The following is a 55,424-nucleotide window of genomic DNA, read 5'->3' on the forward strand; positions in this document are numbered from 1 at the left end:
ATCGCATTGGGTGGTCGGGAGGGGGTGCGGGCCGGCGCCGTCAAGACATGAAAGACTTTACTTCATCTCCATCACATACTTGGCGAAGCCGCCCTCCGCGTCGCCCAGCAGGGTGAAGCCCATGCGCTCGGCCGCGTCCTGCGCGCCGGGGCTGGAGGTAAAGGTGACCGTCACGTCGCCGTCGACGGGCACGAAGGACCAGTTGTTGTCCGCCGCGGGATTGATGGCCTTCTGGTCGAAGATGTAGTTGGCCAGCACCGTGCGGTTCTCGTCCGGCGCCTCGATGATGATGGAGGAGCCGTCGAGCCCCGGGAAGTTGCCGCCGCCGCCGGCGCGGTAGTTGTTGGTGGCGACGATGAACTCCATCTCCCGGGTCACCGGCTTGCCCTCGTAGGTCAGATCGACGATGCGGTGATCGTGAGAGACCAGCTCGCCGTCCTTGTTGTAGCGCGCCGGCTTGGTGACATCGATCTTGTAGCTGACCCCGTCGATGACATCGAAGTTATATGAGGGGAAGCTGGTGTCGATCAGCGCCTGCTCGCCGCCGGCGGCCGGGTCGATCCGGTTGAACTGCCCGGCGGACATCTCCAGCCATTCCCGCACCTGTGCGCCGTTCAGCTTCACCACCCGCAGGGTATTGGGATAGATGTAGAGGTCGGCAACGTTCTTCAGCGCAATGTCGCCGGGGTCGAGCACGGTGTAGTAGTCCGCGCCCTGGCGCCCGCCGGCCTTGAAGGGCGCGCCGGCGGAGAGGATGGGGATGCCCTCGTACTCGGTGCCGCGGACGATCTTTTCGACGTACCAGCGCTGGGCATTGGTGACGATCTGGATGGAGGGGTCGTCGGCCACCAGGGCGAAGTAGGAGTTGATGGCCGCCGTGGTCTCGCCGACGCCTTCGTTCATGTAGTCGATGGTCGCCTCGTGCTCCTCGCGCACCGCATCGACGATCTTCGGATCGGCCTCCACCAGGGGGATGCGCTTGCGGCCGTCGCGCTTGTAGATGGGGCGCAGGAAGCCCTTTCCGTCAACCACGGTCCAGCGGCCGTCCTCGACTTCGAGTTCGAGGTCGACGAGACCGAGGTGGGAGCCCCAGAAGCCCGGCATCACCGAGGGCACGCCGTTCACCGTGCCTCTGGCCAGATCGGCATTGGGAAAACCCTCGAACTTGGCCGAGGGGAACTCCGAATGGCCGTGACCGAAGAGGATGGCGTCGATCCCCTCAACCTCCGTCAGGTAGTAGACGGCATTCTCCTCCATGCCCTGGCGCGGCCGGGGGGAGATGGAGGAGTGGGGCAGGGCGACGATGACATCCGCGCCCTCGGCCTGCATCTGCGGGATGTACTTCTCGGCGCTGTCGATGATGTCTTCGACCCGCAGCTTGCCCTCCAGGTTGGTCTTGTCCCAGAGCATGATCTGCGGCGGGGTGAAGCCGATGACGCCGACCTGGATGGCATGCGTCGAGCCGTCCTCGGCTTCCAGCTCGCGCTCCAGGATCAGGTAGGGCGGGAACAGCGGCTTGTCGTTGGAGTCGTCCTGGTCGCCGTCCAGGACATAGACGTTGGCCAGGGTGTAGGGGAAGTTGGCGCCCTCCACGGTGCGCATCAGGAAGTCGAGGCCGTAGTTGAACTCGTGGTTGCCGATGTTGCCGGCGTCGTAGCCCAGCAGGTTCATGGCCTTGTAGGCCGGATGGGTCTCGCCGGCCTTGAGGCCGCGGCGCAGGGCCATGAAGTCGCCCAGGGGATTGCCCTGGATGAGATCGCCGTTGTCGAAAAAGAGCGAGTTCTTCACCTCCGCGCGGGCCGCCTTTACGAGGTTGGCCACCTTGGCCAGGCCCACCGTGTCCGACTGACTGTCGCGGTAGTAGTCGTAGTCGACGATGTGCATGTGGATGTCGGCGGTTTCCATCAGCCGCAGCGTCACCTTGCTGCCCGCCTCGGCGGAGGGGGAGGCCAGGGCGCCGGCGATGAGCAGGAGAGGGGTGAGGGCAAGGGGCATCGATCTCATGGCTCATACTCCCTTGTGGCGGGTCTTCGCTGGGGTGCCTTGCCGGCCCCCGCCAAGCCGGCTCGGATCTCACCTGTCGATCTTAGACGATGCGTGGGCCCTGTCCATGGGGCCGCCCCAGTCGGAAGGGGGTGGCGCCTCCATTCTGAATCGACGCATGATGGCGCGCCAAGGTCATACCGCGGCAATTAGGGACCGCTTCTTGGGCCCGCGCCACTTCCGGAAGGTCTATATGCCCGCTTACGCTGCCAAGGGATTGATCGGCGTTCTGACGCCCCAGGCCAACACCACGGTGGAGCCGGAGTTCGCCATCCTGGCGCCGCCCGGCGTCGGTCTCCTGACCGCGCGGCTGGTCAGCGACAAGGCCACCATGGACGACCGTCTGGTCGACTATCTGGCTTCCCTCGAAAGCACGCTGACCCGCTTTGCCAACGCGCCCCTCGGCGCCGCGGCCTTCGCCTGCACCGGCGCCTCCTACCTCATCGACCCGGAAGAAGAGGCTGCGAGGCTGGCGGCGCTGGAGGAGGAGAGGGGCTATCCGGTCATCACCGCCGCGGACGCCATTGCCGAAGCGCTCCGGCAACTGGACGCGGACCGCGTTGCCCTGCTCTCCCCCTATGGCGACGCTCTCCACGGCAAGGCCCTGGACTATTGGCGCGGGCGGGGTCTTGCCCCGGCTCAGGTCGAGCGGCCCAGCGCGGCGGAGGGCGCTTTTCATCCGATCTACGCCCTGGGGGCGGAGGCAGCGGAAAACCGCTTGCGCGCCTTGCCAGCGGAGGGACTGGATGCCGTGGTCATCCTGGGCACCGGCCTGCCCACCCTGCCGACGATCCTGCAGCAGGGCGCGCGGCCGCTGCCGATCCTCTCCCCGAACCTCTGCCTGATGTGGCGCGCTTGTCTCGCCCTGGCCGGCGAAGCGCCGACGCCGGCCTCCCTGCAGCCCTGGCTCAGCGGCGAAGCCTGGGGCGGGCGCCTCGAGGCCCGGCTGGCCCGGTAATGTCCTTCTTGTATTGACGGTTGCCGGCGGAGTTATTGGGCGAGGTAGCCGCCGTCCACCACCAGGTCCGCCCCGGTCATGAAGGTGGCGTCGGGCGACGCCAGGAACACGGCGGCGCCGGCGATCTCCCCGGCGCGGCCGATGCGGCCCATGGGATGCTTGGGCGCCAGGGCGCGCTCGGCCTCGGCCTCGGAACCATAGGCATGGGTGAGGCGCGGCGTCAGCACCGCGCCGGGGGAGAGACTGTTGACCCGGATGCCGTCGGCGGCGTGGTCGAGGGCGAGCGCCCGGGTGAACTGCAGCAGGCCGCCCTTGGTGGTGCAGTAGGCGGCGCTGTTGGGAATGGCGACGCTGCCGAGCTGCGAGGCGACGTTGATGATCACGCCGCGGCGCGCCGCGATCATCGACGGCAGCACCGCGCGGGTGACCAGGAAGGTGCCGGTCAGGTTGATGCGCAGGGCCTGTTCCCATTCGTTCAAGGGCAGCTCGGTGATGGGCGTGCGGCGGGCCGCGGCGGCGGCGTTGTTCACGAGGATCCCGATGGGCCCGAGGCGCGAGGATACCTGGGCGACGGCGTTGGCGACCGAGGTTTCGTCGGCGACATCCGCTTCCAGCCCGAGGGCACCGGCGCCGATCTCCGCCGCCGCCTTGCCCACGGCCTCGCCGTCGGCATCGAGCAGCGCGACCTTCGCGCCTTCCTCGGCGTAGCGCCCGGCAATGGCCTGTCCGATGCCCCGCGCCGCGCCGGTAATCACTGCCACGCTATCCGCCAGCAGACCCATAATCTCCCTCCCTGATGTTTCTGCGGCAACTTAGAGGCTGCTCCGCCGGCTCACAACCGCATCGGCCGCGGCCGGACCTACGGTTGCTGGCAATCCCTGCGCGTTGTCAGCAAAATGCGGTCCGCAGAGATCGCCAGGAGCCCTTACGATGAACAGTCCTTCCCCCAGTTCCCCGCCGCAGACCGTCGCCGAGGTCGAGACCGCCCTCGACGCGCTACGCGCCAAGCGCGGCTACCTGCTGCCCCACCACGGGCTTCTGGCGGTATCGGCGCCGGCCCTGCTCGAGGCCTATGACGCGACCTACACGGCGATGACGCTGACCCGGCGGGTGATGAGCGACTACGAAAAGGAAATCGTCTGGCTCATCATCCTGGTGTCCACCGGCGAGGCCATCGCCACCCATCACATCGACCGCCTCTACAAGAGCGGCGGCTGCAGTGCCGACGTGGAGGCCGCGCTCGCCCTGGCGGCCTGGAGCGAAGGGGCCGAACACCATGCGTTCGTGGCCGAGCACTGGGGGCCGCACCTGAAGGACTTCGATGCCGTAGCCGCCTACCGCAACGGCCTGGAGACCCTGCTGACGCGCTTTGCCGTGGAACCCTGGATCGCCGAGATCGGGCTCGCCGCCGCGCATCAGTGCGCCCGGCGCTGGGCCTGGGTGCGCGAGCACATCAAGGGCGCCTACAAGGCCGGGGCCGACGAGGGCGCGCTCGCCGAGGGGCTGAGCCTCGCCATGTTCCCGGGCGGCGTTCCGAACTTCGTCGATGCCTGCGACGAATGGCGCAAGCTGATCGCGGCGGGGGAGGTGGAGGCCAGCGCGCCCTATCTGGCCTGGGCGCGCATGACCGGCCAGGGCGGCTTCGACGAAGCCGCGGGCCTGACCTGATGGCGGCATCGGCAAGGGCCGAGACCTTCACCCACATTGTCGTCGGTGCCGGGAGCGCCGGCTGCATCATTGCCGCGCGCCTCTCGGAGGACCCGCACCGGCGGGTCCTGCTGATCGAGGCTGGCGGGCGCGGGCGCGGCGACCCCATGCTGCAGGTGCCCATCATGACCGGGATGCTGCTGCGGGGGAATCGCCACGTCTGGCGGTTCAAGACCGGCGCGGAGCCGGGCCTGAAGGGGCGCAGCGTCGATCTGCCGCGCGGCAAGGTGCTGGGCGGCTCCTCGGCCATCAACGGCATGGTCTACGTCCGCGGCCTGCCCCTCGACTATGACCTCTGGGCCCAGCAGGGCATGGCCGGCTGGGGCTGGGAGGAGGTGGCGCCCTTCTTCCGGAAGTCGGAAGACTTCAACGGCCCCGGGCCCGCCGAGGGCCACGGCACCGAGGGGCCGTTCTCGGTCTCCCGCCGGGTGCGGCCGGTCAGCCCGCTTGCGGACTGTTTCGTGGCGGCGGGCCTGGCCGCGGGGCACCCCCGCGCGGAGGACTTCAACGGCCCGGAGCCGGAGGGCTTCGGCTACTACCACTTCAGCATCCGCAACGGCCGGCGGGAGACCACCGCCACCGCCTTTCTGAAGGAAGCGCAGGCACGCCCCAACCTGGTGATCCGCACCGGCTGGGAGGCGGCGCGGCTGGTGCTGGCCAAGGACCGGGTGACGGGCCTGGAGTTGCATAGGGGCAGCCGGCGCGCGACCGTCGCCTGCGACGGCGAGATGATTCTTGCCTGCGGGGCCATCGGGTCGCCCGCGCTGCTGCTGCGCTCCGGGATCGGGCCGGCCGACGAATTGCGTGGGCTCGGCATCGCGCCGGCGCTCGACAGCCCGGAGGTGGGCCGGAACCTGCAGGACCATGTGTTGATCCGGGTGAGCCATCACACCAGCGATGCCGTCTCCCTGCATCGGCTGACCCGCGTCGACCGCGCTGCCCTCGGCTTCCTGCGCGCCTGGCTCACCGGCAGCGGGCCGATGAGCGTCTTTCCGCTGGAGGCCGGCGCCTACCTGCGCACGCCGGGCGCCGATCTCCCGACGATCCAGAGCCACTTCCTGCCGGCCGTCGGCAGCGGCACGGTGCGCTTCAATCCCTTCGCGCCCCCGCAGAACGAGGGGCCCGGCTTCATGGCCAACGCCTCGGTCATGCGGCCCTATAGTCGCGGGCGGCTGGCGCTCACCGGCGCGGCGTTGGACGCCCCCCTCGACATCCGCGTCAACTATCTCAGCGACGAGCGGGACGTGACCCTGCTGGTGGACGCCGTGGAGATGCTGCGGGAGGTCTTCGCCCAGGCACCCTTCGACCCCTATCGCGGGGCGGAGATCATGCCGGGTGCGAAGCTGCGCTCCCGCACGGAGCTGGCGGACTGGGTCCGCGAGACGGCCAGCACCGTCCACCATCTCTGCGGCACCTGCCGCATGGGGGCCGACGATAAATCGGTGGTCGATTCTGAGCTTCGGGTGCGCGGTCTGGAGGGGCTGCGCGTGGCCGACGCCTCGATCTTCCCCGCCATCCCCTCCACCAACACCGCCGCCCCCAGCATGATGGTGGGCGAGAAAGCGGCCGCGCTGATCGCTGGTTCGGGCTGCTGAACCACGGCGCCGGTAGACTACGGAAGACCTCGGCTGGGTGATTGACCTCGTGCTTCGAGACGCTTCGCTCCTCAGCATGAGGTCAATCAGTCCAATAGCTGGCCTCACCCTGAGGAGGCCCGCAGGGCCGTCTCGAAGGGTGTTGCGAGCTCGCTCGATCCCTTGCTCAGCAACCTATTGAGATGAACCGGCAAGAAGAGACCGCCGCCCCGGGTGGGACGGCGGCCTCTTCAAGTTCCGATGCGGTGCGCGGACCGCCGGCTTTAGAGCGCCTGGATCTTGTCGTAGGCGCCGGCGCCGAAGATATCGTCGGCCAGCGCCTTGATCGCCGGCTCCAGGGTCTTCTGCGCGGCACTGGCGTCCAACAGCGGTGTGGTGTCCTCGCCGTTGAACTCCCGCCACTGCCTGAAGTTGGCGATCTCGGCCTCCTCGGTGGCCCGGAAGAAATCCTGGGGTTCCAGCTCGTTGAAGGTGCCGGTCAGGATATCCTGCTGTTCCTGGCTCAGGCCGTTCCAGGTGCCGAGGTTGATCATCTGCTTGTCGAGGCCGATGCCCCAGTCGTTCTGATAGCAGTACTTCACCACCTCGTAGAACTTCTGGCTGATCATCAGGTTGCCGAGGGTCGCCATGCCGTCGACCACGCCCTGCTGCAGCGCGCCGTAGAGCTCGTTGAAGGGGATCACCGTCGGCTTGGCGCCGACCTGCTCCAGGCCGGCGATCACGCCCTCGATCTCCGGTGCGCGGATCTTCAGACCCTTCAGGTCATCGAAGGTCTCCAGCTTCTGGTTGGTGAACAGCTTCCAGGGGCCGGCGCGGGCGACGCTGAGGTAGCGCAGCGAGGGATAGCGCTTCTGCACCGCGGCGTTCAGTTCGTCGAACAGAAGGTCGTTGGCGATCTTCTGGGCGTGGTTCGAATCGCGTGCGAAGTAGGGCGCGTAGAAGACGTCGAACTCGCGCAGGCCCGTGTAGGCGCCGTTGTAGAGCTGCACGGTGCCAAGGGCGGTGCCGTCGAGCACGTCCTTGCCGCCGCCGATGGTGCCGGCCTTGATGTCGAACTTCAACTCGCCACCGGTGCGCTCAGTGACTAGGTCGAGCCACTTCTTGGCGAAGCGGTTGGAGGCGCTGTCGATGTTGCCGGCGTTGCCGTAGATCAGCGTCCTGGCCGCCAGCGCCGGCGCGCCGACACCGGCCAGGGCGGTCACCAGTCCGAGGCCGCCAAGCCCTTTGTTGAACGTCCGTCTGGTCAAAGTCATGGTTGGTCCTCCCTGGTTGGATTGATCGTGACGTCTCTACTGCCGGAAGACAAGGTCCGGCAGGAACAGCGTGAGCGTCGGAAAAAAGGTGATGACCAGCAGCACCCCGACGAGAATGAAGAAGTAGGGCACCGCCTCCTTGAAGATCTCGATCACCCCGACTCCGCCGATCGAGGAGATGATGAAGAGGTTGAGGCCGATGGGCGGCGTGATCATGCCGATCATCAGGTTCAGCACCATGACCACGCCGAAGTGCACCTCGTCGACGCCCAGCCCGGTCAGCAGGGGAAAGAGCACCGGTGCCAGGATCAGCATGATCGGCAGGATTTCCATGATCATGCCGAGGATCAGCAGCATGGCGTTGATCATCAGCAGCAGCAGCCAGAGCTCGTCGGTGACCCACAGCAGCGCGTTGGTCAGGTGGACCCCCAGGTTCTCCTTCACCGCCAGCCAGGCGAAGATCTTGGAGGTGGCCACCGTCAGCATGATCACCGAGGTGGCCACCGCGGCGTGGGAGGCGCAGTTGATGATCTGGACGATGGAGAGGTTGCGGTAGACGAAGATCCCCAGGAACAGCACGTAGAAGGCGGCGACCGCCGCCGACTCGGTCGGCGTTGCGACGCCGAAGATGATGGCGCCGACGATGATGATGGGGGCGATGAGGGCGCTGGTGCCCTCGAAGAGCGCAATGCGGCGCTCCCGGCCGCTGGCCTTCTGCTCCAGCGGATAGGCGCGCCCCTTGCAGATCCACCAGGTCACCGCGAACATCGCGATGAACATCAGGATGCCGGGTACCACGCCGCCGAGAAAGAGCTGGCCAACGGAGATGTTGACGATCGCCCCCAGCAGGACAAAGGAGATCGACGGCGGCACGATGGGCCCGACGGTGGCCGCCGAGGCGATCACCGCGCTGGAGAAAGCGGGCTTGAAGCCGCGCTTTTTCATCTCAGGCAGCAGCACCGTGCCGGTCGCCGCGGCGTCGGCCAGCGCCGAGCCGGAGCAGCCGGACATGATGAAGTTGGCGGTCACGCCGACGTTCGCCAGGCCGCCGTTGCGGTGGCCGACCAGGGAGGCGGCGAAGTTCACGATGCGCCGGGTCACGCCGGTCACGTTCATCAGTTCGCCGGCGAAGATGAACAGCGGGATCGCCAGCAGCACGAAGGAGTTGACCCCCGAGGTCATCTGCTGGGCGAAGAGCACCATGGGCGTCGCGCCGTCGGTGAACTGGGAGAGGGTCAGATAGGCAAAGCCGGCAAGGCCGATGGCCCAGGCGATCTCCATCCCCAGCAGGGAGAAGACGAAGAGCACCACGATCATGGAGATCAGCAGCATGTCAGCGCCCCGACATCTCAGCGCCCCGGCGCCACCGCGGCCTGATAGTTGGCGAAGGACTTCAGCGCGAGGCGGATCTGGTAGAAGATCATCAGCACGCTGCCGACGGAGACCGGCGCGTAGAGCCAGACGAAGCTCCAGCCGGTGGAAAGCATCGAGCCGCCGGCCTGAAGCTGGATGATCGGCGCGTTGTACCAGACCAGGGCGACCAGCATGATCAGCACCAGGATATGCATGAAGGTCTCCAGCACCAGGCGCGGGAGGGGCGCGAACATATCGATGAAGTGGGTCACCCGGATGTTCTGGCCGCGCTTGGTCGCGACGGCGATGCCGATGAAGGTCATCCAGAGAAAGAAAGCGCGCGGGGCTTCGTCGGCCCACAGCGGCGGCTCGTTGAAGACATAGCGCGTCGTCACGGAATAGAAGACTGCGCAGGCAATGGTGATCAGCAGCGCCCCGGAGAGGTAGTAGAGGACCGTCTCAAAAAGCGAGTCCAGCTTGGCCAGGATGGTCGCTACGTTCTCCATCGTGTTCGTCTCCCCCTTCGGCCCGTTATGCGGACCTTGCGCCCCTCCACAAGCAAGTTGACCTAATGTTATAATGATATACTATTAACAGTGCAATTCGAAATTCGAAAGGTGGTCTCTGGTGCCGAGCAAGGCGGTCAATTCAGCGGGCGCGCAAAGCGGTCTGCTCGATCGCGGCCCGGGCATGCCGCTCTATCAGCAGATGTTCATGATCCTCAGGAACCGTATCGAGTCGGGGGAGATTCCGGCTGGTGCCATCCTGCCGGGTGAACTGGAGCTCTCCGCGGAGTTCGACGTTTCGCGCATCACCTGCCGGCGCGCCCTGAACGATCTGGCCGACGCCGGCCTGGTCGCGCGCCAGCGCGGCGTCGGCACCCGGGTTCTCGAGCGCGGGCCGGCGGGCTCGCCCATCGTCCACGTGCCCATCGACGGCTGGCGCGAGAACGTCTCGGTGATGAGCGAGACGACCCAGGCGGTGGTTCTGGACTTCGAGTATGTCGCGGCCTCCCCGGAAGTCTCCGAGGCCCTCGAGGTCGACAGGGACACCGTGGTGCAACGGGCGGTGCGGGTGCGCTGGCTGAGCGCGGAGCCCATGTCCTATCTGCTCACCTTCGTGCCCGAAGACATCGGCCGCCGTTACGCCCGCGAGGACCTGGGCGACATGCCGCTGATCCGGCTAATGGAGAATGCCGGCGTGACGGTGGAGTCGGTCTGGCAGTCCATCTCGGCGACCCTCGCCGATCCGGAGATCGCCTTTGCGCTGCAGGTCTCCCGGGGGAGCCCCCTGATCGAGGTGCGCCGGATCGCGCGCGACAGTCACGGGCGTCCGGTCGAGTACATCCGCATCTACTACCGCCCCGACCGCTATCGTCTGGAGATGGTGATGGAGCGGGCCGAGGGTCAGGACGGCATGACCTGGTCGCAGCCATCGCCGAGCGGGCGCGCTGACGAGGGGCCGAAATGACGGTCGCCTCGCTGGCCCAGAAGATCATCGCCCGCGCCGTCGGGTGCGACCATGTCGCGGTCGGCGCGGTGGTGACCGCGAGGGTCGACCTGGCCATGATCCACGATTCCGGCGGCCCGCGCCGGGTCGCGCCGCTGCTGGCGGAACTGGGGGCGACGCTGTTCGATCCGGCGCGCGTCGTGCTGGTTTCCGACCACTTCGTGCCGGGGGACACCGAGGAGGGCGCCCGCATTCTCGCCCTGACCCGGGACTGGGCGCGGGAGACCGGGGTTACCTTTCACGACGGCCAGGGCATCTGCCATGTCGTCTTGCCGGAGCGGGGCCACCTGAGGCCCGGCATGTTCGTGGTCGGCGGCGACAGCCATTCCCCCACCGGCGGTGCCTTCGGCGCCTACATGTTCGGCATCGGCGCCACCGAGATGGCCGGCGTGCTGGCCACCGGCGAGATCTGGATCAAGGTGCCGGAGACCATCCTGATCGAATGGAACGGCAGGCTCGGGCCCGGTGTCATGGCCAAGGACATCATGCTCGCCCTCTGCGGCCGCCTGGGCATGGACGGCGGCCGCTACCAGGCGATCGAGTACGCCGGCTCCGCCATTGCCGCGCTGTCGATGCAGGAACGCATGACCCTGGCCAACATGGCGGCGGAGTTGGGCGGACAAACCGGGCTGATCGCCCCCGATGCCGTCACCGCCGACTTCGTGCGGCGCGCCGGCGGCGACCCCGGGGACTGGGCCGGGCTTGTCACCGACCCCGACGCCGAGGGTATCGAGCACCACCGTTTCGATGCGTCCGCGCTGGCCCCGCAGGTGGCGGCCCCTCATTCCCCGGCCAACGCCATGCCGGTGGGCGAAGCCGAGCGCACGCCCATCACCGTCGCCTATCTCGGCGCCTGCACCGGCGCCAAGTACGTCGACCTGGAGGCCGCCGCGCAGGTCTTGCGCGGCCGCAAGGTCTCGTCCGGTGTGGAACTCCTGGTCGCCCCCGCCTCGCGGCGCGACCAGGACCGCGCCGCCGCCGAGGGCATCATGAGCGTCTTCGAGGAGGCCGGCGCCCGGGTGCTCCCCAACGCCTGCGGGATCTGCGCCGGCTATGGCACCCACCGGCTGGGCGCCGAGGTCACCTGTCTCTCCTCGACGGCGCGGAACTTCCGCGGGCGCATGGGTGATCCCTCCTCCAAGGTCTGGCTCGGTTCGCCCTTCAGCGTGGCCGCCGCGGCGGTCGCCGGCCATATCGCCGACCCGCGCGACTTTCTCGCGGAGCCCGCGGTGTCGGGCCTGGGAGGATCGGTATGAGCGGGCGCATTTTCCTGCTGGGCGATAATATCGACACCGACCAGCTTGCCCCGGGCCGCTACATGGGCGGCGGCATTGCCGAGATCGCAGCCCATTGCCTGGAGGCCGTCCGTCCGGACTTCGCCGCCAAAGTCCGGCCCGGCGACATTCTGGTCGCCGGCCGCAACTTCGGCGCCGGGTCGTCGCGCGAACAGGCCGCCGAAGCCCTGCGCCATCTTGGCCTCGCCGGCGTCGTCGCCTTGTCCTTCGCCGGGATCTTCTACCGCAACGCCCTGAACCTGGGGCTGCCGGCATTGGTGGCGCCTGACCTCGGCGGCATCGAGGACGGCGACGAGGCCCTGCTGGACCCCATGGCCGGGCGTCTCACGCTGGCGGCCAAGCAGGCGGAGGTCGCTCTGGAACCGCTGCCTGAGAACCTGCGGCCGCTGCTCATCGACGGCGGTCTCATTCCCCATCTGAAAAAGCGCCTCTCCGCCGGCGCGGCGAAGGCGGGGCGCCCATGACCCTGAAGCAACTCCTCGCCGCGCCGGATATTCTATTGGCCCCCGGTGTCTATGACGGCCTGACCGCCCTGATCGCCGAGCGGCTGGGGGCCAGGGCGCTCTATCTCTCGGGCGCGTCCATCGCCTACAGCCGCTTCGGGCGCCCGGACATCGGCCTGGTCTCCATGGCCGAAGTGGCGGATACCGTGGGCGTTCTGCGCGACCGCGTGGCGCTGCCCATCATCGTCGATGCCGACAACGGCTTCGGCAACGCCCTCAATGTTCAACGCACCATGGCGGTCTTCGAGCGCATGGGGGCGAACGCCCTGCAACTGGAAGACCAGACCCTGCCGAAGCGCTGCGGCCACCTGGACGGCAAGGCCCTCGTCACCAGTGCCGAGATGGTCGGCAAGATCCACGCCGCCTGCGATGCGCGGCGCGCGCCGGACACCCTGGTGATCGCGCGCACCGACGCCATCTCGGTGGAGGGGTTCGAGGCGGCGCTGGAACGGGCGGAGGCCTATGTCGAGGCCGGCGCGGACGTGCTGTTCGTCGAAGCGCCCCAGTCCGTCGATCAGATGCACGCCATCGTCGCGCGCTTCGCCGGCAGGCTGCCGCTGATGGCCAACATGGTCGAAGGCGGGCAAACGCCCATGATGGATGCTGCGCGCCTGGGCGAATTAGGGTTCCGGCTGGTAATCTTCCCGGGCGGCATCGTACGGGCGCTGGCGGCCACCGCCGAGGACTACTACGGCAACCTGCTGGCGACGGGCTCCAACGCCGGCTTCCGCGAGCGCATGCACGATTTCAGGGGCCTGAACGACCTGCTCGGCACCGCCGACCTGCTGGCCAGCGGCAAGAAGTACGAGGGAACCGGGCGTGGAGATTGATGCCGTCACGCTGGCCATCCTGAAAGGCCGCTTCGAACAGATCGCTGATGAAATGGACGCGACCCTTTTCCGCGCCGCCTTCAACCCCATCATTGCCGAGGCCCACGACGCCAGTCACGGGCTCTACGACGCCGAGACCGGGATGACCCTGGTCCAGGGCAAGTCCGGCCTGCCGATCTTCGTCGGCGCCATGGCCTTCGCCGTGAAGTCGGTGATCGACAAGGCGGGCCCTGACGGTCATGCCCCGGGCGATCTCTGGATCTTCAATGACCCCTATGACGGGGGTACCCATCTCTCCGACTTCCGTCTGGTGAAGCCGCTGTTCCATGACGGCAGGCTGTTCTGCTTCCTGGCCTCGGTGGGCCACTGGCACGATGTCGGAGGCAACGTGCCCGGTAACTACAATCCGGCGGCCACCGAGGTGTTTCAGGAAGGCATGCTGATCCCGCCGGTGAAGCTCTACGACAAGGGCGAGCTGCGCCAGGATATCATCGACATCCTCTCCGCCAACTCCCGCCTGCCGCTGTCGCTCTATGGCGACCTGAACGGTCAGATCAATGCGCTCGATCTGGGCGAGCGGCGCATGACCGCCCTGCTGGAGGAGTACGGCGAGGCCACCGCCGGCGCCTGCCTCAGGCAGTTGAAGGAACGGGCGGCGACCATGATGCGCGCCCAGATCGCCGCGCTGCCCGACGGCACCGTCTCCGCCGAAGACTGGCTCGACAACGACGGCATCGTCGATGAGCCGCTGAAGATCGCCCTCGACCTGACGGTGGAGAAGGACCGCATGGTCATGGATTTCAGCCGCTCCTCGCCGGCTTGCCAGGGTCCGGTGAACATCTCCCGGGCGACGGCCGTCGCCGCCTGCTATACCGCGCTGAAGCACATCTTCGGCGAGGTGCCGGCCAATGCCGGGGTGCTTGAGCCGGTGGAGTTCCGCATCGCCGAGGACTCGCTGCTTTCCGTGAAGGCGCCGAAACCGGTGGGCGGCTACACCGAAACCATCCTGCGCATGATCGACGTGGTCTTCCAGGCGGTCGCCCAGTTGGCACCGGAGAAGACCGTGGCCTGCGCCTACGGCACCATCAACGCTCTCTCCATGGCGGGCCACCGCGCCAACGGCGCCCGCTGGGTGATGTTCTCCTTTTTCGGCGGCGGCCATGGCGGCCATCACCAGGACGATGGGCTCAACCACGGCAACGCGCCCATCTCCACCGCGACCATTCCGCCGTTGGAGATCCTGGAGGCGGCCTATCCCGTGCGCTTCACCCAATGGGCCCTGCGCCCGGACTCCGGCGGCCCCGGGCGGCACCGCGGCGGCCTGGGCGCGGTCTATGAGATCGAGCTGCTGGAAGAGTCCGCCGACGCCTTCCTGTTCGGCGAACGCGGCAAGTTTCCGCCCCAGGGCATCGCCGGCGGTGCCCCGGCCGCCGCCAACCGCTTCACCTATCAGCAGGCCGACGGCGCCCATGAACCGCCCATGGTCTCCAAGATGGTGGGCATCCATATCGCCCGCGGCCAGCGCGTCCGGCTGGAGACGCCGGGTGGCGGCGGCTACGGCGATCCGCAGAGCCGCGATCCCCAAATCGTCGCCCGCGACGTGGCCCGGGGGTTCGTCAGCCCCGAGGCGGCCAGACGGGACTATGGCGTGAGCCTCGATCCGGCCGGGGCCGTCGACCAGGCGGCGACCGCGCGGCTGCGCCACCCAAAGGACGAGAAGGAACCGGCATGAGCGCGTTTGTCGTTGGCGTCGATGTCGGCGGAACCTTCACCGACGTCTTCGTGCTGGACGAGGCAGAGGGCGCGATCCGCATCGCCAAGGTCCCCTCGACGTTCGGCGACCAGTCCCGGGGCTTCATCGAGGGGATAGGCGACGCGGTGGACGACTTCGCCCAGATCCGCACGGTGGTGCACGGCACCACGGTGGGCACCAATGCCCTGCTGGAGCGCAAGGGCGCGCGCACCGGAATCATTACGACAGAGGGCTTTCGCGACGTCCTGGAGATGCGCCGCCGCGACCGGCCGGCGACCTGGGGGCTGCGCGGCAGCTTCGAACCGGTGGTGGACCGCGGCGACCGGCTGGAGGTGGCCGAGCGCGTGCTCGCCGACGGCAGCGTGCTGGAGCCTGTGGATGCGGCGGCGGTGCAGGACCGCGCCAGGGCACTCTCGACGGCGGGCTGCGAGGCGGTCTGCGTCTTTTTCATCAACGGCTACGCCAACAGCGCCAACGAGACCCAGGCCGTCGAGGCGGTGCGCCGTGTCTGGCCCAATGCCTACGTCTCGGCGGCCACCGAGATCCTGCCGGAAATCCGGGAGTTCGAGCGCCTGTCGACGGCGACCCTGAACGCCTATCTGCAGCCCGCGGTTTCCTCCTATCTGGACCGGCTGCAGTCCGGGCTGAAGCAGCGGGATTTCGGCGGCGACGTGCTGATCGTTCAGTCCAACGGCGGCGTCATGGCGGTTGAGAGTGCCAAGCGCTATCCCGTGCGCACGGCCTTGTCGGGCCCGGCCGCCGGGGTGATCGCGGCCAAGGCCATCGCCGGGGCCGCGGGCTTTGAGAACCTGATCACCTGCGACATGGGCGGGACCTCCTTCGATGTTTCCCTGGTGGCCGGGGGCAAGGCGGCGATTGCCGCGCAGACCTCTATCGATTTCGGCATGGTGGTGCGCACGCCGATGATCGAGATCACCACCATCGGCGCCGGCGGTGGCTCCATCGCCTATCTCGATCAGAGCGGGCTGCTCCAGGTCGGTCCGGAAAGCGCCGGGTCCAATCCGGGGCCGGTCTGCTACGGGCTCGGCAACACCCGGCCGACGGTGACCGACGCCAACCTGCTGTTGGGCCGGATCAACCCCGAGCGCCCCATCGGCGGCAAGCTGGAAAAGCTCGACGTGGCGGCCGCCCGGGCCGCGATGGAGGCCGTCATTGCAGGACCCCTCGATCTCTCGGTCGAGGAGGCCGCCGAGGCGGTGATCCGCCTTGCCAATGCGAAGATGGCCGGCGCCATCCGCCTGGTCTCCATCGAGCGCGGCCACGACCCCGCGAAGTTCACCGCCATGCCCTTCGGCGGCGGCGGCGCCCTGCACACCGGCGCCCTGATCAAGGAAGTCGGGCTCGGCGCGGCCCTGGTGCCCCGCTTCCCCGGCGTCACCTCGGCCCTCGGCTGCGTCGTCGCCGACATGCGCCACGACCGGGTGCAGACGGTCAACCGCCTGTTGGCGCAGACCGATTTCGCGGCGCTTCAGAGCGAGATGACCGCGGTGGCCGAAGCGACGGAAGCGGTGGTGCGCGGCTCCGGCATCGCCTTCGAGCGCATCGAGCGCAGCTACGAGTTCGATATGCTCTACCTCGGCCAGACCCACAGCATTGCGGTGCCGCTGGAGATTCCGCCGGAAGGGCTCGATCAGGCAGCCGTCACAGCGGCTTTCGAGGCCGCCTACCGCGCGGCCTATGGGCGGCTGTTGGAGAATATCCCGATCCGCCTGATGAACTACCGGGTGACGGTGACCGGCCGCCGGCCGGCCTTCGACATGGGCGTCTTCGCGCCGGCCGGCGGGCGCCCGGCGGCGGACTGCGCCATCGGCAGCCGCGAGGTCTATGCCGAGGGGCGCTTCTGGACCGCAACGGTCTACGAGCGCCTGGAACTGGAGGCCGGCGCCCTGGTGCCGGGCCCGGCGCTGCTGGAGCAGGCCGATGCCACCATCTTCATCGATCCCGGCCTCTCCGGGCGGGTCGACGGCTTCGGTAACCTGATCATCTCGGACCGGGAGGGCCAGCAGTGACGGCCGATCTCGCCGATCCCGCACGCTCGGCGGTGCTGATCGTCGATCTGCAGAACGATTTCCTGCACCCCGAGGGGGCCTATGCCAGGGGCGGCCAGGCCAATGCCGATATCGCCGCCCTGCCGGCGCAGGTCCTGCCGCTGGTCGAGGCCATGCGCGCCGCCGGCGGCTGGGTCGTCTCCACCCAGTTCACCCTGGTGCCGGGCAAGGGCGGGGAGCCTTTCATCTCGCCCCACCTGAAGGCCCTGCGCCCCTTTCTCGGCAAGGGGGACTTCGCGCCGGGCGGCTGGGGCCACAGCCTGGTCGAGCCTCTGCAGCCGGCCGACCTCGTGGTCGAGAAGGTGGCCTACTCGGCCTTCTTCATGACGCGGATGGACTGGGTGCTGCGCAAGGCCGGCATAGAGCGGCTGTTCGTCTGCGGCATCGTCACCAACGGCGGCGTGGCCTCCACGGTCCGCGACGCCCATGTGCGGGACTTCCACACCACCGTCCTTTCCGACGGCTGCGCCGCCTTCTCGCGCGAAACCCACGAGCATGCCCTCAGCGACCTCTCCAGCCTCTGCCGGGTGGCGACCTGCGCCGAAGCACTGCAAGAGATTGCGGGGGATCCTACCGGGAAGCACTAGCGGCTTCGGTCCAAGTTGGGGCACCATGGCCCCGACGCTGATCGAACGGAAAGGCTTGGTTCCCCATGACCCCCGTAGAAACCCGCAAGGAGATGACCGAGGCGCTTTTGGCGCATACCAGGACGGTTCTCGCCGAGGGCCCGCTGGACCGGGCGCGGCTGGAGCGGGTGAAGACGGCGCTGTCGGAGCTCTCCGGCCAGACGTCATTGTGGGCCGAAGGCGATTTCCCGGACCCTGACGAGGACGCGAAGCAGAACCGCTTTCAGATCGCCCAGGACGCCGAGAGCGGCCTGACCCTCTATCTGAATGTGATGCGTCCGGGCAAGACGGTCCCGCCCCACAACCACACCACCTGGGCCTGCATCGCCGCGGTCGAGGGCGTGGAGACCAACAGGCTCTACGAGCGCCTGGACGACGGCGCGGTGCCCGGCAAGGCGCAACTCCGCGAGACCGCCGTCGTGGACCTGAGGCCCGGCACCGCCCTGGCGATGCTGCCCGACGACATCCACAGCGTGGAGATCGGCGGCGACACGGTGATCCGCCACCTTCATTTCTACGGCCGGCCCCTGGAAAGCCTGACCGGCCGGATCGCCTACGACCTCGACGCCGGGACCTGCCGGATCATGGACGTCGGGGTAAAGACCAAGGTTTGAGGACGCGGCACCCGGTGAAGGAGATATCGGCGCAGGCCCTCAAGCCGCTGCTGACCGACGGCGACGAGATCGCCTTTCTCGACGTCCGCGAACACGGCCAGTATGGCGAGGGCCATCCCTTCTTTGCCGTGCCGCTGCCCTACAGCCGCATCGAAGGCCTGGCGCCGCGCTTGCTGCCTTGCCGGGCGGTGCGCTGTGTGGTGATGGACGACGGCGACGGTGTCGGCGCGCGCGCGGCGGCGGTGCTGGCGGATCTCGGCTACGGCGACGTCGCGGTCCTGGCCGGGGGCGCGCCGGCCTGGGCGGCCGCCGGCTACACCCTCTTCAAGGGCGTGAACGTTCCCTCCAAGGCCTTCGGCGAGAGGGTCGAGCACGCCTTTGAAACGCCGTCGCTCTCCGCGGAAGAGCTCAACGCGATGCAACGGCGCGGCGAGGCCCTCCTGCTGCTGGACGGGCGGACCGGGCGGGAGTTCCGCAAGATGGCGCTGCCCCGGGCGCTGTCCTGCCCCAACGCGGAGCTCGGCTACCGCCTGCCGCTGCTGGGCGCCGATCCGGCGACCCCCATCGTCGTCAACTGTGCCGGGCGCACCCGCTCCATCATCGGTGCCCAGACCCTGGCTCTGCTCGACACGCCCAACCCGGTCTATGCCCTGCGCAACGGAACCCAGGGCTGGCGGCTGGCCGGCTTCGATCTGGTCCATGGCGCCGAGCCTTCGCCGCTGCCGCAGCCGGACCCGGAAACCTTGAGCGCCGGGCGCGCCCTGGCGGAGAAACTGCGGGCAGCCTATGCCCTGCCGAGCGTCGGTGAAGCACAGATCCGGGCCTGGCTCGCCGACGCTGGACAGACGACCTATCTCTTCGATGTGCGCAGCGCCGAAGAATTCGCCCAGGGCCATGTCGCCGGCGCCCGCTCCGCGCCCGGCGGCCAGCTCGTCCAGGCCACCGACGAGCAGCTTGCGGTGCGCAACGCCCGCATCGTGCTCGCTTGCGACAACGGCCTGCGCGCCGCCACCACCGCGATCTGGCTGAAGGGTATGGGGCACCGGGTCTGGCTCCTCGACAGTGATGCCGCCAGAACCGAAACCGGTGGGGGACAAACCGAACCCGCCGGGGTCGCCGACACCATCGGCTTGGCGGAGTTGAAAGCCCGTGCCGATGCGGGCGCGCAGATCCTGGATGCCTCGCGCGGGCTGGACTTCCGCGCCGGCCACATCGAGGGGGCGACCTGGGTCACCCGGGCCCGCCTCGACCGCTTGCAGATCGACGATCCCGCCGGCCTGGTGCTGACCGGGCGTGCCCCCGCGTTGATGGCGGGGGTGGCGGCGGACCTGACGCGCCTGACCGGCCATGCCCCGGGCGGCGTCCGTCGCGGCGACCCCCGGAGCTGGCGCGCGGCGGGGCTCAGCGTGGTCGAGACGCCGGATTTCCCCACCGAGGCCGACTGCATCGACTATCTCTTCTTCGTCCACGACCGCCACGACGGCAACCTGGACGCAGCGCGCCGCTATCTCGAATGGGAACTCGGCCTGCTGGACCAACTGGACGACCAGGAGCGCGGGGTTCTGAACCCCCTGCGGCCGACGGCAGACCCGCAGAGACGGTGCGGTCCTTGTTGAACACCACAGGGGAGAACGGCGATGGGGAAACGATGGGTCCGGGGATGCCTTATGGCGGCGGTCCTGATCTCGGCGCACTGCGGATTCGCGGGCGAGGCTCCCGCGCAAAACCGTGAGGCCGCAATGGCCGACGCGAAAGAGCTGATCGTCCTGGCGGCGCCCGGGTCCGCCGATCCCTACTACGCCGAGGTTGCCGGCGACATCTTCGACTTCCTCGTCGCCTATGCCGAACAGATCGAGGGCCGTGACGACGTCCTCGTCCTCACCGACGCGGCGGCCTATCCGGACTACGTCGCGGCGCTGGGCGAAGACCGCGTCGCCCTGGCGCCGGTCGCCGACATCTGGATGCGCGACTTCAGCCTATCGAATGCCGCCGGCCCGGTCCTGTTCCGCTACACGGCGGCCGGTCAGGGCGGCGGGCGGCAGGGCCAGGCGGCGGCGGACGCGGTCCAGGACGGCCTCGCCGCGGTCATGGAGGAGGCCGGCCTCGGCTTTGCCGAGAGCGATCTGTTGAACGACGGCGGGAACTTCGTCGACGACTATGCCGGGCGCGCGGTGGTCAGCCGCAAGTTCCTGCGCGACAACGGCCTCAGCGAGACCGAAGCCCGCGCGGCGCTGCGCCGCGAGACCGGGCTCGAGCATGTCGCCTTCATCGAGGCGGACGAACAGGGCGGGCTCGAACACGCCGACGGCGTGGTGGCCTTCATCGAGCCCAATGTTCTCGTCATCAACAGCTACCCGGAAGACCCGGCCTATGCCGCGGCGCTGCGCGCCGACGTCTTGGCGGGCCTGCCCAGCGTCACCCTTCACGAGATCGTCACCCCCTATGACGGCAGCACGATCTACGACGCGGCCTTCGGCTCGGCCTGCGGGCTCTACACCAACATGCTGGTGACACCGCAGCGCATCTACCTGCCGCAGTTCGGCATCCCGGAGGACGCCGAAGCCCTGGCCAGCCTGCGGCGCTGGACCGACAAGGAGGTGGTCCCCGTGAGCTCCCGCCAGGTCTGCCACATGGGCGGCGGCGTGCGCTGCATGTCCTGGCAGCTCCGCGGAGCAAACGCAGCGCGCCTGCTCGACTGGGCGCGCGCGGCGCGCTGAACCGGCGTCCGCGGCGGCGCCTCGGGTGAGCCGCCGAACGATTGTGGGAGCGCACTGAAACGTCTGGAATCCGGTTCCGGAAGCCGCCCTTCGACGGCCGGGACCAGACTCTTCTTGTCGACGAATGGCTGACAGCCGTCTGCCCGGTACCGATGCGCTGGAAATGGCGGAGGGAGAGGGATTCGAACCCTCGGTACGCTTGCGCGCACAACGGTTTTCGAGACCGCCCCGTTCAACCACTCCGGCATCCCTCCGCGGACGGCGCGCCCTTACTAGCCTTGTGCTGTGGCGCTTGCAAGCGCTGGCTGGGGTGTTTGCGTCCTCACCCGGCCCCCGGCCTGCTATAGTCAGCCGGAGCACCAACAGTCTGGGAGGCCGCAGCGCCCATGATCCAGTCGTGCGGCGCGCGCAGGCGTCGCCTTCCACCGAACCCGGCCCCTTGCCCGACACAAGGTCTCGCACGGCCCGGTGTCGCGCTTTACGGGGGCACACGCGGCTTGTCGATGATAGCAAAACGGCGTGGTTTCGGGTGATGGCGCGGGCGGTGATCATGGGCGTGGCCGGGTCCGGAAAATCCACGGTCGGGGTTGCGCTGGCTGCCCGGACCGGGGCCGTCTACATCGATGGCGACGACCTGCACCCGGCCGCGAACATCCGGAAGATGTCGGCCGGCACCCCCTTGACCGACGAGGACCGCGCGCCCTGGCTCGACCGGGTGGCTGAGACGCTGAGGGCCGCCCGGGGGCCGGTGCTGATCGGATGCTCGGCGCTCAAGCGCAGATACCGCGACCGCATCCGCGACCGCGTGGGCGGGCCGGTGATCTTCGTTCACCTGAGCGGATCGCCGGAGGTGATCGAGGCGCGCATGTCCGCCCGCGAGGGACATTTCATGCCGACCAGTATGGTCAACAGCCAGTTTGCGGCGCTTGAAGAACTGGGTGCGGACGAGGCGGGCTTTGCCGTGGACATCGACCAGACGCTTGAGGCGGTTGCCGACCAAGCCGCCGGGAAGCTGAAGGAACGAGCTGAGTGGGACAAGATCTCGCCGTGAGCGGCGCGGCGGGTGCCGTCAAAACATGAAACGCGCTCGGGCTTCGTGGCGCTGACCCTGTCCAGCACCGACACCCAGAAACTCGCCGAAGCCGTCAGTTCCCTGTCGCGGGATCTGCCCAGGGCCCGTGCTGGTCCGTGGTGCCGTCGTCCAGCCGCTCGAACCCGTGCCGTCCGAAGAAATCGCGCTGGCCCTGGATCATGTTCGCGGTGCCGCGCGCGGTGCGCAGGGCGTCGAAGTAGGCAATGCCGGCCGACAGCGCCGGCACCGCGACCCCATGCAGGGCCGCCGTGGCGACGACCTGGCGCAGCGCAGCCTGCGAATCGCGCAGCAAATCCGCGAAGAACGGCGCGAAGATGAGGTTGCGGTCCGGATCTTCGGACAGCGCCCTGGCCATGTCGTCCAGCATCGCCGAGCGTATGATGCAGCCCGCGCGCCAGATTTCCGCAATCCTCGGCAGCGGCAGGTTCCAGCCGTATTCCCGCGACGCTGCCGCGTTCATCTCGAAGCCCTGGGCATAGCAGAGGATCTTGCCGGCGATCAGCGCCTTTTCCAGCTGCTCCGCGGTCAGCTGCGCCGGCGCAATCGGCGTCGGCCCGGCGCCGAACAGGTCTTCCGCCGCCCGCCGCTGCTGGCGGCGCGAGGACAGGTTGCGCGCTGTGACGGCCGCATCGATCATCGGAACCGGCGCCGCCAGGTGCTGGGCCTCAATGGCGGTCCAGCGGCCCGTCCCCTTCTGTCCCGCCGCATCGACGATCACGTCCAGAAGCGGGCCGCCCGTCGCGGCGTCAAGGGTTCCCGCGACGCGGGCGGAGATCTCGATCAGATAGGATTGAAGCCGGCCGCCGTTCCAGCGGTCGAACAGATCGGCAATCGCCGCCGCGTCGTGCCCAAGGCCGTCGCGCAGAAGCCCGTAGACCTCTGCGATCATCTGCATGTCGGCATATTCGATGCCGTTGTGCACGGTCTTCACGAAGTGACCGGCACCGGCTTCCCCGAGCCAGGCGGCACAGGGAGAGCCGTCGTGTTTCGCCGAAATCGCTTCGAGGATGTGCCCGACGCGGTCCCAGTGGCGGCGCGGTCCGCCACCCATGATGGAGGGGCCGTAGCGCGCGCCGTCCTCGCCGCCGGAGACTCCGATGCCCAGGAACGGACGCTCGCCGGCGGCCTGGGCGCGGCGGTTCGTGTCGTGGAAATTGGCGTTGCCGGCATCGATGATGAGGTCGTCGTCGTCGAGAAGGGGGCGCAGGTCGGCGATCTGGTCGTCGACGGCCTGTCCCGCCGGCACCATCACGATGATGGCACGCGGTTTGGCGATAGCGGCGATGAAGGCATCCAGCGTCGCGGTCGGCGTGATGGCAGCGGCCAGATCGCTGGCGGCCGCGTGGAAGGCTTCGGTCTTGGACGCGGTTCGGTTGTAGACGGCGATGGGAAAGCCCTTTTCCGCAATGTTCATCGACAGCGCGGCGCCCATTGTTCCAAGGCCGATCAGGCCGATTTCACTGGTCGTCAAAGATCTGTGCCTCCCCGTTTGCCCGAGTCCCCCAACATTCCAAACTCTAGCGGATGCCGGTGCCGCGCTCTCTGCGACGATTGCCGCTATGCTACAGCCCGGCAGTATCGTCCGAAACATCGATGACGCCGGTGCCGGTCAATCCCGTGGCGGCGTCCGGACATGGGCCGCCATAGCCAGGCCGAAACACCCGGCGCCCGGTCTGGCGCCCGGACGCTGCGTCACTTCACCTTCGATCATCAGCCCTTTCACAGCGCCCTGCCGGCAGCGCACACACCGCTCAGCCGCACAAGGGGTCTCCAGGCCAATTTTTTGAGACAAGCAGCTTATCGCAGTTATATGTTAGCGCTAACCTTTCCGTGGCGCAGCGACCCGGAAGCAGTGAAGGGCTAGGGCCTGTTGACATTCATTTCGCTGTTGTGGTCCGAGCGGATTTGGCCCTCGGCTAGGAGCGACGAGGAAGGACATGCCTAAGCATATTCGACCCAAGCATATTCGGGGAGGAGCGACGCGGCCGCGGGCCAAATGTGCCGGATCCCTTCGGGACGGGGCAGATATTCGCCAGGGCCGCGTCGCGGACGCCTTGTGGGGGACCACCCCACGGCGCCGCCCGCTCCTAGCCCCCATTGGATTGACCGGGGCGCATATCTGCTCCCGCCACGACGGCGAAATGATTGTCAACAGGGCCTAGGCCGATGTGGGAGTGGCTGATATCCCCGATCGATGCCAGCCGTGCGCATGACATGGGCACACTTCTGTCGTGGCACGGCCGCTTCATGGTGCTCGCCTGGGGCGTATGCGCACCTCTGGGCATCGTTGTGGCCCGCTACCTTAAGGTCCTGCCTTGGCAGGACTGGCCGCGGCAACTGGACAACCAGGTCTGGTGGGTCCTGCATCGCGTGCTCCAGTACAGCGCCACGGCTTTGACGGTCATCGCCCTGATCTTGATTCTCCTGAAGGGGCGCGAGTACACCGCGGCGACGCATCGCCTGCTGGGCTATCTCGTCGTCGCCCTGACCTTTGCCCAGGTTTTGGGAGGGTGGCTGCGTGGCAGCAAGGGCGGGCCGACCGAGCCGTCCAGGGCCGGCGATCACTTCGACATGACGCCGCGGCGCCTTGTCTTCGAGTACGTTCACAAGATCTGCGGATACGCCGCATTGTTGGTGTCGGGCGCGGCGATCCTCACCGGCCTGTGGCTGGCCAATGGCCCTGTCTGGATGTGGCTTTTCCTCGGCATCTGGTGGTTCGCCCTTGCCGTGGCGGCAGCGGTTCTCCAGCGCCGGGGGTGGGCCATCGACACCTACCAGGCCATCTGGGGCCCGGACCCTACGCTGCCGGGCAACAGAACTCCACCGATCGGATTTGGCATACGCCGCCACTGAGTAGGGCTGCAACGGGGAGAGGCCATGGCCGGAGCGGGCTAGGCCCGTTTCTTGCTACCCGGTCCCTTGCGCCTGGTGCTGCGCATACGGCTGAGCACCGCTTCGACCGTGTCCAGGTCCATGTCCTCGCCGTCGAAGGGCCTGCCGTACCAGTCCATGATGTCTTCATGGTCCGGATGACCCGGGTCGGAGATCGCGTCGACGAGGTTCATGAAGCCGAACGGCCCGCCGCTGTCCTCCGGCGGTGCGCGCCGTGCCCCCGCGACCAGGACCGGATAGTCGACGCCGGGCTCCGCCCGTAGTGTCTCTTCGATCTCGATGTCGAGGCACCACTCGTCGCCGAAGTCGTAGGTATAGGTGAAGCGGTCGATGCCGCGCTTGAGGAGTTGGGCAAGGCGCGTGTTGCGGTCGCTATAGAGCCGAGGGCCGACGTGATCTTCGCCCGCGATCTCCGGCTGGCCATAGAGCCGGTCGCCGATCTTGAACTCGTGCAGGTGATAGTCCAGCCAGCACATGACGGCCTGGATCACGTCGTGCAGGCGGCGAAGCGGGAAGTCCGCCGGCACCCGGACCTGCCGCCAGATCGGCGGCTCGACGTCCCGCAGGGTCATTCGGATCTGGACGATGTCATCGGTTTCGTCTTGGCCCACGGCCGCCTCCAATTCCACTCCCTGTCCCACCGCCCGGCCCGAACCGCGAGGCGCAAGGTATCGAATTTGGCCGTGACAGAACAACCGGATATGGCGGGGCAGACGGGAGAGAGTTCGGACCGGCCTCCTACGCTACGGCTCCGGAAGACACTCCTGGCTCTACCGACTTCGCGCGGTTTACCGGCGCAAGTCAGACGAAGCTCGAAGAGCGTAGGGTGCGAAGCATGCGTCACAAGGTGTGAACTATTCCCTCGCCATAGTACTACGATGGTAAGCCCCACAATGGGCTGTGCTGCTCATTTCTGCGGAAGAATTTGCCGATCCGCGACGCATGCTCGGTGGTTGGTGAACTCCAAACAACTGCCCTAATCGCGACTTCGAACCCAATGTGACAGATGCTGTACAACGCATGAATGGTCGTTCAGGTCATTTTTGGCACTTGATCCGACAGGGCAGCAAATGTCACAGTTGATAGCTGAACGATCCTGGATACGTATGATGGTCGAAAGAATAACCTTTCAATCTTCAAATCTTCAGAATATTCAGGCGGGAGAGCTTCGTGCCAAGTTCAGCGCGGCGGGTGATCGCATCTTACGCTACTATGTCGACTTCAGGCACACTGAGCTCGATCTTCATAAAGAGCTAAGTGCTCCTGAGTTTTCGATCTTGCAAAACAAGGTCGATACGCTCATGGCTCAATGGGACAAGAAGTACGCGGCGTACGTTAAGAAACAGGACGCTGTTACAGGAAAAGAGCAGGCCGAGGAATTAACTGCCGACGCCGAGCTTCGCCGAGAACGTCTCAGAACGACGCTGCACCATACGCTGTCGGTGGATGATGCGGTGGATTGGAGTGTTCTTAAAGATCATTCGAAGTTTGATCGTAAGAGATATCCGAGACAACAAAAGAAAGAGCGCGTCGACTCCTCGGCGCCGCCTCCCGTCCATGTGGGGTTCTTTCAAGCACTGTTCGGGCAGCGCAGGAAAATAGAGCGTCGATACCAAGAGGCACTGGATAAACATAATGCCGAGGTCAATCGCGTTGAGAAAAAGAATGCGGATGTTCATGCCGAATGGATCAAAAACCGAGATGCATGGAACGCCGAGCAAGATGCCCAGGAGCAGGTGTTTCTCGATAAGCAGGTTGTCGAAAACGCGAAGGTCGATGCACTTGAGGCAGCATGGCGCGACGGTCAACCCGAGGCAGTTGAGGAGCATGCCTCAATCGTGCTTGAAGCATCCAAGCATGACGAAGTGGTGCCTAAGCAGTGGGAGGTTCAGTATGACCCTGAATCCAAGTTGCTTTTGGTAGAGTATCTTCTGCCCACGCCCGATGATCTGCCGACAACCAAGTCTGTCAGATTTGTTGCCTCGACGGGGGAGTTGAAAGAAACCAGCATCAGTGAGCGCGACAAGAAGACGCTATTCGATGATCTTTGCTATCAAATCTGTCTACGAACACTGCATGAATTGTTCGAAGCCGATAGCTTCGATAATCTTGAGAGTATAGCCTTCAACGGTTGGACGGAGTCGATTGACCGCGCCACAGGCCAGCAGGTCACGTCGACTATTCTTTCCGTCATGGTGCAGAAAGACGAGTTCTTAGCAATCAATCTTGAACAGGTTGAACCGAAAGCTTGCTTCAAATCGCTCAAGGGGGTGTCTGCCGCTTCGCTCGTGGGTCTTACGCCAATTGCGCCAATCATCGAGTTTCAGAAAACCGACAAGCGATTTGTTGATGCGCGAGCTGTTGAGATTGCAGCCAGTGGAACGACAAACCTCGCCGCAATGGATTGGGAAGAGTTCGAGCACTTGGTGCGGGAGCTATTCGAGAAGGAGTTTGCCTCTCGAGGCGGTGAAGTGCGCATCACACAGTCCAGCAATGACGGCGGAGTCGATGCGGTCGCTTTTGACCCTGATCCGATAAGTGGCGGCAAGATAGTTATTCAAGCCAAGCGTTACACGCGCACAGTTGGTGTTGCAGCGGTACGCGATCTCTACGGGACAACAATGAATGAAGGGGCGATTAAGGGCATCCTTGTGACCACGGCAGATTACGGCCCCGATGCTCACAAATTTGCCTCTGATAAACCACTCACCCTCATGACTGGATCACATCTTTTGCACCTTCTAGAAAAGCACGGCGTCAAGGCAAGGATCGATCTGCGCGAGGCCAGAACCGAAATGGGTCTGCGACCATAAGTATATTCGATGAGATATGATAAAACTTGAGTGGTTGACATCGATCGTCCTAAAGCCCGGAGCGTCCCGCTAAGCGGTCGTCCATGGCGTAACCAGTTACCGAGCGACGATTGTGCGAAATGGCGGAGGGAGAGGGTTTCGAACCCTCGGTGCACTGGCGCGCACAACGGTTTTTGAGTTCGCCCCGTTCAGCTACTCCGGCATCCGATCACGGACGGCGCGCGCCTGCTAACCGTGTGCCATGGCGCTTGCAAGCAACGGCTGGGCCATTCCCGGGCCTCTCCTGCCACGCAAATGCTTTCGTATGGGTTGAGCGGTTGCCCAGGTCGTTCCCCCGGTCATTCCCTCGCCGGCCCCCGGCCTGCTATAGTCCGCCGGAACGATATCGAAGGTGGAGGCCGGAGGGCCCATGACCCAGTCCCGCAGCGACAACCTGCCCCGCATTCCCCTGCGCAGGGTGGGGGGCATGGTGGGTCTGCTGGAGGCCGAGCGCGGGCGCCTCAACGCCCTGATCGCCGCCGCCGAGCGCAGCTATCCGCGCAGCGTCATCGCCCTGGGCGACCGCCTCTCCCGGCGCTGGCTGGAGAAGAGCGCCAACCCCTACTTGGCGGAGATCGAGACCGTCGACCAGGTGCTGGGGCGCCCCGGCGCCTTCTTCCTGAACCTCTCCTACGAGTGGGCCTGCACCTGCAGCGTGGGCCCGACGCCCGACGGCCGGGCCAGCCGCCTCACCCGGGTGCTGGACTGGCCGTTCGACGGCCTGGGCGCACAGATCATCGCCGCCCGCCAGTCGGGCCCGGCGGGGGAGTGGATCAACCTCACCTGGCCGGGCTTCACCGGATCGATCCAGGGCTTTGCGGCGGGGCGCTTCGCCGCCGCCTTCAACCAGGCGCCGATGCGCCGGCGCACCCCCTCGCGGATCGTCGACTGGGGGCTCGACCGCTTCGGCCTCTGGCGACGCCGCGCCCTGCCGCCGGGTCACCTGCTGCGCCAGGTCTTCGAGCGGGCCCGCGACTTCGCCGAGGCCAAGGCGCAGCTCATGCAAAGCCCGCTGGCCATGCCGGCGATCTTCTCCCTTTGCGGCACCGGACCCGAGGAGCAGGCGGTGATCGAACGCCTGGAGCACAAGGCGGCGGTCCACGAGGGCCCGCAGGTGGCGGCCAACCACTGGCTGGGGCCGATGCCCCGCGCCCGCTCCCGCGGCACCGATTCCGAAGGCCGCGCGCGGCTCATGGGGTCTGCGGCGCCGGAAGCCGGCCCCGACCTCGCCTGGCTGCGGCCGCCGGTCCTGAACGAGACCACCCGCCTGGCGCTCTATGCCGAACCGGCCAGCGGCCGCCTGGTCGCCCAGGGTTTCGAGGCCGATGGCCCGGCGACGGCGGTCACCGAGCTGCTGCAGGGGGAGCGGCCTCAGTGAGGTGGGGGGCGATCCTCCTTGTCGTTGGCCTTAGCCTCGCCGGTGGCGCGCTGGCCTACAATGGCTGGCAGGCTTGGCAGCTGCGTCAGCCCGGCTTCCACGATCAGGACTGCTGGTTCCAAAACGGCATTTCGGGCCCGGCGCGTTGCGGCCTTTTTGTCGTGCGCGAGAACCGGGAGAACCCGGACAGCCGGACCATCCGGCTGCCCGTGGTGATCTTCGACGCCCAAAACCCGGCCAAGGGTAAGGAGCCCATTCTTTACCTGACCGGCGGTCCGGGCGCGCCGGCCGACCTCGGCGAGCAGTGGCGAATCGACGGATGGTGGGCAAAGCGGCGGGCCTTACCCGAGGACCGCGACCTGATCGTCATGGGACAGCGGGGCACAGGTCTGAAAGAGCCCGACTTCGGCTGTCCGGAGGCCGACAACAGTGAATCGGGCCTTGGGATGGCCGAGCGACTATCCTCGTCGCCGGAAGCGGTGGCGGCGATGCGTCAGGCCCTGCGCGATTGTGCGGCACGGCTGGTCGATGAGGGCGTCGACCTGACCGCCTACAACAGCCGGCAGAGCGCCGCCGACATTGCCGAACTGCGCTCGGCCCTCGGCATCGAGTCCTGGACGCTCTATGGCGTGTCCTACGGTTCGCGCCTTGCCCTCAGTACCTTGCGATATCATCCCGAAGGCATTCGCGCCGCCATTCTGGACTCGGTGCTGCCGCCGGAATCAGATTGGGTGTTGGATCATCCCGGGCACTTCAGAGAGGTGATGGAGCGCGTTTTTGCCGACTGCGCAGCGGATACGGACTGCACAACGCAAAACGGTGATCTTCGGCAGGGCTATGACCTTGCCGTCCAACGTCTGTCGGCAGAGCCGGCACTTTCGTTAACTCTCAGAGAGATCTTTGGCGAAAGCGAGCAAGTCTTCGATATCGGCCAGAAACAATACCATTACCGGCCGTCGCATTTCGCGGATCTGCAGGACGTTTCCATTACCTTCGACCGAATGCAGCTTGATGAGCTGATCAGCGAAGCCTTTGCGACCGCGGAGACCCGCGCCCTTATTCCAGCCATCATCCGCGAGACCGCCGCCGGCCGCCCGACGGTCTTGAGGGCCTTCTTCAGGGACCAGCTTCTGAGATCGTCCTTGGAAAGCGATATCTCCACTGCGCTCTACCTCTCTCACATCTGCCGAGACGAGCTTGCGTTCATCGCTAAGGACGAGATCGAACGGGCGGTGGAGAAGGCCGGCGATCTCGGCCATCTCATCGAGAGTCCGTGGATTGGCGACTACTGTGAGGTCTGGCCGTCTGGCCGGGCAGAGCCTGTCGAGAATACCCCGGTCGACAGCACCGTACCGGTCCTGCTGCTCGCCGGGAGATATGATCCGATAACCCCACCAAGTCTGGCACGCCGCGCCGCGGCCCATCTTGCCAACGGCTACCTCTACGAGCTGGACACCGGCCACGGCGTGCTCTCCGAGAGCCTCTGTGCTGAGCACCTCGTGAACCTCTTCCTCGAGGATCTGGCGGGGCCGCCGGAGAGTGCCTGCATGCCAAAAGGGCGGCTCAGATTGCTGTACCGCTGAATTGCGGACAGACGGCAAGAAAAGGCCCGGAAAATGCGGCCAGAATCGCGTTGACAGGCGAGGCGGCGGGGCTATAGTGCGCGGCCATTGACCGCGGTTCTTCGGGCCGCGGCGCTTTTGTTGACGCCCCCGGAAAACAGCCGAAAACCGTGCTCTGCGGGCGTTTCAGCCGAAAACAGGCGAGCCAGCGCAATGTTTGCAGTGATCAAGACCGGCGGCAAGCAGTACAAAGTCGCCAAGGACGACGTGATCGTCGTCGAGAAACTGAAGGGCCAGGCCGGCGAGGTCGTGGCCTTCGAGTCGGTGCTTATGGTCGGCGAGGGCGCCGAGACCAAGGCCGGCGCGCCCTTCGTCGAAGGGGCCAGCGTCGCCGCCGAGGTCGTCGAGCAGACCCGTGGCGATAAGGTGCTGATTTTCAAGAAAAAGCGGCGTAAGAACCACCGCCGGACCAACGGCCACCGTCAGGACCTGACTGTGGTGCGGATCACCGATATCCTGACCGACGGCAAGAAGCCCAAGGCCAAGGCCAAGAAGGCGGAGCCGAAGACCGAGGCACCTGTCGAGGAAGCCCCTGCGGAAGAGGCCAAGCAGGACGACGCCGAGGCCAAAGCTCCCGCCAAGAAGACCGCCGCCAAGAAGCCGGCGGCCAAGAAGACGGCCGCGAAGAAGGCGCCGGCCGCCAAGAAGGCTCCGGCGGCCAAGGCCAAGAAGGCACCGGCCAAGAAGGCCGCTTCTGAGAAGAAGGACGACTAAGCCATGGCACACAAAAAAGCTGGCGGCAGTTCCCGCAACGGCCGCGACTCAGCCGGCCGCCGCCTCGGCGTGAAGAAGTTCGGCGGTGAGATCGTTCTCGCCGGCAACATCCTGGTGCGCCAGCGCGGCACCAAGTTCCATCCCGGCCGCAACGTCGGCATCGGCAAGGACCACACGCTCTTCGCCAAGGTGGCGGGCGCCGTCTCCTTCCAGACAAAGTCCGGCGGCCGGACCTATGTCTCCGTCGACGCGGCCGAGCAGCCGTCGCCGGGCGCAGCCGAATAACGACCGGTGGGCGGCCACCGGGCGCCCATCTGAGACGATCGTTTGACGAAGAGGGAGATGGGCCGCCATCTCCCTTTTTTCATGGCCCCTTTCCCTCTCGGGGGCCGAGGATCGGGACCTGGGACCCATGACCTGGTGCATTGAACGCAGAGAGATCGAGACCGAGCGGCTGCGGCTGCGGCCCTTCACGGCGGCGGACGCCCCGGCGATCCAGGCCTACGTTTCCGATTGGGACATCGCGCGCATGACCACGCGCATTCCCCACCCCTATCCCGAGGGCGCGGCGGCGGACTGGATCGCCAGCCACGCCACCAGCGAGACCAAGGCCGGCGAGACGATCTTCTGCATTGCCCGCGACGGCCAGCCCATCGGCGCCACCAGCCTGCGCCGCCGTCTGCCGCCGGCGGAGGAAAGCGATGTCCTGGAGGTCGGATACTGGTTGGCGCGGCCCCACTGGGGCCAGGGGCTGGCGACGGAATCGACCCGCGCGCTCTTGGCCTATGCCTTCACCGAGCCCAGGGTCAGCGCCGTGACCTCGGGCCATTTCGCCGACAATCCCGCCTCCGGCCGGGTGCTTGCGAAATGCGGCTTCCGGCCGACGGCCAATGACGAGGAATGGAGCGAGGCGCGGCAAGGCCTTGTCGGCTGCCGCCGCTTCATCCTGGAGAGGGCGGCCTGGCAGGCGGCCCTGGATCTGGCGTCATGAAGTTCCTCGACGAAGCCAAGGTCTTCCTGAAGAGCGGCGACGGTGGCAACGGCTGCGTCTCCTTCCGGCGCGAGAAGTACGTCGAATTCGGCGGGCCCGACGGCGGCGACGGCGGGCGCGGCGGCGACGTGGTCTTCGAGGCCGTGGGCAGCCTCAACACCTTGATCGACTTCCGCTACCGCCAGCATTTCAAGGCCAAGCGCGGCGAGGACGGCAAGGGCCGCAACATGACCGGCGCCGCCGGCAAGGCGCTGGTAGTGAAAGTGCCCGCCGGCACCCAGGTGCTGGACGAGGACAAGGAGACGGTGCTGGCCGACCTGACGGAGGAGGGCCAGCGCGCGGTGTTCCTCACCGGCGGCGACGGCGGCTTCGGCAACACCCGATACAAGTCCTCCACCAACCGGGCGCCGCGCCGCGCCGACCCCGGTTGGCCGGGGGAGGAGCGCTGGGTCTGGCTGCGCCTGAAGCTCATCGCCGACGCCGGGCTGGTGGGCCTGCCCAACGCCGGCAAGTCCACCTTCCTCTCCGTGGTCTCGCGCGCCAAGCCGAAGATCGCCGACTATCCCTTTACCACCCTCCATCCCAACCTCGGGGTGGTGCGCCTCGGCGAGGCGGACTTCGTCATCGCCGACATTCCCGGGCTCATCGAGGGTGCGCATGAAGGCTCCGGCCTCGGCGACCGCTTCCTCGGCCATATCGAACGCTGCGGCGTGCTGCTGCACCTGATCGATGGCACCCAGGAGGACGTGGTGGAGGCCTACCGCACCGTGCGCCAGGAACTGACCGCCTACGGCGCTGGCCTCGCCGACAAGGTCGAGGTGGTCGGCCTCAACAAGACCGATGCCATCGATCCGGAGGAGCTGACGGCGAAGCGGGCGGCGCTGGAGGCCGCCTCCAGCGCGCCGGTACTCTGCCTCTCCGGCGTCAGCCGGGAGGGCGTCGATCAGGTCCTCGGCCAACTGCTGCAGCATATCGAAGCGGCCCGGGCCGCCCGCGCCGAGCAGCAGCCCGCCACCGCGGGCTATCAGCCATGAGCGCCGTGAAGCAGGGTTGTAGCGCCGCCAGCGGCCAGGACCTGCGCAGCGCCCGCCGTCTGGTGGTGAAGATCGGCTCGGCGCTGCTGGTCGACGAGGCCGCCGGGGCGATCCGCCGCGACTGGCTGGACGCGCTGACGGACGACGTCGCCGCCCTGATGGCGGCGGGCATGGAGGTGCTGCTGGTCTCCTCCGGGGCCATTGCCGTCGGCCGCCGTCACTTGGGGCTGAACCACGCCGCCCTGCGCCTGGAGGAAAAACAGGCGGCGGCGGCCACCGGCCAGATCCGCCTCGCCCATGCCTATCAGGAATCCCTGGCCCGCCACGACATCACCGTGGCGCAGATCCTGCTGACCCTGGACGACACCGAGGAGCGGCGGCGCCACCTCAACGCCCGCTCCACCCTCAACACGCTTTTGAAGATGCGCACCCTGCCGGTGATCAACGAGAACGACACCGTGGCCACCACCGAAATCCGGGTCGGCGACAACGACCGCCTGGCTGCGCGGGTGGCCGCCATGCTGGGCGCCGACACCCTGGTGCTGCTGTCGGACATCGACGGCCTCTACGAGGCCGACCCGCGGGTCGACCCGGCGGCAGCCTTCGTGCCGGAGGTGGCGGAGGTCACCCCAGCCATCGAGGCCATGGCCGGGGTCGCCCCCAGCCACTACTCCCACGGCGGCATGGTGACCAAGCTGACCGCCGCCAAGGTCGCCACCGGGGCCGGCTGCCGCATGGTGATCGCCGACGGGCGGCGCCTGCACCCCCTGGCTGCCGTCATGGAGGGCGCGCGCTGCACCTGGTTCCTGGCCTCGGTGGAGCCGCGCACCGCCCGCAAGCGCTGGATCGCGGGCAGCCTGAAGCCCAGCGGCAGGCTGGTCCTGGACGAGGGCGCCCAACGGGCCCTGCGCAGCGGCAAGTCCCTGCTGCCCGCCGGCGTGACTGCCGTCGAGGGAAACTTTCAGCGCGGCGACGCGGTCCTGGTCTGCGATGCCGCCGGGCATGAGGTGGCCCGCGGCCTGGTGGCCTATTCCGCCGCCGATGCCCGCCGCATCATCGGCCACAAGAGCCGTGAAATCGAAGCCATTCTCGGCTACCGTGGCCGCGAAGAGCTGATCCACCGTGACGACCTGGTGGTATCGTAAAGGCCTGAGATCTAGGGAGATTAGGACGATGTCAGCGGAAGTGGCCGCGACGGCCGGGGCGGTACCCGGCCAGGACCTGCAAGCCACCATGACGGCCCTTGGCCGCGCCGCGCGTGACGCCGCGGCTAATCTGGCGCTGGCCGACCCAGAGACCAAGAACCGCGCGCTTCAGGCCGCCGCACAGGCGATCCGTGAGCGGGCCGGGGCCATTCAGGAGGCCAACGCACTGGACATGGCGGGCGGCCGCGACAAGGGCCTGACCGCGGCGCTGCTGGACCGCCTGGAGCTGACGCCGGATCGCATCGAGGCCATGGCCAAGGGGATCGAGGACATCGCCACCTTCCCCGACCCGGTGGGCCGCACCCTGGCGGAGTGGGACCGCCCCAACGGCCTGAAGATCGCCCGGGTCTCTGTCCCCCTGGGGGTCATCGGCATCATCTACGAGAGCCGGCCCAACGTCACCGCCGATGCCGGCGCGCTCTGCCTCAAGTCGGGCAATGCCGCCATCCTGCGCGGCGGCTCCGAGAGCTTTCATTCCTCCGGCGCCATCCTCGACTGCCTGCAGGCCGGGCTGAGGGCGGCTGGGCTGCCCGAGGCGGCGATCCAGCGCATTCCCACCACCGACCGCGCCGCCGTCGGCATGCTGCTGACCATGAGCGACACGGTGGACGTGATCGTTCCCCGGGGCGGGCGCGGCCTCATCGAGCGGGTGCAGCGGGAAAGCCGGGTGCCGGTCTTCTCCCACCTCGACGGCATGGTGCACAGCTACGTCCACGCCGCCGCCGATCCGGCCATGGCCCGCGACCTGGTGGTCAACGCCAAGATGCGCCGGGTGGGCATCTGCGGTGCGACCGAAACCCTGCTGGTGGACCGCGGCTTCGGCGAGGCGGGGCTGGCGGACCTCCTGGCGGCGCTGCAGCAGGCGGGCTGTGCCGTGCGCGGCGACGAAGCCGTGCAGGCGGCAGGCTCTGACATCGTCCCCGCCACCGCCGAGGACTGGGACACCGAGTACCTGGCGCCGGTCATCGCGGTGAAGGTGGTGGAGGGACTCGACGAGGCCATCGGCCACATCAACACCCACGGCTCCCACCACACAGAGGCCATCATCACCGAGGATGCGGGCGCCGCGCAGCGCTTCATGACCGAAGTGGACGCCGGCATCGTCATGCACAACACCTCGACCCAGTTCGCCGACGGTGGGGAGTTCGGCATGGGCGCCGAGATCGGCATCTCCACCGGCAAGATGCACGCCCGCGGCCCGGTCGGCGCCGAACAGCTCACCAGCTACAAGTACCAGGTGCGCGGCAGCGGCCAGACCCGGCCCTGATGGGTCGCTGTTTGAGTGAGTCCTATGCCCCTCAGGGTTGCAGGATGCTCAAGGGCCGACCCTGCCGGGTTGTTCGTTGACATACAATCTGCGGGCTCTGTAGCTTGCACAATCAGCGGGAGCGGGATATAGCCGCTCCCAGTCGCATCACAGTGCGAAGGCATAAGCCGAAAAGGCAGCCGAGACGAGAACAGGGACCATGGCAGCAGGGAACAGCGGGGCTGATCTGAGCTAGGGGAAATCGACCGAAGATGGGACAGGGCCGCGCTTTGCGCGGACCGGCCGGGAAATCCTCCGGGAAACTTGGTTAAGACCGCCGGGTTCTCCCAGACGTTTCCCGCGCCCTCCGTCTCCTGGCGACGCGACCCCGCGGCACCGGGACCGGCCCTTTCAAGGCCGGGACGGCCGGGCCCGCGGTCTCCCCGCCTCGATCACATCGCTTCCGAATAATCAAACTGCTCTGGACCTTACGTCCGGTTGCTGACAGCATGACGTCAAATAGAGGTTGTAGTAACAGGGAGACAAAGAATGAAATCCAAAACAGCTTTGTTGGCCGCGGTCTTACTGGCCGGGACCAGCAGCTTTGCCACCGCGGAAACCCTGCGCTGGGCGCGGGCCGGCGACAGCCTGACCCTCGATCCCCATGCGCAGAACGAGGGACCCACCTCGGCGCTGGCGCACCAGATCATGGAGCCGCTGGTCATGCGCGACATGACCGGCCAGATCGTGCCGGCCCTGGCCACCGAGTGGGCGCCCAGTGAGGAGGATCAGAACGTCTGGTTCTTCAAGCTGCGCGAGGGCGTCACCTTCCACGACGGTGCGGCCTTCGACAGCGAGGACGTGGTCTTCTCCTTCAACCGCGCCATGAGCCCGGACAGCGACTACAAGGAACTGCTGGCTTCGGTGAAAGAGGTCCGCGCCAAGGGCAAGTACGGCTTTGAGATCGTCACCAACGGTCCCAACCCGATCATGCCGTCCAACCTCACCAACCTCTTCGTGATCGACAAGGACTGGGCCGAGGCGAACAACGCCGTGAAGGTGCAGGACTTCGAGGGCGGCGAGGACACCTACGCCGCGCGCAACGCCAACGGCACCGGCCCCTACAAGCTGGTCAGCCGCGAGCCCGATGCGAAGACCGTTCTCACCATCAACGAGAACTACTGGGGCAAGGACGAGTTCCCGATGGAGGTGACGGACATCATCTACACCCCCATCCAGAACGCCGCGACCCGGGTTGCCGCGCTGCTGTCGGGTGAGGTCGATTTCATCCAGGACGTGCCGGTGCAGGACCTGCAGCGCGTCGCCAGCACCGACGGCCTGAAGGTCATCACCGCACCGCAGAACCGGGTCATCTTCTTCGGCATGAACCAGGGCGATGCGGACCTGACGAAGGACAATGTCGAGGGCAAGAACCCCTTCGCCGACAAGCGGGTGCGCCAGGCCATGAACATGGCCATCAACCGCGACGCCATCAAGCAGGTGGTGATGCGCGGCCAGTCGATCCCGGCGGGTGTGGCCATGCCGCCCTTCGTCAACGGCTGGACCGAGACCCTCGACAAGGTGCCGGCCAACGACATCGCCAAGGCCAAGGCCATGATGGCCGAGGCGGGTTATGCCGACGGCTTCTCCATCCAGCTCGACTGTCCCAACGACCGCTACATCAACGATGAAGCGATCTGCCAGGCGGCGGTCGGCATGCTGGCCCAGATCGGCATCGACGTGCGGCTCGACGCCAAGCCGAAGGCGCAGCACTTCCCGCTGATCAACAATCTGGAAACCGACTTCTACATGCTCGGCTGGGGCGTTCCGACCTATGACTCCGAGTACATCTTCAACTTCCTGGCCCACACCAAGGGCGAGAAGTACGGTTCCTGGAACGGCACGCGCTATTCCAACCCGGACCTGGACTCCCAGATCGTGCGCCTGGCCTCCGAGACCAACCTGGAAGAGCGCAACCTGATGATCGCCAACATCTGGTCGACCGTGCAGGACGACGTGCTCTACCTGCCGATCCACCACCAGGTGCTGAATTGGGGTATGGCGAACAAGGTCGAGACCATCGTCGCACCGGACGATGCGGCCAAGTTCAAGTACTTCACGCTGAACTAGCGCTTGGGAGCGGGCGGGGAGCCTTCGGGCTTCCCGCCTGCCGCCCCGCCGGGTGAGTCTTTTGCCGCATTGGCCCCTGACGCAGTGAGCCGGTAGTCCGCCGCCATGCTCGCCTTTACCATTCGCCGCTTCTTCCAGGCCTTCGTCGTGCTGCTCGTCGTGGGTCTGGTGGCCTTCTCCATGTTCCGCTTCGTCGGCGATCCGGTCGAGAACATGCTGGGCCAGGAGCGCACCGATGCCGACATCGAACGCCTGCGCAGCCAGCTCGGTCTCGATCAGCCCTTTCCCGTGCAGTACTTCCGCTTCCTGGAGGGCGCCGTGCAGGGCGAGTTCGGCGTCAGTTATCGCCAGGGCCGCCCGGTCGCCGAGATCATTTCCCAACGCCTGCCGGCAACTCTGGAACTGGCCGCCGTCTCGGCCTTCATGGCCATTTTCTTCGGCCTGGTTCTGGGCGTTTTCACCGCGATACGAAGGGACGGTTGGGCCGCGCATTCCATCATGACCCTCTCGCTGATCGGGGTGTCGCTGCCGACATTCCTGATTGGCATCCTCTTGATCTACGTCTTCGCGGTGGAGCTGAACGTGCTGCCCAGCTTCGGGCGCGGCGATGTGGTGGAGCTCGGCTGGTGGCGCACCGGCTTCCTGACCGAATCCGGCCTCAAGGCTCTGATCCTGCCGTCCATCACCCTGGGCCTCTACCAGATGACCCTGATCATGCGCCTCGTCCGCTCCGAGATGCTGGAGGTGCTGCGCCAGGACTACATCCGTTTCGCCCGCGCCCGCGGCCTGAAAGAAAAATCCGTCCTCTTCCGCCACGCGCTGAAGAACACCCTGGTGCCGGTGATCACCGTGACCGGCCTGCAGCTCGGCTCCATCATCGCCTTTGCCATCATCACCGAGACGGTCTTCCAGTGGCCGGGCGTCGGCCTGCTGTTCATCAACGCCATCCAGTTCGTCGACATCCCGGTGATGGCGGCCTACCTGATGCTGATCTCGGTGATGTTCGTCGGCATCAACCTGATCGTCGACATGCTCTACTTCGTGATCGATCCGCGGCTGCGCGGCGACCGCGCCAAGGCGGAGGGCTGAACCGTGACCGCGATCGCCCAGGCCTGGCAGTCCGACTTCATGTGGTCTTTCCGCCGCTCTCCGGTGGCGGTGGTCTCGTTCATCGTTGTGATGATCCTGGTCTTCGGGGCGGTCTTCGCGCCGCTCATCGCGCCCTACAATCCCTTCGATCCTGCCACACTCAATCTCATGAACGGCTTTTCCAAGCCGATGCAGCCCAACGCCTTCACCGGCGAGACCTTCTGGCTGGGGACCGACGATCAGGGGCGCGACGTCTTCTCCACCATCCTCTACGGCATGCGCATCTCGCTGTTCGTCGGCTTCTGCGCCGTGCTCTTCGCCATGGTGCTGGGGGTGACCCTGGGGCTGATCGCCGGCTACTCCGGCGGGCTGGTGGGCACCATCATCATGCGCGTCGCCGACGTGCAGCTCACCTTCCCGGCGATCCTGGTGGCCATGCTGATCTTCGGCATCGCCAAGGGCTTCACGCCGGTCCATCTGCGCGACCAGATGGCGGTCTGGGTGCTGATCCTGGCCATCGGGCTGTCGGACTGGGTGCAGTTCGCCCGCGTCGTGCGCGGCGCGACGCTGGTGGAGAAGAAGAAGGAGTACGTACAGGCCGCCCACCTCAACGGGCGCAAGGCCGCCGGCATCATGCTGCGCCACATCCTGCCCAACGTGGTGGGCCCGGTCCTGGTGATCGCCACCATCAGCCTGGCGCTGGCCATCATCGCCGAGGCCACGCTCTCCTTTCTCGGCGTCGGCGCGCCGCCGACCCAACCCTCCCTGGGCACGCTGATCCGCATCGGCCAGGGCTTCCTCTTCTCCGGAGAGTGGTGGATCCTGTTCTTCCCGGCGGTCACGCTGCTGGCGCTGGCGCTCTCGGTCAATCTCCTCGGCGACTGGCTGCGCGACGTCTTGAACCCGAGGCTGCGCTGATGGCCCAGGCCCTGTCGAACCGCGAGGTCGTCCTCAGCGTGCGCGATCTCGTGGTGGAGATTCCGACGCGCCGCGCTCTGCTCCGCCCCGTCGATCAGGTGAGCTTCGACATCGGCGCGGGGGAGATCCTCGGCGTGGTGGGGGAGAGCGGGGCCGGCAAGTCGATGACCGGCAATGCCGTGATCGGCCTGCTGGACCGTCCCGCCCATATCGCCAGCGGCGAGATCTGGCTGAACGGCCAGCGCATCGACCACCTACGCCGGGAACAGATCCGCAAGATTCGCGGCAAGGAAATCGGCATGGTCTTTCAGGACCCGCTGACCTCCCTCAATCCGCTGCTGCCCATCGGCGAGCAGCTCCGCGAGACCATCCTCGAGCATCTCGCCGTGCCGCAGCGCGAGGCGGAAGCCCGCGCCGTCGCCGCGCTGGAGGAGGTCGGCATTCCCGCCGCCGCGGAACGGATCAACAGCTATCCCCACGAGTTCTCCGGCGGCATGCGCCAGCGCGTCGTGATCGCGTTGGCGCTCTGCGCCGAACCCTCCCTGGTGATCGCCGACGAGCCGACCACGGCGCTGGACGTCTCGGTGCAGGCGCAGATCATCTCGCTGTTGAAGCAGCTCTGTCACGAGCGGGGCACGGCGGTCATGCTGGTCACCCACGACATGGGGGTGATCGCCGAGGCGGCGGACCGGGTCGCGGTGATGTATGCCGGACGATTGGCCGAACTGGGTCCGGTGCGCGAGGTTCTGACCCGCCCGGCCCATCCCTATACCACCGGCCTTATGGCCTCCACGCCGCTGGCCTCCAAGGGGCGCAAGCGCCTCAACCAGATCCCCGGTGCCATGCCGCCGCTGGCCAGACTGCCGGAGGGCTGTGCCTTTCATCCGCGCTGTCCGCGCGCCGAAGACAAGTGCCTGCAGGACCCCGGCCCCAGCCTTGCCGGCTGCGGGGGACGGGCCGCCTGCTGGTTCGCGACGGAGGCCGTGGCATGAGCGCCCTCGTTTCGGTCAAGAACCTCACCCGCACCTTCGATGTCTCCCGGCCCTGGCTCAACCGTCTGCTCGAAGGGCGGCCGAAGGCCTTTCTCCATGCGGTCTCCGACGTCAGTTTCGAGATCGAGGAGCAGAGCGTCTACGCCTTGGTCGGGGAGAGCGGCTCGGGCAAGTCGACCATCGGCAAGATGGTCGTGCGGCTGCTGGCGCCGTCGGAGGGAGTGATCGAGATCGAAGGGACTGATCTCTTCCGCGAGCCGGACCAGGAGCGGGTCGAAAAAATCCGCACCGACATCCAGATGGTTTTCCAGGACCCCTATGCCAGCCTCAATCCGCGCTGGCGGGTGCGCGACATCATCAACGAACCGGTGACCGCCCGTGGCGGCGACGGGACCGGCCTGGCCGAAAGACTGCTGGAGCAGGTCGGCCTCTCGGCCGGCGATGCCAGCAAATATCCCCACGAGTTTTCCGGCGGCCAGCGCCAGCGCATCTGCGTCGCCCGGGCGCTGGCTTCCGAGCCCAAGCTCATCGTCTGCGACGAGCCGACCTCAGCCCTCGACGTCTCGGTGCAGGCCCAGGTGCTGAACCTGATGAGCGACCTCAAGGAGGAGTTCGGCCTGACCTACCTCTTTATCAGCCACGACCTCACCGTTGTCGAGCACATGGCCGACCGCATCGGCGTGCTCTACCTCGGCCGGCTGGTGGAGGAGGCACCGCGGGACTCCATCTTCAACGACCCGAAGCATCCCTACACCCAGATGCTCTTCGCCGCGGCCCCGAAGCTCGACGCCTTCGGCCGCGAGGTGGAGCCGCCCAAGGGCGAGATCCCCGATCCCATCAATCCGCCCTCGGGCTGCGCCTACCATCCGCGCTGTCCCTTCGCCATCGCCCGCTGCACCCTGGAGCGCCCGGAGATGCGGCAGGTCGGCGGCAGCCGGGTCGCCTGCCACGTGGCGAAATGAGGCGGGACCGGCAAGGTCTTGCAGCGGCCGGCCCGCTGGTCTCTCATTCGGGGATGAACCCGGTCACAGCATGAGCCCGCGTCTTGCGCCCGCGCGCCTGGCACCCGTGACGCCGGCCGCTCTGGGGACGGCGCTTGGCGGCCAGGTGCCGCCGGCCGGCGCGCGGATCGGCCTGCTCGGCGGCTCTTTCAACCCGGCCCATGACGGCCACCTGGAGATCAGCCAGGAGGCGTTGCGGCGCCTCGGCCTGGACCGGGTCTGGTGGCTGGTCTCGCCCCAGAACCCCCTCAAGTCCCGCGACGGCATGGCGCCGATGGCCGAGCGGCTGGCCGCGGCGCGGCGCGTTGCGGCGGACCGCCGCATCGTTGTGACCGGCCTGGAAGCGGTCCTCGGAACGGCCTACACGGCCGACACGCTGCAGGCTCTGGCGCGCCTTCTTCCGCGCGTCCGCTTCGTCTGGCTCATGGGCGCAGATAACTTGATTCAAGTTCATCATTGGCAGGACTGGCAGCAAATCTTTAACACGGTAGCCGTTGCGGTTTTTGACCGCCCCTCCTATGCTTTCAAGGCGTTGTCTGGAAGAGCAGCGCTTTCCTTTGCCCGGTACCGTCTCGATGAAGGTTCGGCGAGGCGCTTGGCGGAGGAGCGGGCGCCGGCTTGGGTCTTCATGCGTTGCCGTTTGAATCCCCAATCCGCGACCGATATCCGGGCAGCGTCGGACCGCCGGTCCCTTGGTGGTGAGCAGGATGCTGCCGCGACGGGATCTGCGGGGCGTGCCAACAGGAAGGAGACCTAAGGTCATACTGCAAGAGACCGGGGCCATCACGGCCGACAAGCAGGATGCCCTCGCCCAGAGCCGGCATCTGCTTAACTTGGTTCAGTTGTCCCTCGAGGACGACAAGGCTGACGACATCGTCGTCATCGAACTCGCCGACAAATCCAGCATCGCAGACTTCATGGTCATCGCCAGCGGCCGCTCCCAGCGGCAGGTGGGCGCGATGGCCGAGCATCTGCGCGAGAAGCTGAAGGCTGCCGGCCTGCACGGGGTTGCCGCCGAAGGGATGGAGCGCTGTGACTGGGTGCTGATCGATAGCGGCGATGTGATCGTCCATCTCTTCCGGCCGGAAGTCAGGACGTTCTACAATCTGGAGAAGATGTGGGGCGTCGATCTGGTGCCGGCGGAGGGGGACGCGGGGAAGACGGCCAGCTCCGCCTGACCGGCCTGCTCCCCAAAGGCTAGCCGGCCCGCAAGGAAGATCCGACCCGCGCACTCCGTTGTCAGGGAAGGGGCGGAGCGGCCGGGTGAATGTGGATGCGGACATGCGCATAACGCTGGCGGCCGTCGGCAAAGCCAAGGACGGCGTGACCAAGGATCTCTACGACCATTACTCGGCGCGGCTGCGCTGGCGCATCACCTTGAAGGAGGTGGAGGAGCGCCGGCCCCTGAAGCCGGATCAATTGAAGGACCATGAAGGGGAACTGCTGCTGGCCGCCCTGCCGCGCGACGCCAAGGTGATCGCCCTCGACGAGCGCGGCAAGGACCTGGACAGCCGCTCCTTCGCCCAGTTGCTGGGGCGCTGGCAGGACGAGGGGGTGCGCGATCTGGCCTTCATCATCGGCGGCGCCGAGGGCCTGTCGAAGGCCGCGCGCCAGGCCGCCGACGTGCTTCTCTGCTTGGGCCGCATGACCTGGCCGCATATGCTGGTGCGCGGCATGCTGGCCGAGCAGTTGTTCCGTGCCGAAAGCATCCTCGCCGGCCACCCCTACCACCGGGACTAGAGGGTGATGTTCCTGAACCGACCGCCCACGGTGCCTGGGCGAAATCTGACGAGCAAGGCTACAGACCATGACCGATAAGGCCGTTCCCCGCCCCGTCGTGCTGTGCATTCTGGACGGCTGGGGACATCGCGAAGACTGCGAGGACAACGCCGTCTGCCAGGGCCGGACGCCACACCTGGACCAGCTCTTCAAGAACGCCCCCAATGCCTTGATCGATGCCTCCGAGGGTGAGGTCGGCCTGCCCGAAGGGCAGATGGGCAACTCCGAGGTCGGCCACATGAACCTGGGCGCTGGCCGGGTTGTCCTGCAGGACCTGCCGCGCATCGACGAGGCGGTGGCCGAGGGTTCCTTTGCGCGCAATCCGGTGCTCCAGGGCGCCGTCGGCACCCTGCGTGCCTCCGGTGGGACCGCCCATATCATGGGGCTGATGTCGCCGGGTGGCGTGCACTCCCATCAGGATCATATCGCGGCCCTGGCCAACACCTTGGCCGACGAGGGGATTCCCGTGGCCGTCCATGCTTTCCTCGACGGCCGCGACACGCCGCCACGCTCGGCCCTGGATTTCCTGGCCGACTTCCAGGCCAAGGCGCCGCGCGCCGCCATCGCCACCGTCAGCGGCCGCTACTACGCCATGGACCGCGACAAACGCTGGGAACGGGTGGAAAAGGCCCACAAGGCCCTGACCCAGGGGGACGGCGAGACCGCCGAGAGTGCAGCGGCGGCGGTCGAGCAGAGCTATGCCCGGGACGCCAACGACGAGTTCGTCCTGCCCACGGTGGTCGGCGGCTACGGCGGCATGGCCGATGGCGACGGCCTCTTCATGGCCAACTTCCGCGCCGACCGCGCCCGGGAAATCCTCCAGGCCCTGCTGGACCCGGCTTTCGACGGCTTCGACAGCGGCGCGCCCGCGGCCTTTGCGACCGCCATCGGCATGGTCGAATACTCGACCGCGCTCAATCCCTTCCTGGCGACCCTCTTTCCACCGCAGGATCTCAGCGAAACCCTGGGCGAAATCGTCGCCGGGAGCGGCCGGCGCCAACTGCGCATTGCCGAGACCGAGAAGTACGCCCATGTGACCTTCTTCTTCAACGGCGGCCGCGAAGACGTCTTCGAGGGCGAGGAACGCATCCTCGTCCCCTCGCCGAAGGTCGCCACCTACGACCTGCAGCCGGAGATGTCGGCGCCGGAGGTGACCGACAAGCTGGTCGCGGCGATCGACTCCGGGGGCTTCGATCTGATCGTTTGCAACTACGCCAACGGCGACATGGTCGGCCATACCGGCAATCTCGGGGCTGCCATCAAGGCCGTGGAGACCGTCGACTGGGCCGTCGGGCGCCTCAGCGAGGCGGTGGAGAAGGCCGGCGGCTGCATCATCCTCACCGCCGACCACGGCAATGCCGAGCTGATGCTCGACAAAAAGACCGGCCAGGCCCACACCGCCCACACCATGAACAAGGTGCCCGTCCTGCTGATCAATCCGCCGGACCGGGTGACCGGCCTCAGCGACGGCCGCCTAGCGGACATCGCCCCCACGGTGCTGGATCTGATGGCTCTGCCGCGCCCGGTGGCCATGACCGGGAGCAGCCTGCTGAAGTCCAAGTCCTCGCTGGGCGAGGCGGCCGCGGAGTAGCCTTGCCTCTCTTTCCATCGCTGGCCGTTCGCGGCCGCCGCCGGCTGCCGGGCGCCGCGCTTGCCGCTGTCCTGCTGCTGGCTGCGGCTGCCGCGTGTCCCGCCCAGGCCCAGGATCAAGAGAGAGAAGAGGACCTGCAGGCGCTGGAGCGCGCCCTGGAGGCGGATCAGGCCAAGGCCGAGGCGCTGAAAAGCGCCGCTGCCGCTCTGGCGGGGGAGATCGCGGCGCTGCGCGAGACCTCCATCGCCGCGGCGGCGCGGGCCCAGGACCTGGAAGACGAGATCCTTGAAACCGAGCGCGATCTGGCCGCGCTGAACCGGCAGGAAGCCGAGAAGACGGCCCGCCTGAGCGAGCGGCGTGACCAGCTTGCCCGCACCCTGGGGGCGCTGCAGCGCCTCGCCCTGCAGCCGCCGGAGGCGGCGCTGGCGCGCAGTGGGCAGCCCATCGACAGCGCCCGTGCGGCCATGGTCCTGCGGGTCGCGGTCCCGGCACTGGAAAGCCAGGCGGAGACCCTGCGCGGGGAACTGGGCGATCTGGCCCTGCTGCGCGCCCGCAGCGCCCTCAGGCGCGATGACCTGGCCGCCGTGCAGGCGGCCTTGGCGGGCGAGCGCGACCGCCTCACCGACCTCCTGGCGCGCAAGGCGGCGCTGCAGCAGAGCACCGAGAGCGAGCGCCAGGCGACACAAGAGCGCATCGAACGCCTGGCCGGGGAGGCGAAGGATCTGCGCGAGCTGATGGAGCGGCTCGAGGCCGAGGCCGCCGAGGAACGGCGCCGCGCCGAGGAGAAACGCCTGGCCCAAGAAAAGCGCCGCGCCGAAGAGAAGCGCTTGGCCGAGGAGCGCCAGGCCCAGCAGCGGCGCGAGGCAGAGGCCCAGGCAGCGGCAGAGCGGCAGCGCCTGGCGGAAGCCGCCGAACAGGCGGCCGAGGCGGCCCGCGCTGCCGAGGAGGCCCGGCAGGTGGCGCGCCTGGCACCGCCCGAGGGCCTGCGGCCCTTCCCCGAATCCGGGGCCAATCTCAACATGCCGATGCGCGGCGAAGTTGTGCGGCTCTACGGCCAGGAGGGCTCAGCGCCGGGGGAAACCGCCAAGGGAATCACCATCCGGGGGCGTCCCGGCGCCCAGATTGTCGCCCCATTCGATGGCAGAATCGCCTATGCCGGGCAATTTCGCAGTTATGGGCAAATCTTGATCATCGACCATGGCGGGCGATATCATACGATACTTGCCGGTCTCGATCGGATCGATGCCGTGGTCGGACAATGGGTTCTGGCAGGCGAGCCGGTCGCGCGGATGAGCGACCTGGCGGGCCGCAATCCGGAGCTTTACTTGGAACTTCGCCGCACAGGACAGGCCATCAACCCCCTGCCGTGGCTGGCGACCAACGAGGACAAGGTGCGAGGTTAATGCGCAAACTCCAGATTCTGGCCGTCGTGGCCGCCCTTATTGTTGTCCTTCCGCAGGTGTCTGGCGCCCAGGAAGACCGCTCCGAAACCTATCGCCAGCTCAAGCTGTTCAGCGATGTCTTCGAACGGGTGCGGGCCGACTATGTGGAGGAGGTCACCGACGAGCAGCTCATCGAGTTTGCCATTCAGGGCATGCTGTCGACCCTCGATCCTCATTCCAGCTTCCTGAACGCGGATTCCTTCAGCGACATGCGCGTGCAGACGAAGGGTGAGTTCGGCGGCCTGGGCATCGAGGTCACTATGGAAAACGGCTTCGTCAAGGTGGTCTCGCCCATCGACGACACCCCGGCCCATCGCGCCGGCGTGAAGCCCGGCGACTTCATCACCCATCTGGACGGCGAACCGATCCTCGGCCTTACCCTGAACGAAGCCGTCGACAAGATGCGAGGGCCGGTCAACACCGACCTGAAGCTGACCATCCGCCGCGAGGGCTCGGAGCCCTTCGACCTGACCATCACCCGCGACATCATCAAGATCCGCTCGGTGCGCAACCGCATCGAGGACAATGTCGGCTACATCCGCATCACCACCTTCAACCAGCAGACCACGCCCGGCCTGAAGAAGGCCGTTGAGGACATCAAGGCGGAGCTCGGCAGCGATCTGAAGGGCTTCGTGATCGATCTGCGCAACAATCCCGGCGGCTTGCTCGACCAGGCCATCGACGTCTCCGACGCCTTCATCAACCAGGGTGAAATCGTCTCCACCCGCGGCCGTCTGCTGGACGATTCCCAGCGCTTCAACGCCAAGGACGGCGACATGGCCGATGGGTTGCCCCTCGTGGTGCTGATCAACGGCGGCTCCGCCTCTGCTTCGGAAATCGTCGCCGGCGCGCTGCAGGACCACCGCCGCGCCATCATCATGGGCACCCGCTCCTTCGGAAAGGGCTCGGTCCAGACCATCATCCCGCTCGGCGTCAACGGGGCCATGCGGCTCACCACGGCGCGCTACTTCACCCCCTCGGGCCGCTCCATCCAGGCCCTGGGGATCGAGCCCGACATCGTCGTCGAGGCGGCCACCATCGAGACCCAGGAGGCCACGGGCCCGCGCCGCCGGGAGGCCGACCTGCGCGGCGCGCTGGGGAACCCCAACGAGGCCAACGGCATCGAAGGGGAGGCCCCGGTCGAGGGCGAGGCGGAAAGCCACGCTCTCTCCGAAGCCGCTGAGCAGGACTATCAGCTCGCCCGCGCCATCGATCTGCTGCGCGGTCTGGCCCTCTACAACCAGCGTGTCGTAAATTAAGCGACAGGAAATGAACGCTGAACCGGCGCCGGGGGGCGCCGGAAAGCGGGCCGCCACTGGAGCCCGGTATCGGAACATGACGGTTCGTCTCTGGACCGCCCGCTGGCCTAGAGCGGATCATGTTTAGACGGAAACACCTACGTGTTTGCGTCTAAACATGTGAATCCGCTCTACACTCGAGAACTAGAGCAGATTCACCAGGCTCGATGGATCGCTCCCGCGATTCCATCGAACCAGGATCTGCTCTAGGCGCCGTGCGTGCCCTTGGTACGCGCGGGCCGTGTCGTAGGGGGACCTTTGCGAAAGCTCTTGTCTGCGCCGATCCTGCTGCTTGCGGCCTGGCTGATCGTTCTGACCGCGGTGGCGATGCTCGTCGCCTATGGCCTGACACTGCCGCCGCCGAGCGCTGAGCCCGCCAACGTCGTGGTCTCCCTGCCCCAGCCTCTGCAGGCGGTGGCGCGCCAGGAACCGGCGAAGGCCGCGGAACCCGCCGACGGTGCGGCAGAGGCAGAGGCTGAGGCAGAGGCTGAGGCAGAGGCGGGGGCCGAGCAGACCGACCCGGCGGCGGCGCCCTCTGCGACCACTGAGGAGCCGGCGGAAGGGGCGGACACTGCGGAGGCAGCCGCGGACCCAGCGCCCTCAGCCGGAGCGGAAGAGGCGCAGGTGGCCGGCGGCGAGGGCGAGACCATTCCCTTGCCCAGGCCGAAACCGAGACCGAACCCGGCAGACAGCGCAGCGGCGGAGGCGCCGCCGGAGGAGAAGCCGGAAACAGCCCCAGAATCACCCCCGGAAACATCCACGGAAGCGCCGCCAGAAACGCCGCCGGACCCGCAACCGGACCCGGCAGAACAACAGCAGGCCGAAGCGCCCCCCGCAGCACCGGAAAGCGCACCGGAGAGCGTGCCGGAGGCCACCGCGGTGGATGAACAGGTGGTCAGCCTTCCGGTCATCCCGCCGGCCCCCGACCAACTGCCCTATTGGGAACGGTTCCGCCAACCCTTCAACGATGCCGACAGCCGGCCGCGGATTGCCGTGGTGCTGAGCGGCCTTGGCCTCTCGGACTCCGCCACACAGGCCGCGATCGACAGCCTGCCGGCAGCCATCACGCTTTCCTTCAGCCCCTACGCACGGGATCTGGAACGCTGGATCGCCCTGGCCCGCGCCCGCGGCCACGAGGTGATGCTGGACCTGCCCATGGAGCCGGCCAGCTTCCCCAACGACGATCCCGGGCCCCAGGGCCTGCTCACCAGCCTCAGCGAGGAGGAGAACCTGGACCGCCTCGACTGGGTGCTCAGCCGCGGCAGCGCCTATGTCGGGGTGGCCGGCAGCATGGGATCGCGCTTCACCGCGGAGCGCCGGCACATGGCGGTCGTGCTGAGGGAGCTGAAGGCCCGCGGCCTGATTTTCCTCGACAACCGCACCACCGAGAAGTCGGTGGCGCCGGCCCTGGCCTCAGAGCTCGACCTGCCGAGTGCCATCAACAACCGCTCCATCGACGAACGTCAGGCGAGCCGGATCGCCATCGATGCGCGCCTCGCCCAGATCGAGCGCATCGCCCTGACCGAGGGCTTTGCGGTGGCCATGGGCCAGCCCTATCCGGTGACCCTGGAGCGCCTGGCCGAGTGGTCGACCGAACTCGCCGCCAGGGGCTTCGTCATCGCCCCGATCACCGCCCTGGTCAACACCCAGACGCCGCGCTGATGCTGACCCCCGAGGAGATCGCCAAGCTGCCCTACCGGCCCTGCGTCGGCATTGTCCTTCTGAACGCCGACAAGCGCGTCTTCGTGGCGCGGCGGATCGATGCCCAAAAGGACAACCCGCATGCCTGGCAGATGCCGCAGGGCGGAATCGACAAGGGTGAGAAGCCGAAGGCGGCCGCCCTGCGCGAACTGCAGGAGGAGATCGGCACCGACAAGGTGGAGGTGATCGCCAAGAGCCGCGACTGGCTGCGCTACGATTTTCCGCCGGAACTGGTCGAGAAGGTCCGCGGCGGGCGCTACCGCGGCCAGGAGCAGCGGTGGTTCGCCATGCGCTTTCTGGGGTGCGACCAGGACATCGACCTGGAGACCGACCATCCCGAGTTCAGCGCGTGGCGCTGGGAGCGGCTGGAACGCCTTCCGGCGCTCACCATTCCCTTCAAGCGCGACATCTATGCCGCCCTGGTGCGGGAGTTCCGCCACCTTGTCGACTGAACGGGGAGAGAATCAGGCCGCGGCCATCCGCCGGCTGCGCCAGCGCAGAAAGTTGAAGTAGAACTGCGAGACCAGCGCGGCCAGGCGGCTCTGCGGGTTCAGTCCGGCGGCCTTGAAGATCATGGCGACCGCGCGCCGGACGTGCTCAAGCCGGTAGCAGGCATAGGCCCGCTTCAGGTAGCCGTGGCCGTGCAGTTTGCGGCTGTAGGGCCGGCGGCGTTCGTTGGCCGCATAGAAAGCATAGGCGAGCTCGTCGTCCTCGGTCTCGCCGATGCGCCCCAGGGCGACGGCGATGCGGCGCCAGCGGCCGATCCCCTCGCGCTCCAGGTAGCGCTTCAGATAGCCGTAGAAGAGCTTGTAGTGGCGCAGCTCGTCGGCGGCGATGCGCTGACAGATCGCCTTCAGGACCGGCTCTTCCGTGATCGTTGCCATGGAGGCGTAGTGGGAGGAGGTGCCGACTTCGACGATGCAGCGGGCGACCAGCTCGCCGGAACGCGATCCCCTGACCGACTGTGCCGCCTCGACGGGGATCTGGTATCCGTCGCGGAAGCGCTTGAAGCTGGCCTCGAAGTCGAAGCTCGGGTCCGCCAGTTCGGCCCAGCGGCCCAGCGCCTCACCATGCTGCACTTCTTCCAGGGCCCAGGCCTTGGCCGCCGTCTGAAAGGTCTCGTCGTCCGGAAAGACGTTGCAGAGGTAGTCCGCGTAGTCGCGGCCGTTGTACTCCACCAGGCTGGCCGCCTTGATGATCTTGAGCAGCTCGGGGTCCACCTTCGAGGGATCGAAGGCCTGCCAGGGAATATCGTCGAGAGTCCAATGACCGTTCGCCATCGAGAGCGTCTAATCCCCAGAAACCTTTGCAAATCGACTCTGTGACAGATTGGTTAACGTGACAGAGTTGTCGCAGACTATCATAAGGTTGCAGACAATCAATGGGCTCTATCGCGGCGAAGTGACGCTCGCCCGTAAGGTAAAAAACTCAACTATGTCAGGGTATTAGCTGGCCGCTTTCAGCATGGCCTCGGCGACGGCGATGTGCCGTTCGGCCTGCGCCTTTTCCGAATCCGTCTTCGCGTCCAGGAGGTCGTCCTGGGCGTTGCTGAGGCGCTGTTCGGTGGCCGCGCGGTCGATCTCCGCCACCGCGACGGCCTCCTCGGCCAGCACCGTGCAGCGCGCCGGGGTCACCTCGGCGAAGCCGCCGGCCACGAAGATCGACTCGGTGACCGCGCCGCCGTCGTGGACCTGGATGACGCCCGGCCGAAGGGTGGAGATCATCGGCGCGTGGCGGACGAGGACACCGAAGTCGCCCTCGTCGCCCGGCACCACCACCATCTCGACCTCCTCGGAGAGCAGCAGCCGCTCCGGAGAGACCAGTTCGAATGCGACCTTGCCTTCGGCCATGCGTTTGTCGTCCGTTCCTGGTTCGCCTTAGGCGGCTTCCGCCGCCAGCTTGCGCGCCTTCTCCACGGCCTGCTCGATGGCGCCCACCATGTAGAACGCGGCCTCCGGCAGGTGGTCGTAGTCGCCGTCGCAGATGCCCTTGAAGCCGCGCACCGTATCCTCGATGGAAACCTGCACGCCGGGGCTGCCGGTGAAGACCTCGGCCACGTCGAAGGGCTGCGACATGAAGCGCTGGATCTTGCGTGCCCGGGCCACGGTCAGCTTGTCGTCTTCGGAGAGCTCGTCCATGCCCAGGATGGCGATGATGTCCTGCAGGGCCTTGTAGCTCTGCAGGATGCGCTGCACCTCGCGGGCCACATTGTAGTGCTCTTCGCCCACCACCTGCGGATCGAGGATCCGGCTGGTGGAGTCCAGCGGGTCGACGGCGGGATAGATGCCGAGCTCGGCGATCTGGCGCGACAGCACGGTGGTCGCATCCAAGTGCGAGAAGGAGGTGGCCGGCGCCGGGTCGGTCAGGTCGTCGGCGGGCACGTAGATGGCCTGCACCGAGGTGATCGAGCCCTTCTTGGTGGTGGTAATGCGCTCCTGCAGGGTGCCCATGTCGGTGGCCAGGGTCGGCTGGTAGCCCACCGCCGAGGGGATACGGCCGAGCAGGGCCGAAACCTCGGAGCCCGCCTGGGTGAAGCGGAAGATGTTGTCCACGAAGAACAGCACGTCCTGGCCTTCCTCGTCGCGGAAGTACTCCGCCTGGGACAGGCCGGTCAGGGCGACGCGGGCGCGCGCGCCCGGCGGCTCGTTCATCTGGCCGAAGACCAGGGCCACCTTGGAATCGCCCTCCAGGTCGATGACCTTGGACTCGATCATCTCGTGATAGAGGTCGTTGCCCTCGCGGGTCCGCTCGCCGACGCCGGCGAAGACCGAATAGCCGCCGTGGGTCTTGGCGACGTTGTTGATCAGTTCCTGGATCAGCACCGTCTTGCCGACCCCGGCGCCGCCGAAGAGGCCGATCTTGCCGCCCCTGGCATAGGGGGCCAGCAGGTCGACGACCTTGATGCCGGTGACCAGCATCTCGGCTTCGGTGGACTGCTCGGCGAACTCCGGCGCCTCGCGGTGGATCGGCGCGCTGCGGGCCGCGTTGACCGGGCCGCGCTCGTCGATGGGCTCGCCCACCACATTGATGATGCGGCCCAGCATCTCCGGGCCCACCGGCACCGAAATCGGCCCGCCGGTATCCTTGACCTCCTGGCCGCGCACCAGGCCTTCGGAAGCGTCCATGGCGATAGAGCGCACCATGTTCTCACCCAGGTGCTGCGCCACTTCGAGCACCAGGCGCTTGCCGTCGTTGGTGGTTTCCAGCGCGTTGAGGATCGGCGGCAGGTCGCCGGTGAACTGCACGTCCACCACAGGCCCCATCACCTGGGTCACTTTGCCAACGATGTTGTCTGCCATGCTTCTTGCTCCTTGGTGCCCGCCGCGCCCTGCCGGAGGCGGCCTGCGCTCCGCCGCTACATCGCTTCCTTGGCGGAGATGATTTCGATCAGTTCACCGGTAATGGCCGCCTGGCGCGTGCGGTTGTAGATCAGCGTCAGGTTATTGATCATGTCGCCGGCGTTGCGCGTCGCGTTGTCCATGGCGGTCATCCGCGCGCCGTGCTCGCTGGCCGCGTTCTCCAGCAATGCCTTGAAGATCTGGACCGAGAGGTTGGTCGGCAGCAGTGCCGTCAGGATCTCTTCCTCGCCCGGCTCGTATTCATAGACCGCCCCGTTCAGGGCCTCGGGCTCCTCCTCGCCGTTCTCGCTCTCCGGCGGCGCGAAGGGGATCAACTGCTGCGGGGTGACGATCTGCGAAATGGCCGAGCGGAACTCGGCATAGAACATGGTGCAGACGTCGAACTCGCCGGCTTCGAACATCGCCACCACGCGGGTGCCGATGTCGGCGGCCTTGTCGAAGGACAGGCTCGGCCGCGCGATATCCTCGATGGTGTCGATGATCCGCTCGCCGAACTCGCGGCGCAACTGGTCGCGGCCCTTGCGCCCGATGCAGAAGAACTTGACCGTCTTGCCCTGTTCCAGCAGTTCGCGGGCCAGGTTTCGCGCCTCGCGCACGATGGAGGAGTTGAAGCCGCCGCAGAGCCCGCGGTCGGCGGTGGCCACGAGAATCAGATGGGTCTGGTCGCTGCCGGACCCGGCCAGCAGCTTCGGCGCCCCGGCCTGTCCGGCCGCCGCGGCGGCCAGCGATCCCAGCATGCGGTCCATGCGCTGAGCATAGGGGCGCGAGGCCTCAGCCTGTTCCTGGGCACGGCGCAGCTTGGCCGCCGCCACCATCTTCATGGCAGAGGTGATCTTGCGCGTCGATTTGACGCTGTCGATCCGCACCTTGAGGTCTTTGAGATTCGGCATAAGCCGTTCTCCGCTCCGCCTTGTCTAGTGGATCAGGACCGTCCGCGATCAGGCCGCAAAGGACTTCGAGAAGGAGTCGAGGAAGCCCTTCAGCTTCTCTTCCGTCGCGTCCGAGATCACCTGTTCGCTGCGGATGGCACCCAGAATGTCGCCGCCTTCGGCCCGCAGCTTGGCGAGAAGCTGGGCCTCGAAAGCGGTGACCTGGTTGACCGGCACGCCGTCCACATAGCCGCGCACCCCGGCGAAGATCACCGCGACCTGCTCCTCCATGGCCAGCGGCGAATACTGCGGCTGCTTCAGCAGTTCGGTCAGGCGCGAACCGCGGGCCAGCAGGCGCTGGGTCGCGGCATCGAGGTCGGAGGCGAACTGGGAGAAGGCCTCCATCTCGCGGAACTGAGCAAGCTCCAGCTTGATGGTGCCGGCGACCTGTTTCATCGCCTTCACCTGGGCGGCCGAGCCGACACGGCTGACCGAGAGGCCGACGTTCAGGGCCGGGCGGATGCCCTTATAGAAGAGGCCGGTTTCCAGGAAGATCTGGCCGTCGGTGATGGAGATCACGTTGGTCGGAATGTAGGCCGAGACGTCGCCGGCCTGGGTCTCGATGACCGGCAGGGCCGTCAGGCTGCCCTTGCCGGCGTCGTCGCCCATCTTGGCGGCGCGCTCCAGCAGGCGGGAGTGCAGGTAGAAGACGTCGCCGGGATAGGCTTCGCGGCCCGGCGGGCGGCGCAGCAGCAGCGACATCTGCCGATAGGCGACCGCCTGCTTGGACAGATCGTCATAGATGATCACGGCGTGGGCACCGTTGTCGCGGAAGAACTCGCCCATCGTGCAGCCGGTGTAGGGCGCCAGGAACTGCAGCGGCGCCGGCTCGGAAGCGGTGGCGGAGACGACGATGGAGTATTCCAGCGCGCCGTGATCCTCCAGCGTCTTCACGAACTTGGCGACCGAGGAGCGCTTCTGCCCGACGGCGACGTAGATGCAGTAGAGCTTCTTGGACTCGTCGTCGCCTTGGTTGATCGGCTTCTGATTGATGATGGTATCCAGCGCGATGGCGGTCTTGCCGGTCTGCCGGTCGCCGATGATCAGCTCCCGCTGGCCGCGGCCGACAGGGATCAGCGCGTCAATGGCCTTGAGGCCGGTCTGCATGGGCTCGTGCACCGACTTGCGCGGGATGATGCCCGGCGCCTTCACGTCGACGCGGCGGCGCTCGCCGCCTTCGATGGGGCCCTTGCCGTCGATCGGATTGCCCAGGGCGTCAACCACACGGCCCAGCAGGCCGCGGCCCACCGGCACGTCGACGATCTCGCCGGTCCGCTTGACGGTGTCGCCTTTCTTAATGCCGCGGTCCTCGCCGAAGATCACGACGCCGACGTTGTCGACTT

Annotated in this window: 48 protein-coding genes, 1 tRNA gene and 1 pseudogene; 37 read left to right on the plus strand and 13 right to left on the minus strand. The window is 67.1% G+C overall.

The genetic code is table 11. The features are described from left to right. Positions 1 to 57: 57 nt before the first annotated feature. Positions 58 to 2,004, minus strand: coding sequence for a bifunctional 2',3'-cyclic-nucleotide 2'-phosphodiesterase/3'-nucleotidase (locus tag Q0996_RS22905; protein ID WP_299625588.1), 1,947 nt, complete (start codon positions 2,002 to 2,004; stop codon positions 58 to 60). Positions 2,005 to 2,236: 232 nt separating this feature from the next. Between Q0996_RS22905 and Q0996_RS22910 the strand changes: the two genes are divergently transcribed. Beyond that, positions 2,237 to 3,001, plus strand: coding sequence for a hypothetical protein (locus Q0996_RS22910; protein WP_299625591.1), 765 nt, complete (start codon positions 2,237 to 2,239; stop codon positions 2,999 to 3,001). A 32-nt stretch (positions 3,002 to 3,033) separates the two neighbouring features. On the opposite strand, the gene Q0996_RS22915 is transcribed toward Q0996_RS22910, so the two are convergent. Continuing rightward, positions 3,034 to 3,783, minus strand: coding sequence for an SDR family NAD(P)-dependent oxidoreductase (locus Q0996_RS22915; protein ID WP_299625594.1), 750 nt, complete (start codon positions 3,781 to 3,783; stop codon positions 3,034 to 3,036). Between the two features lie 148 nt (positions 3,784 to 3,931). Between Q0996_RS22915 and Q0996_RS22920 the strand changes: the two genes are divergently transcribed. Then, the gene (locus tag Q0996_RS22920) at positions 3,932 to 4,669 is read left to right on the plus strand and encodes a hypothetical protein (protein ID WP_299625597.1); all 738 of its coding nucleotides are present in this window, start codon (positions 3,932 to 3,934) and stop codon (positions 4,667 to 4,669) included. After that, positions 4,669 to 6,303: a GMC family oxidoreductase gene (locus tag Q0996_RS22925; RefSeq protein ID WP_299625600.1), complete on the plus strand. Its 1,635-nt coding sequence runs from the start codon at positions 4,669 to 4,671 to the stop codon at positions 6,301 to 6,303. Before Q0996_RS22920 ends, Q0996_RS22925 begins: the two co-directional genes overlap by 1 nt. Before the next feature lie 263 nt (positions 6,304 to 6,566). Here the strand turns inward: Q0996_RS22925 and Q0996_RS22930 are convergent, their stop codons facing one another. From Q0996_RS22930 to Q0996_RS22940, 3 genes are read right to left on the minus strand one after another with little or no spacing between them, the layout of a single operon-like run. After that, complete coding sequence (locus tag Q0996_RS22930) at positions 6,567 to 7,556, minus strand: TRAP transporter substrate-binding protein (protein WP_299625603.1); 990 nt, start codon at positions 7,554 to 7,556, stop codon at positions 6,567 to 6,569. A gap of 36 nt (positions 7,557 to 7,592) precedes the next feature. Beyond that, entirely contained in the window at positions 7,593 to 8,888 is a 1,296-nt protein-coding gene (locus tag Q0996_RS22935) for a TRAP transporter large permease (RefSeq protein ID WP_299625606.1), read from the minus strand. A 17-nt stretch (positions 8,889 to 8,905) separates the two neighbouring features. After that, positions 8,906 to 9,415: a TRAP transporter small permease gene (locus Q0996_RS22940; RefSeq protein WP_299625609.1), complete on the minus strand. Its 510-nt coding sequence runs from the start codon at positions 9,413 to 9,415 to the stop codon at positions 8,906 to 8,908. Positions 9,416 to 9,536: 121 nt separating this feature from the next. Here Q0996_RS22940 and Q0996_RS22945 point away from each other — a divergent pair, with 121 nt between their 5' ends. From Q0996_RS22945 to Q0996_RS22990, 10 genes are all read left to right on the plus strand, one after another. Continuing rightward, a complete protein-coding gene (locus Q0996_RS22945; protein WP_299625612.1) occupies positions 9,537 to 10,379 on the plus strand; it encodes a GntR family transcriptional regulator in 843 nt (280 codons plus the stop codon). Then, positions 10,376 to 11,674, plus strand: a complete 1,299-nt coding sequence (locus tag Q0996_RS22950; protein ID WP_299625615.1) for a 3-isopropylmalate dehydratase large subunit — start codon at positions 10,376 to 10,378, stop codon at positions 11,672 to 11,674. The genes Q0996_RS22945 and Q0996_RS22950 overlap by 4 nt, the downstream gene beginning before the upstream one ends. Then, a complete protein-coding gene (locus tag Q0996_RS22955) occupies positions 11,671 to 12,177 on the plus strand; it encodes a 3-isopropylmalate dehydratase (protein ID WP_299625618.1) in 507 nt (168 codons plus the stop codon). The genes Q0996_RS22950 and Q0996_RS22955 overlap by 4 nt, the downstream gene beginning before the upstream one ends. Then, positions 12,174 to 13,046: an oxaloacetate decarboxylase gene (locus tag Q0996_RS22960; protein ID WP_299625621.1), complete on the plus strand. Its 873-nt coding sequence runs from the start codon at positions 12,174 to 12,176 to the stop codon at positions 13,044 to 13,046. Before Q0996_RS22955 ends, Q0996_RS22960 begins: the two co-directional genes overlap by 4 nt. Further along, positions 13,036 to 14,778 (plus strand): hydantoinase B/oxoprolinase family protein, encoded by a 1,743-nt coding sequence (locus Q0996_RS22965; protein WP_299625624.1) that lies wholly within the window; start codon positions 13,036 to 13,038, stop codon positions 14,776 to 14,778. Before Q0996_RS22960 ends, Q0996_RS22965 begins: the two co-directional genes overlap by 11 nt. Beyond that, positions 14,775 to 16,829 (plus strand): hydantoinase/oxoprolinase family protein, encoded by a 2,055-nt coding sequence (locus tag Q0996_RS22970; RefSeq protein WP_299625627.1) that lies wholly within the window; start codon positions 14,775 to 14,777, stop codon positions 16,827 to 16,829. The genes Q0996_RS22965 and Q0996_RS22970 overlap by 4 nt, the downstream gene beginning before the upstream one ends. Continuing rightward, positions 16,826 to 17,455 (plus strand): cysteine hydrolase family protein, encoded by a 630-nt coding sequence (locus Q0996_RS22975; RefSeq protein ID WP_299625630.1) that lies wholly within the window; start codon positions 16,826 to 16,828, stop codon positions 17,453 to 17,455. Before Q0996_RS22970 ends, Q0996_RS22975 begins: the two co-directional genes overlap by 4 nt. Before the next feature lie 65 nt (positions 17,456 to 17,520). Continuing rightward, positions 17,521 to 18,108 carry a cysteine dioxygenase family protein gene (locus tag Q0996_RS22980; RefSeq protein WP_299625633.1) on the plus strand — a complete coding sequence of 196 codons (588 nt, stop codon included), beginning with the start codon at positions 17,521 to 17,523 and terminating at the stop codon, positions 18,106 to 18,108. A 14-nt stretch (positions 18,109 to 18,122) separates the two neighbouring features. Next, entirely contained in the window at positions 18,123 to 19,724 is a 1,602-nt protein-coding gene (locus tag Q0996_RS22985) for a rhodanese-like domain-containing protein (protein ID WP_299625636.1), read from the plus strand. 123 nt (positions 19,725 to 19,847) lie between these two features. After that, positions 19,848 to 20,825 (plus strand): agmatine deiminase family protein, encoded by a 978-nt coding sequence (locus Q0996_RS22990; protein WP_299625639.1) that lies wholly within the window; start codon positions 19,848 to 19,850, stop codon positions 20,823 to 20,825. A gap of 164 nt (positions 20,826 to 20,989) precedes the next feature. Here Q0996_RS22990 and Q0996_RS22995 read toward each other — a convergent pair. Next, positions 20,990 to 21,079, minus strand: a tRNA-Ser gene (locus Q0996_RS22995). Positions 21,080 to 21,357: 278 nt separating this feature from the next. Between Q0996_RS22995 and Q0996_RS23000 the strand changes: the two genes are divergently transcribed. Then, positions 21,358 to 21,876, plus strand: a complete 519-nt coding sequence (locus tag Q0996_RS23000; RefSeq protein WP_299625642.1) for a gluconokinase — start codon at positions 21,358 to 21,360, stop codon at positions 21,874 to 21,876. A 94-nt stretch (positions 21,877 to 21,970) separates the two neighbouring features. Here the strand turns inward: Q0996_RS23000 and gndA are convergent, their stop codons facing one another. Then, the gene (gndA, locus tag Q0996_RS23005) at positions 21,971 to 23,509 is read right to left on the minus strand and encodes an NADP-dependent phosphogluconate dehydrogenase (protein WP_322096786.1); all 1,539 of its coding nucleotides are present in this window, start codon (positions 23,507 to 23,509) and stop codon (positions 21,971 to 21,973) included. 575 nt (positions 23,510 to 24,084) lie between these two features. Between gndA and Q0996_RS23010 the strand changes: the two genes are divergently transcribed. Then, positions 24,085 to 24,771, plus strand: a complete 687-nt coding sequence (locus Q0996_RS23010) for a cytochrome b561 domain-containing protein (protein ID WP_299625648.1) — start codon at positions 24,085 to 24,087, stop codon at positions 24,769 to 24,771. A 38-nt stretch (positions 24,772 to 24,809) separates the two neighbouring features. On the opposite strand, the gene Q0996_RS23015 is transcribed toward Q0996_RS23010, so the two are convergent. Continuing rightward, a complete protein-coding gene (locus Q0996_RS23015) occupies positions 24,810 to 25,421 on the minus strand; it encodes a plasmid pRiA4b ORF-3 family protein (RefSeq protein WP_299625651.1) in 612 nt (203 codons plus the stop codon). 498 nt (positions 25,422 to 25,919) lie between these two features. On the opposite strand from Q0996_RS23015, the gene Q0996_RS23020 reads away from it, so the two are divergent. From Q0996_RS23020 to Q0996_RS23125, 22 genes and pseudogenes are all read left to right on the plus strand, one after another. Continuing rightward, a complete protein-coding gene (locus Q0996_RS23020) occupies positions 25,920 to 27,623 on the plus strand; it encodes a restriction endonuclease (RefSeq protein ID WP_299625654.1) in 1,704 nt (567 codons plus the stop codon). Between the two features lie 409 nt (positions 27,624 to 28,032). Further along, positions 28,033 to 29,040: a hypothetical protein gene (locus Q0996_RS23025; protein WP_299625657.1), complete on the plus strand. Its 1,008-nt coding sequence runs from the start codon at positions 28,033 to 28,035 to the stop codon at positions 29,038 to 29,040. After that, positions 29,037 to 30,623: an alpha/beta fold hydrolase gene (locus tag Q0996_RS23030; protein ID WP_299625660.1), complete on the plus strand. Its 1,587-nt coding sequence runs from the start codon at positions 29,037 to 29,039 to the stop codon at positions 30,621 to 30,623. The genes Q0996_RS23025 and Q0996_RS23030 overlap by 4 nt, the downstream gene beginning before the upstream one ends. Before the next feature lie 192 nt (positions 30,624 to 30,815). After that, positions 30,816 to 31,118, plus strand: a pseudogene (rplU, locus tag Q0996_RS25505) (50S ribosomal protein L21); the annotation flags it as partial. A 261-nt stretch (positions 31,119 to 31,379) separates the two neighbouring features. Then, positions 31,380 to 31,661: a 50S ribosomal protein L27 gene (gene rpmA, locus Q0996_RS23040; RefSeq protein ID WP_299625666.1), complete on the plus strand. Its 282-nt coding sequence runs from the start codon at positions 31,380 to 31,382 to the stop codon at positions 31,659 to 31,661. 127 nt (positions 31,662 to 31,788) lie between these two features. Further along, complete coding sequence (locus Q0996_RS23045) at positions 31,789 to 32,367, plus strand: GNAT family N-acetyltransferase (RefSeq protein WP_299625669.1); 579 nt, start codon at positions 31,789 to 31,791, stop codon at positions 32,365 to 32,367. Further along, positions 32,364 to 33,401, plus strand: a complete 1,038-nt coding sequence (gene obgE / locus Q0996_RS23050; protein WP_299625672.1) for a GTPase ObgE — start codon at positions 32,364 to 32,366, stop codon at positions 33,399 to 33,401. The genes Q0996_RS23045 and obgE overlap by 4 nt, the downstream gene beginning before the upstream one ends. Beyond that, positions 33,398 to 34,546: a glutamate 5-kinase gene (gene proB, locus Q0996_RS23055; RefSeq protein ID WP_299625675.1), complete on the plus strand. Its 1,149-nt coding sequence runs from the start codon at positions 33,398 to 33,400 to the stop codon at positions 34,544 to 34,546. Before obgE ends, proB begins: the two co-directional genes overlap by 4 nt. Before the next feature lie 88 nt (positions 34,547 to 34,634). After that, positions 34,635 to 35,873 carry a glutamate-5-semialdehyde dehydrogenase gene (locus Q0996_RS23060; protein WP_322096787.1) on the plus strand — a complete coding sequence of 413 codons (1,239 nt, stop codon included), beginning with the start codon at positions 34,635 to 34,637 and terminating at the stop codon, positions 35,871 to 35,873. A 528-nt stretch (positions 35,874 to 36,401) separates the two neighbouring features. Further along, positions 36,402 to 37,982: an ABC transporter substrate-binding protein gene (locus Q0996_RS23065; RefSeq protein WP_299625680.1), complete on the plus strand. Its 1,581-nt coding sequence runs from the start codon at positions 36,402 to 36,404 to the stop codon at positions 37,980 to 37,982. Between the two features lie 105 nt (positions 37,983 to 38,087). Further along, a complete protein-coding gene (locus Q0996_RS23070; RefSeq protein ID WP_299625681.1) occupies positions 38,088 to 39,071 on the plus strand; it encodes an ABC transporter permease in 984 nt (327 codons plus the stop codon). Positions 39,072 to 39,074: 3 nt separating this feature from the next. Continuing rightward, the gene (locus tag Q0996_RS23075) at positions 39,075 to 39,989 is read left to right on the plus strand and encodes an ABC transporter permease (RefSeq protein ID WP_299625683.1); all 915 of its coding nucleotides are present in this window, start codon (positions 39,075 to 39,077) and stop codon (positions 39,987 to 39,989) included. Next, positions 39,989 to 40,981: an ABC transporter ATP-binding protein gene (locus Q0996_RS23080; RefSeq protein WP_299625685.1), complete on the plus strand. Its 993-nt coding sequence runs from the start codon at positions 39,989 to 39,991 to the stop codon at positions 40,979 to 40,981. Before Q0996_RS23075 ends, Q0996_RS23080 begins: the two co-directional genes overlap by 1 nt. Beyond that, positions 40,978 to 41,943: an ABC transporter ATP-binding protein gene (locus Q0996_RS23085; RefSeq protein WP_299625687.1), complete on the plus strand. Its 966-nt coding sequence runs from the start codon at positions 40,978 to 40,980 to the stop codon at positions 41,941 to 41,943. The genes Q0996_RS23080 and Q0996_RS23085 overlap by 4 nt, the downstream gene beginning before the upstream one ends. A 70-nt stretch (positions 41,944 to 42,013) precedes the next feature. Then, a complete protein-coding gene (locus Q0996_RS23090; protein ID WP_299625689.1) occupies positions 42,014 to 42,739 on the plus strand; it encodes a nicotinate-nucleotide adenylyltransferase in 726 nt (241 codons plus the stop codon). 67 nt (positions 42,740 to 42,806) lie between these two features. Then, positions 42,807 to 43,160 carry a ribosome silencing factor gene (rsfS, locus tag Q0996_RS23095; protein WP_299625721.1) on the plus strand — a complete coding sequence of 118 codons (354 nt, stop codon included), beginning with the start codon at positions 42,807 to 42,809 and terminating at the stop codon, positions 43,158 to 43,160. A gap of 103 nt (positions 43,161 to 43,263) precedes the next feature. Further along, complete coding sequence (gene rlmH / locus Q0996_RS23100; RefSeq protein ID WP_299625690.1) at positions 43,264 to 43,722, plus strand: 23S rRNA (pseudouridine(1915)-N(3))-methyltransferase RlmH; 459 nt, start codon at positions 43,264 to 43,266, stop codon at positions 43,720 to 43,722. A 67-nt stretch (positions 43,723 to 43,789) separates the two neighbouring features. Next, positions 43,790 to 45,352: a 2,3-bisphosphoglycerate-independent phosphoglycerate mutase gene (gene gpmI / locus Q0996_RS23105; protein ID WP_299625692.1), complete on the plus strand. Its 1,563-nt coding sequence runs from the start codon at positions 43,790 to 43,792 to the stop codon at positions 45,350 to 45,352. Positions 45,353 to 45,354: 2 nt separating this feature from the next. Beyond that, positions 45,355 to 46,755: a murein hydrolase activator EnvC gene (locus tag Q0996_RS23110; RefSeq protein WP_299625694.1), complete on the plus strand. Its 1,401-nt coding sequence runs from the start codon at positions 45,355 to 45,357 to the stop codon at positions 46,753 to 46,755. Further along, a complete protein-coding gene (locus Q0996_RS23115; RefSeq protein ID WP_299625696.1) occupies positions 46,755 to 48,053 on the plus strand; it encodes a S41 family peptidase in 1,299 nt (432 codons plus the stop codon). Before Q0996_RS23110 ends, Q0996_RS23115 begins: the two co-directional genes overlap by 1 nt. A gap of 297 nt (positions 48,054 to 48,350) precedes the next feature. Next, positions 48,351 to 49,754: a divergent polysaccharide deacetylase family protein gene (locus Q0996_RS23120; RefSeq protein WP_299625698.1), complete on the plus strand. Its 1,404-nt coding sequence runs from the start codon at positions 48,351 to 48,353 to the stop codon at positions 49,752 to 49,754. Next, the gene (locus tag Q0996_RS23125; RefSeq protein WP_299625701.1) at positions 49,754 to 50,245 is read left to right on the plus strand and encodes an RNA pyrophosphohydrolase; all 492 of its coding nucleotides are present in this window, start codon (positions 49,754 to 49,756) and stop codon (positions 50,243 to 50,245) included. The genes Q0996_RS23120 and Q0996_RS23125 overlap by 1 nt, the downstream gene beginning before the upstream one ends. Positions 50,246 to 50,257: 12 nt before the next feature. Here Q0996_RS23125 and Q0996_RS23130 read toward each other — a convergent pair whose 3' ends face one another. The 5 genes from Q0996_RS23130 to atpA form a co-directional block, all read right to left on the minus strand. Then, positions 50,258 to 51,073: a ferritin-like domain-containing protein gene (locus Q0996_RS23130; protein ID WP_299625704.1), complete on the minus strand. Its 816-nt coding sequence runs from the start codon at positions 51,071 to 51,073 to the stop codon at positions 50,258 to 50,260. Between the two features lie 165 nt (positions 51,074 to 51,238). After that, on the minus strand, positions 51,239 to 51,643 hold the full coding sequence (locus Q0996_RS23135) for a F0F1 ATP synthase subunit epsilon (RefSeq protein WP_299625707.1): 405 nt from the start codon (positions 51,641 to 51,643) through the stop codon (positions 51,239 to 51,241). A gap of 27 nt (positions 51,644 to 51,670) precedes the next feature. Beyond that, on the minus strand, positions 51,671 to 53,092 hold the full coding sequence (gene atpD / locus Q0996_RS23140; RefSeq protein WP_299625712.1) for a F0F1 ATP synthase subunit beta: 1,422 nt from the start codon (positions 53,090 to 53,092) through the stop codon (positions 51,671 to 51,673). Positions 53,093 to 53,148: 56 nt separating this feature from the next. Next, positions 53,149 to 54,042 (minus strand): F0F1 ATP synthase subunit gamma, encoded by an 894-nt coding sequence (locus Q0996_RS23145; RefSeq protein ID WP_299625715.1) that lies wholly within the window; start codon positions 54,040 to 54,042, stop codon positions 53,149 to 53,151. A gap of 48 nt (positions 54,043 to 54,090) precedes the next feature. Beyond that, positions 54,091 to 55,424, minus strand: a 1,334-nt coding sequence (atpA, locus tag Q0996_RS23150) for a F0F1 ATP synthase subunit alpha (RefSeq protein ID WP_299625718.1), incomplete at its 5' end; no start/stop codon positions are given.

The organism is Pelagibius sp. (assembly GCF_028289705.1).
In the GTDB taxonomy this organism is placed as follows: domain Bacteria; phylum Pseudomonadota; class Alphaproteobacteria; order Kiloniellales; family Kiloniellaceae; genus Pelagibius.

Coding starts and splice junctions, on each gene's coding strand:
- Q0996_RS23145 (WP_299625715.1), bottom strand. CDS start 54,042: ATGCCGAATCTCAAAGACCTCAAGGTGCGGATCGACAGCGTCAAATCG.
- gndA (WP_322096786.1), bottom strand. CDS start 23,509: ATGTTTCGGACGATACTGCCGGGCTGTAGCATAGCGGCAATCGTCGCA.
- Q0996_RS23085 (WP_299625687.1), top strand. CDS start 40,978: ATGAGCGCCCTCGTTTCGGTCAAGAACCTCACCCGCACCTTCGATGTC.
- Q0996_RS22955 (WP_299625618.1), top strand. CDS start 11,671: ATGAGCGGGCGCATTTTCCTGCTGGGCGATAATATCGACACCGACCAG.
- Q0996_RS23115 (WP_299625696.1), top strand. CDS start 46,755: ATGCGCAAACTCCAGATTCTGGCCGTCGTGGCCGCCCTTATTGTTGTC.
- Q0996_RS22980 (WP_299625633.1), top strand. CDS start 17,521: ATGACCCCCGTAGAAACCCGCAAGGAGATGACCGAGGCGCTTTTGGCG.
- Q0996_RS22925 (WP_299625600.1), top strand. CDS start 4,669: ATGGCGGCATCGGCAAGGGCCGAGACCTTCACCCACATTGTCGTCGGT.
- Q0996_RS22910 (WP_299625591.1), top strand. CDS start 2,237: ATGCCCGCTTACGCTGCCAAGGGATTGATCGGCGTTCTGACGCCCCAG.
- Q0996_RS23125 (WP_299625701.1), top strand. CDS start 49,754: ATGCTGACCCCCGAGGAGATCGCCAAGCTGCCCTACCGGCCCTGCGTC.
- Q0996_RS22935 (WP_299625606.1), bottom strand. CDS start 8,888: ATGCTGCTGATCTCCATGATCGTGGTGCTCTTCGTCTTCTCCCTGCTG.
- Q0996_RS23130 (WP_299625704.1), bottom strand. CDS start 51,073: ATGGCGAACGGTCATTGGACTCTCGACGATATTCCCTGGCAGGCCTTC.
- Q0996_RS22915 (WP_299625594.1), bottom strand. CDS start 3,783: ATGGGTCTGCTGGCGGATAGCGTGGCAGTGATTACCGGCGCGGCGCGG.
- rpmA (WP_299625666.1), top strand. CDS start 31,380: ATGGCACACAAAAAAGCTGGCGGCAGTTCCCGCAACGGCCGCGACTCA.
- rlmH (WP_299625690.1), top strand. CDS start 43,264: ATGCGCATAACGCTGGCGGCCGTCGGCAAAGCCAAGGACGGCGTGACC.
- Q0996_RS22960 (WP_299625621.1), top strand. CDS start 12,174: ATGACCCTGAAGCAACTCCTCGCCGCGCCGGATATTCTATTGGCCCCC.
- proB (WP_299625675.1), top strand. CDS start 33,398: ATGAGCGCCGTGAAGCAGGGTTGTAGCGCCGCCAGCGGCCAGGACCTG.
- Q0996_RS23090 (WP_299625689.1), top strand. CDS start 42,014: ATGAGCCCGCGTCTTGCGCCCGCGCGCCTGGCACCCGTGACGCCGGCC.
- Q0996_RS23080 (WP_299625685.1), top strand. CDS start 39,989: ATGGCCCAGGCCCTGTCGAACCGCGAGGTCGTCCTCAGCGTGCGCGAT.
- Q0996_RS22990 (WP_299625639.1), top strand. CDS start 19,848: ATGGCCGACGCGAAAGAGCTGATCGTCCTGGCGGCGCCCGGGTCCGCC.
- Q0996_RS23025 (WP_299625657.1), top strand. CDS start 28,033: ATGACCCAGTCCCGCAGCGACAACCTGCCCCGCATTCCCCTGCGCAGG.
- Q0996_RS23000 (WP_299625642.1), top strand. CDS start 21,358: ATGGCGCGGGCGGTGATCATGGGCGTGGCCGGGTCCGGAAAATCCACG.
- Q0996_RS23065 (WP_299625680.1), top strand. CDS start 36,402: ATGAAATCCAAAACAGCTTTGTTGGCCGCGGTCTTACTGGCCGGGACC.
- Q0996_RS22940 (WP_299625609.1), bottom strand. CDS start 9,415: ATGGAGAACGTAGCGACCATCCTGGCCAAGCTGGACTCGCTTTTTGAG.
- gpmI (WP_299625692.1), top strand. CDS start 43,790: ATGACCGATAAGGCCGTTCCCCGCCCCGTCGTGCTGTGCATTCTGGAC.
- Q0996_RS23070 (WP_299625681.1), top strand. CDS start 38,088: ATGCTCGCCTTTACCATTCGCCGCTTCTTCCAGGCCTTCGTCGTGCTG.
- Q0996_RS22920 (WP_299625597.1), top strand. CDS start 3,932: ATGAACAGTCCTTCCCCCAGTTCCCCGCCGCAGACCGTCGCCGAGGTC.
- obgE (WP_299625672.1), top strand. CDS start 32,364: ATGAAGTTCCTCGACGAAGCCAAGGTCTTCCTGAAGAGCGGCGACGGT.
- Q0996_RS23020 (WP_299625654.1), top strand. CDS start 25,920: ATGGTCGAAAGAATAACCTTTCAATCTTCAAATCTTCAGAATATTCAG.
- Q0996_RS23045 (WP_299625669.1), top strand. CDS start 31,789: ATGACCTGGTGCATTGAACGCAGAGAGATCGAGACCGAGCGGCTGCGG.
- Q0996_RS23010 (WP_299625648.1), top strand. CDS start 24,085: ATGTGGGAGTGGCTGATATCCCCGATCGATGCCAGCCGTGCGCATGAC.
- atpD (WP_299625712.1), bottom strand. CDS start 53,092: ATGGCAGACAACATCGTTGGCAAAGTGACCCAGGTGATGGGGCCTGTG.
- Q0996_RS22970 (WP_299625627.1), top strand. CDS start 14,775: ATGAGCGCGTTTGTCGTTGGCGTCGATGTCGGCGGAACCTTCACCGAC.
- Q0996_RS23060 (WP_322096787.1), top strand. CDS start 34,635: ATGACGGCCCTTGGCCGCGCCGCGCGTGACGCCGCGGCTAATCTGGCG.
- Q0996_RS22930 (WP_299625603.1), bottom strand. CDS start 7,556: ATGACTTTGACCAGACGGACGTTCAACAAAGGGCTTGGCGGCCTCGGA.
- Q0996_RS23135 (WP_299625707.1), bottom strand. CDS start 51,643: ATGGCCGAAGGCAAGGTCGCATTCGAACTGGTCTCTCCGGAGCGGCTG.
- Q0996_RS22905 (WP_299625588.1), bottom strand. CDS start 2,004: ATGAGATCGATGCCCCTTGCCCTCACCCCTCTCCTGCTCATCGCCGGC.
- Q0996_RS22950 (WP_299625615.1), top strand. CDS start 10,376: ATGACGGTCGCCTCGCTGGCCCAGAAGATCATCGCCCGCGCCGTCGGG.